Source organism: Streptomyces sp. NPDC021093, from assembly GCF_044333135.1.
Classification (GTDB): Bacteria; Actinomycetota; Actinomycetes; order Streptomycetales; family Streptomycetaceae; genus Streptomyces.
The window spans coordinates 95,403-153,073 of the sequence record NZ_JBIRQJ010000002.1 but is presented as its reverse complement, the minus strand read 5'-3'; the positions used below and the strand labels follow the sequence as shown (position 1 = coordinate 153,073).

Sequence of the window (57,671 nt, the reverse complement as noted above, 5' to 3'; positions counted from 1 at the left end):
ATGCCAAGGAGGTGCTGGATACCGTCGACAGTGAACGTGAAGTCCTCGTTCTTGTCGGCTCTGTGGAACGTGCCGTTCTCCTTGGTGGACAGGTCGAAGGCCCGCAGCCGTTCCAGCCAGCGCGGTGCCCTTTCTCCGCCAGCGCGGGCGTACACGGCGTCCATCTCTGCCGCAGTGCGCTCCAGGCTCTTCCTGGTGAAGACCAAAGGTTCGCCGCCACCGGCCGGTTCCACGTTCATGTCGTGGGCGACGAGGGGGGTGTGGGGGACGCGCGGCAGGTCGACGACGGCCGTGGTGCGGCTGACCGAGAAGGCGTGCGGTCCCTGACCCGCGACCGTCATGCGTGTGCCCGCCAGAGGCGGCGCGGCACGCAGCAGTTGTTCGTAGACGGAGAAGCGGTCGCTGGCGACGGAGAGTTCGCGGCGAGTGGCGGGCGACTCAGTGTCCGGTACGTCGTAGCCGCGCACCCTGGGATCGAACAGCTGATAACTCTCCAACGCCTCACACCAGGTACGGCTCCTGCGCAGCGTCCACAGTGAGTAGCGGGCGACGCGCAGCGTCTGCTTGGCGTCCGGTGGAAGTGGCGCTCCGTACGCCCCGGCGAACCCGTACCCGCTGAACAGAACCCAGGCACTGCCCGCGGGGCGGCCCGGCATCAGCTTCTGCTGGAGGTACAGGCCGAGTTCTACTTGGCAGAAGGCTTCCAGAATGTTCTTGTTGGGCGCGGACGGCCCCAAGAACGCCTGGAGTGCATCGAGTACGTCGGTCAGGGGTGGGATAATGCTACGCATCTCCCTTCTCCTCTCTGCGTGTTCGTACCAGGTCGGGCACGAGGTCCACGGGCGTGGTGAGCATCAACCGGTTTCGCAGAAGCGCAGGCAGGGTGTCGGTGAACGCCTCCCGGTAACCGTCCCGCCCGGCGAGCGTGACAGGAACCACGACGAGGGTGCGGTCCGCGAGGGGTGCACGGTCGGTGAGATGTGCGGCGAGGAGGGACGGCTGCAGGCGGTCGTACACCTCGATATCTACGACTCCGGGGCCGGTGTCCCCCAGCCGGTAGGCAGACAGGGGCCCCGACAGGGCCTCGTGGTCAATCCCAGCGTGATGCAGTGCGTCCCGGGCGGCCTCTTCGGTCCGATGCGGCAGCGCGAGGAACGTCCGCAGTGATCGCTGGAGGATCCATGCCTGCTCCGGCTCACGGATCAGTTCCGGAGGATCGTCACGCGGGCATTCCTCCCCCTCGCACCAGAAGTCCGCAGCGGCGGCGGACGGTCCGAGTACGGGCACTTTCCCATCCCGGGACAGGGCGGGGAGCCCACACGAAGGACAGCGCAGGAAGACGCCGTCGACGAGCAGGAATTCGGGCAGTGGCCCGTAGAGCTCCTTGACCCGGCTCCAGACGGCCTTGCTCCAGCTGGGCCCGAAGCGGTCCTGCTGATGGACCACGGGGTGGCGCGCCAGGAACTTCCGGCACTGCCGATAGCGCTCGGCCGTTCCGCACCGCGCTTCCAGGTCTCCCAGAAGGGCGCGGGCATGAGCCGCCACGCCCCCATCCGAACCGTGGGAGGCGACTTCGAGGCACGACCGGGTCGGCATCCGACCAATCGGGTGCACCAGGGTTGTGTCCGGGGTGATCAGGGCAGCGGGAACCGCGAAGAGCCGGTCATCAGCCGGCCTGGTCCGGCACCACTCCCACAGCTCCGGAAGACTCCGCGGTGGAGTCTCCCCCGCAGCAAGACAGTGCCCCACCGTGCGGTCCAGCGCCTGCTGGGCAAAGCGGGGGTAGGGCAGGGCGAACGACCGGAGGCCCTGAATCTCGGCGAGAGCCGCCACCATGCAGGCGAGCTCGCGGAAGAGTTCGCTGCCTCCTCCCTCGGGCGCTTCTCCCCTGCCCGGCCGGTCGGTCCGGCGGGCCGCGCCCGCCCTCATGCCACGGCCCCGGGCATGGGTGATGCCGAGCACCAGCGGGCCACCTCACACCGCTCGCAGGAGCGTCCGGGCGCCGCCTCGTAGTGATCGTCCCCGTACCAGTCGGTCACCATCCCCCGCAGGACTTCCTCCGCAGCGGTTCGGTTGGCAAGGGCGAAAGGGTCGATGATCTCCAGGTCGGCACCGCCGGGGCGCAACACCTCCAGCTCGACCCGGGCGCGGGACGGGGTGCCGCCCAAGTCACCTCGGGCTATCAGTACGACCGCCAGGGCCAGTTGGGGGTAGAGCTCCAGCAGCGGGCGGTTGGAACGCCGCTCGTTGGCGGAGGTCTTGGTCTCGCGCCACACCCATGAGTCGCCGTCCCGGTAGAGCAGGTCGGGTGCTGCGATCACCACCACGTCGGCGGCAGTGTCGTGCCGCACCACCCGGGGCTCGGTGCGCAGGTCTGTTCCGTCCCTGACATACCTGAGAGGGCAGACCGAGACGTGCCGACGCAATAGCAGGGCGCCGAGGGCGCGTTCGTGGTCGGGCAGATCGAATCCATCCGTCACCCAATCCCCGGGGACCTCGGCCGTGCACGGTCGAGGCGATCCGTGGCCGTGCCGGTCGGCGAGATAGGCGTGCACTGCCCGGCCGCGCTCAGCCGTCACCTCGCGTTCGACGGAGTCCGCCTTGGGCAGGTGCAGGCGACGCATGTGGTCGCGGGCAGGGCAGGCCCGGTAGTTGCGTCCGTTGGTGACCGACCAGGTGCGACGGGGACGGCCCCGCGCCTCGACGCCCAGCAGTCCGGGCGCCGCCCGCAGGGCTGGGCAGACCGACAGGTAGGGGCACTCTCCACAGGCGGAACCAGGGCGGTACTCCCGTCCGTCCAGTACGGCGGTCAAGGCATCGGGACCGTGCTCGCGGTACCGAGCGACCGCCTGCGCCCGGCTGCCGGCGAAGAGCTCCCGAGTACGACCGTCGAACAGCGCGAACTCCACGATCCGTACGTGCTCCGGGGGCGGCCCGGGAGCGCCCTCGGCCAGCACCAGGGCGACTGCGGCGGTAAACCCGTCGGGCGGCAGGTCCCGGTTCAGGCGGTGCACGGGCAGCCTGATTTCGCGGTAGGAACCGTCGGCGGAGGCCAGGCAGCGGCCCCACACAGTGAAGCGGTACTCCTGAGTGTTCCGGAGGGCGGGGCCGGAGGGCCGGTAGCGGTACGTCCAAGGGTCGGGAACCTCAGTCAAGGGGCGTTCCGGAGCGATGGGAAAAGCCGCTTCGTACGTCTTCACGCCATGGTCCGACCAGGTCTTCAGACCGTCGTGCGGCGGCGCGCTACGTGTCCGGAGCGGGCTGCCGGAGGGCCGGAAGCGGGCGTCGCAGGCAGCCATGAAAGGGCCGAGCGCGAAGTGCTCCAACTGTTCGCGGCGTCGCCGTACGGGGCTGGCGGTGTGGTAGCCGCGGGCCTTGAGCGCGTCGGAGGCGGGGCACCGGAACTCCCCTCCTTTGAACATACCGGCGGATACCGTGATGACTTCGGAGGTGCGGGTCACCCCGTCGGGGGGCAGCCATGGCTGTGACATTTCCTATTCCATTTCTGCGTGGAGGAAAGAAGGGTGAACATGAGGGAGATCAAGGAGATCGGCAACGTGGAGAAGGGTTACGAAGTGCTGGACATGGTCGGCGATGGCGGCCAAGGCGACCTCTTCCTCGGCCGTGACCGCAGGAGCGGGGCGAAAGTAGCACTGAAGCTTCAAAAGGCCCGAGATCTCGGCCCGAGGAGCATTTTCTCCGAAGACGGAGAACGACTCCTGGCAGAGGGGTCTCTGATGATGAAACTGACAGGAATTCATCATCGCTGCCGGAACACATCGAGGACGCCGATGCCTGGTCATGGAATTCGTCGAGGGTCGCCAACTGCATGACGTCCTGTCGGATGCCCTGCCCATCAGATATCCCGAGGCCATCGCGTCCATTATCGGTCAACTGTGCGAAATTCTACGGGAAGTGCACGATCGGAATCTGGTGCACTGTGACCTCAAACCCGAGAACGTCATCGTGCAACCGGACGGCCGCCTCCGCCTCATTGACATGGGCCTCGCCATCACGGCAGGCCAGAAGACGTGCGACAGCCGCGGCACGCGCGGCTGGGCCTCCCCCGAACAGTCCGACGCGTGCACTCCGGGCCTGACACGGCAGGCGGACATTTTCGGCCTCGGGTGCATGCTGATCGAAATGACCGTCATGCGGCTGCCCTACGGCGGACTGGAGGAATTGGCGGAGCCGGGTGGGCCGGTGCTGCCGCCCGAAAAGCTCGCCGCGCTCCCCCCTGAGTTCGCCTCGCTCGCGCTGTCGATGGTTCGGTGGAACGCGGAGGAGCGCCCCGCGGATGTCCGCGAGGTGTTCGAGCAGCTCCGCCCGCATCTGCCCGCGCTGGGCTCACGGTGGTCCTCGAAACGACTGCGCCCTGACCCCACCGAGTACTACCGCACGCATGAGCCTCGGTTGTGAGGATGCCCCGGCGGCCGCCAGCCAGGCGGGTCACCTCAGCCCTTCCAGTCGCTCCCGGATCTCACGAACGCCTTTGCCGCCCATCAGCTCGCGCAGCACTACGACCCTCTCCAGCTCCTGAACTGCTCTGTCGGTCTCACCGGCGGAAACGAGGACCTCCGCGAAGAGCAGCCGTGTCTTGTCCTCGTTGACCCCGTCCGCTCGTTCGCGGTAGATGTCGCAGGCCTGCTGGTACAGGGAGACGGCCTCGTCCCGTTCGGAGCGGGCCAAGTGCACCTTGGCCAGGGTGAACAGCACGTCGGCCAGGCCGTTGCGTTCCCTTGTACGCTCCACCGCGCGAAGGGCATCGGCACACCAACGGAGCGCCTGCTCATGGTCGCCCTGGTCGAGGTGGAGCGCACCGAGAGCGTTCAGGGCGGCAGCCTCCCCGACCGTGTCGAACACCCCCCGGCACAACCCCCTTGCCTGGCACAACGCTTCCTCCGCCCCCGCCCGCTCACCCTGCTTGCGCAGGGTGAGTCCGAGTCGGTACAGCGACCGTGCGAGGCTCAGTCGGCCCTCCTCGCTGTGGTCCTGTTCACTGAGCCTGACGGCCCGACGCAGGTGGCCCACAGCCTCGTTGTACTTGCCGAGCCGCCAATGGGTACCTGCCAGCATTCGGTGGACCATGGCGCAATCGATCAAGGAGCCGACGGACTCCGCCGCTTCGACGGCGTACCGAAGGTTCTTCTCAGCGTCGTCCAGTAGGCGACGGTGCCACTGATAGGTGCCCAGGGCCATGGGAAGCAGCCATACATACCGCTCGATGCCCTGGTCGACGGCCAATCGGATGCCTTGCTGGACAGTGAGGTATTCCTCGTCCAAGAACGTCATAGCGTCCCCCGGTCCCACGAGGTCCGCGACCGTAACCCTGTCCGGCTCTCCGATGGGCAGGTCACGTTCGTGGTCGAGTGTCCGGTCACAGGCCCGGACGTTGTGCAGTTGATGTTCCAGCACCTGCCGTACGGTCGCCCGCTCGATGTCGGTCATCTCCTGGTCCGGTTCCGGCTGCATGTACCGACGGGCGAATGCCCGCACGAGGTCGTGCAGCACGTAGCGATCGCCCTGGTGCTCCACCAGGTTCGCAGTCACCAGATTCATCAGGGCCCGGTCGGTGCGCGTTCCTTCGCCCCCCACCCTCCCGAGATCCATCACCGCTTCCCAGGAGGCAGAGGGCCCTGGGTGGACGGCGAGCTGCCACAACAGCAGTCGGGCCTCCTCACCGAGTACACGTACGGAACAGTTCAGCGCGGCACGGACCGACATTTCGTGCTCCGGCAGGTGCAGGGTCTCCAGCCTGGCCCGCTCCTCCTCCATCTCCAACGCCAGGGCGCGGATGGTGCGCAGCGGACGCACACCGCTGTCCAGGAGTCGGGCCACCACGGTGAGGGCCAACGGCAGTCGGCCGCAGTGCCGGACCAGATCACGGAACGCCTGGGCATGGACCGCCCGGTCCTTGGGCGACACCTTCTCCTGGAGCACCTCCAGCGCATCCGTCTCTCGCAGCGGCTCCATCTTGCGAAACAGCACCTTTCTCTCTGAACGGAGTCGCAAGAGGTCGTTGCGGCTGGTGACGATCACAGCGCAGCGGCCGTCTCCGGGGAGCAGCGGCAGCACCTGCTGGGCGTCGAGCGCGTCGTCGAGGACGATGAGTGCCGAGCGACCGGCCAATGCCGACCTCAGTGCATTGCTCTTGCTCTCCGGGCCGGTCACCGCGGTGTAGGGCGGCAACGCGGCCAAGAATCCGTCCAATACCTCTTCCGGATCGGCGGGCCGCGCGTTCCCGTCGGCGAACCCGTTCAATCCGGAGTAGAGCACCCCGTCGGGGAATCGCTCCCGCAGCCGGCGGGCGAGGTGAATGGCCACCGTGCTCTTCCCGACACCTGGCATGCCGCTGATGAGGACCAGTGTCAGGTTGCCGGCGTTCTGTTCCTCGCACACAGCCTCTTCGAGGCTGCGGATCAGTTCGTCCTGCCCGAGCGGCTTGCGGCTGCTGGCGGGCAACTGGTCGGGTACGGGTGGCGGGAGCATACCGCCCGGTCGGGGGGCGATTCCCCGAACATGGTCGATGGCTCGCTGCAACTCGGCGTCCGGCTCTCCATTGCGCCGTTTCCAGTCCTTGATGAGGCGTTGGCGTCGGCGCACCGGCAGGTCGTGGTGGGCGAGCAAGTAGAACCGGAATACCTGGGGCAGTTCCGGTGCGCGCTCGAACCACTTCTCGGTCTCCTCGCGGAGCCACTTCACTTCCAGGGAGTGCCAGGCGGCGTCCATCCGGGCGTACACGGCAGCCATCAGCTCGGCCCGCAGTTCCTCCCGGCGCAAACAAAACGCCCTCTCGGTCAGCCCGCGCAGCGGTTCCCCACCGTCCCACTCCGCTAGGGCCGCCCCGAGTTGCTCAAACTGCTGCGGAGCGTGCTGCCCTGCGGCTCTCGCCGCCCCGTCTCGGAAGCGGAGGAGATCGACGCTGGCCTCCGGCAGGCGGAGCATGCAGTAGCCGGATTTGCCACCATGGGGCACGATCTCCAAGCCCAGTTGCTTCCGCAGTTTGGAGACGGCTTGGTTCACCAAGTCGTGGGCCTCCTCGACGCCCGGCCAGAGGGCTTCGGCGATCTCCTCACGGGTGCATCGGTGGTCCGGTGACGTCGCCAGAAGCGCGAATAGCGCAGCCGCCTTCGTTCCTGCCAAGCCTCTTCCTCCGCCGTCCCCTTCGGCTCTGACCGGGCCCAGCACGTGCCCCTCCATCACCCTTCCCTCCGTCGCGCCAGAAGCGGTGATCCGGCCTCTCGACTGCACCCTTCATCTTTGCGCTGCGGTGTGCCCCTCCACACATGCTTGCTCCTTCACGCCTCCCTCTCTCAGTTTTTCCTCAGTTTCCGCTCTGCGGCCGCCTCCCATGCCTGGGCACGATGGCACCAGCCGCTCTCAGAAGTGCGAGAAGACGGCGAGTGAACCATCAGCCCATCAGGAAGGAACCGCAGGCCCAATGAACAACCGTCAACGAAACCGTCGAGCGATCCGCCTCCGCCAGTCCCCCGGCTGGCCGCCCACCCGCCGCCGGCGGACGGCCGACCGGCCCGAAGGCACCACGCCCGCGACCCCGCCCACCGAGGCACCGGACGACTCGCCGTCCGAGACCACCTGAGTTTCACAGTTCGTGGGTGCCCGTCCCGGGCGGGCACCCACTCCGGCCCCACCCCTCCGGCCTTCCCCGACCGGGCGAGCCAGCGGTCTTCCGCACCTGTCACACGCTCATGGTCAAAGGCAGCGTTCCCTGGTCGACAAGTCCAATACCGCACACGTACGCATCAAAGTGGGGCCCCTGGGGCTGCTTCCCGTTTCACCCCCATTTCGACGCTGTGCCACTTCGCTGCACGTCAACCCGTCCAGCACCTCGACGCCTCCGGCCTCTTCAACTCAGAGCGAGGAAATTTCTGATGTATCCACCCCCCAGCAGTACGTTCGCCTCGGTGAGGCGGTACTTCGACGAACCCCGGGTTCGCGACGCGACCCTCGTAGTCGTTCCTACGGACACCGACGCAGCGGAGCCGGTCCGGCTGACCGTCGCCGAAACGCACGAGGCCTTGCACGGGCCGGGCTCCGAACCGCAGTTCGCCTCTCTGGTCTGGAAGGAATTACTCCGCAACGCAGTGAGTGACCGCACTCCACACGGCACCGGGAAGCTCCTGGTGATCTGGCTCGCTCTGCCCCGGTTGACCGGGACGGTCCACCGCGTCTGCACACGTCTGTGCGCCGATCGGTCAGATGTGGAGTCCGAGATGGTTCTGGCCCTCCTGGAGGAACTGGCCGCTCCGGAGGCGGCAAGCCGCCTCTCCGACACCTCTCTGGTCCACGCGGCACGCACCAGGGCGTGGTGCTTCGCACGTGACGGCATGCGGGAGCACCCCTCCGCCCAGGTCGAACGCCTTGCCCAGGACAGCGCACTGGCCTCGTCCGACGGAGAGACGGAAACTCCGGCCGAGGAGGGTCTGGACGTACAGGTCGACCGTCCTGATGGACCGGATGGGCTGCACGCCCCGCTGCGGTTCCGGGTACGTCCGGAACATCTGCGCAGGGATGCCCTTGTCGACGCCGATGGCGAGCCGGGCGGATGCTCGGCTCACCACGGCCGCCGGAAGAAGCAACGATCCGAATGCCGCGCGGGCTCTCGGCCGGTCCGCCCTACGGGGAGGCGGACATGAGGGCCCCGACAAGGGACCGGCTCAGTTTCACCGAGATGTTCGACCTGCCCGTCGCGGTTGACCTGCGCACGGCGGCCCGAGCGCTCGGGATCTGCTCGACGACCGCGTATCGGCTGATCCGTGAGGACAAATTCCCCTGCCTCGTCCTCCGCGTCGGGGGCAGGTACAGGATTCCCACCACTGAGTTGATGCGTGCCCTCGGGATCGAGGACCGTCCGCTGTACAGCCTGGACCTGGCCGTAGAAAGGCAGAGCCCAGCCGTGTAGCCAGAATGAAGAGAGGTTCGTGTCCCCACCACCGTGCGGCCACGTGGCATCAGTCGCGGGGCCGCACGGCCTTGCCCTTCACGTCCCGCGCAGTCCCTCACCCAGTGCCGGCCCGCTGGGTCGCCTCCGGGTGATCATGCATAAGGGCAGAAACTGTCTGTTCAGGCCGCCGCAGAGCCGGACGGCGGGCCGTCTTGGGTGAGAAGTTCGGTGGCGCTGAAAGCGGCGCGATCGGCGTCTTCGGGGAGGAAACGGCTGGCCCGGCCGTTCCAGGTGATGACGAGCTCATCGCGGGCCCGGGTGGCTGCTACGAACAGCAAGGAGCGGGCACGTTGCAACTCCTGCCGGTGTCGCTCCGGCTGGGTGAATTCGTAGGCGTCGATGCGCTGGTGAGGAACCTGACCGTCGCTGATGCCGGTGAGGAACACCCGTTGGAACTCAAGCCCCTTGAAGCCGTGCATCGTGCCGATGCGCACCCCCTCGGGGCTGCGCGGACCGTCCTTGGTGAGCTCGGTGACGGGGATGTTGAACGGTTCGGAAGCCAGGGCGAATGCCATCTGGCTCGCGGCGGCTCGGTCGGGAACGCTGATGGCCATCGCTGAGTACGGCGTGCCGTATTGGTCGTGGCGCTCCCTCACCAGGGTCGCGACGGCTCTCATCTCGGTCTGCCCGTCCGGGGCACGCCAGAACTGCGGGGCGAGGCCCATCAGGATCGAACGGTATCCCCGCAGGTCGTCCGAGCCCGCGTCGAGGTCGTCGAAGCTCTCACCGTCGACGAGGCCGTGCGCGCTGGTGAGGATCTGGTGCGTGGTGCGGTAGTTGAGGGTCAGTCGGCGCGAGGCGCGGCCGCGGGTTTCGATGCCGAGACGGCCGAGTACGACATGGTGGGAGTAGATGCGCTGGTGGGCGTCGCCCACTAGGAAGATGTCGTTGGGTCCCTTGCTCACCATGGCGCGCAGCATCCGCCAGTGGGAAGCGGAGAGGTCCTGCGCCTCGTCGACGACGATGTGCTGGTAGCGGGGTTTGAGCCACATTCCGCTGCCGGCCTCGCGGTGGATGAGATCGAGGCCGCCGTGTTCCTCCTTGTAGCGGGCCTGTTCCTCGACCCGAGCCATGCAGTGGTTTTCGATGCGCGCGGCACGGTCGGCGATCAGGGCGTACGTGGTCCTGCGCGGCGGGCCCTCCAGGGCGGCCTGGTACGCCGCAGCGAGCTGCCAGGTCGTGACGCGCTGGGCACGCTGCAGTCGGCCGCGCTTCGCGCGTTCAGCACGCAGGTAGAGCGGCAGGGTGCCGCAGCCCTGGGCGAGGATGACGTGCTTGAAGTCCGCGTCCAGGAAATCCGCGTCGAAGTCGTAGACGCCCGCATCCGTGCACACGGTGTGCCGGAGGTTCATCGCCGTCTTCCGCCATGATCTCCGCGACGGTGTTACGACACCTGCCACCCCTCCTCCCACAGATCGGGGGTGATCCTCGGTGACCCGTAGGTCCCGCCCGACCAAGCCTCCCCTGGGACTTTCCTGGGACTTTCAGCTGCACCAAGCGGTACGACATTGAAAGAAGGGAAAGTTCATCTTCCCTGGTCAGGAGCCCTCGGACACCCGTTTATGCAGGTGACAGCCCTGCCGAGTCTTTTCCGGGACATCTAGGCCCCGTTCGATCGCTTGCCGTCGTACGGGCGGTCGTTCGTCCGGTCGTACGGGCGCGGGTACGGGGCCGGGCGGTAGCGGGCGTAGCGGGCCGGCCGGGTCGGATCCGCTTGCGCCGCGAGGGAGTTGAGGACCTCCGGGGTGTTCTGCCAGCGGCCGGTGTCGAGGCGCATCTCCAGGGTGCGGAGGGCGGCGAGCGTCTCGCCGGGGGTGAAGGTGCAGTGGCCGGGCCCGTCGACGTACGCCTGCTGGAGGAGGCGGGACGACGTGCCCGCGCCCCTGGCCGCCCGGAGGTGGCCGCTCTCGACCTGCACCGGGACGAAGCCGTCGCCGGTGGTGTGGATGTCGAGCTGGGGTTTGACCAGACGGCCGGTGAAGGTGCTGGTACGGCGCATCCAGGCGGCGGCGGACGGGTCGGCGGTGATCCTCGGGGCCTTGTCGAGAGCGGCGAGGTCGGTACCGAGGCGGATCCCGGCCTTCTTGTACAGCGCGCCGACCTCCTTGAAGTGGGGCGACCGGGCGAGCATCGCGGCGTGGTCGACGCCGGTGTTCCAGGACGGGTTGCCGCCCGCGCGGGCCTCGGCCTCCTGCCGCCAGCTGAAGCCGCTGGTCGAGATGAGGCCCTGAACTCCCGCGTACTGGTTGGCCTGTTGGGCGTCCCAGTCGGTCGGGGCGGGCTTCGGCTGCGCGGGGTCGTTGTGGCCGGGGACGTTGTAGAGGGCGGCGACCAGGGCGATCCTGGCGCGGCCCTCGGGGGTGTTCTGGGCGGCGGCGGTCGCGGCCTTCGCCGTGGCGGCGGCGTCGAGGGCCGCCTGCCGGTCGCGGAAACCGGCGATCGGGACGGTGGGCGCGAGGAGGGTCTTCAGGGCGAAGGTGGTGTCGAGTGTGTTGTTCCAGTTGGCGACGCCCCCGTGGGTCAGTCCGCACATCGAGAGGGTGCCGTCGAAGCGGGCCCAGTGGCGCTCGGCGAGGGCGGTGGTGATGAGTCCGCCGTACGACTCGCCCCAGGCCAGGGTGCGTTCGGCCGCGCCGAGGCGCCGGGTGAAGAGGTCGAGGGTGGCGAGCTGGCCGGGGACCGCGTCGGTGACGGCCCAGCCGGTGGAGGCGTACGAGGAGCCGATGAGGGCGTAGCCGTCGGCGAGGAGCTTCTGGTGGACCTCGGGGGACGGGGCGTTCTCGGCCGGGTTGGGGGTGCCGGTGGGGCGGTAGCCGTGGCTGTAGAGGAGCACGGTGCCGTTCCAGTCGGCCGGACGGTCCATCACATAGCTTGCCCCGGAGGGGAGTCGGCCCTCCAGGTGGACCCCTTCAGCGGGTTCCGCGCGGGCCGGGGCCTGGGCCGCGCCGGCCGAGGTCGCAACGGCCGTGGTCGCAACGGTCGAGGTCGCGATGGTCGAGGCGATCAGGGCGGCGGCGAGCAGCGCGGTGCTGCGGGCTCTCATCGGCGTACTCCTTCTGCGGTCGCGGGGGCTGCCGCGGAGGCAGGGGCGGGGACGTCATTCTCGGTCAGGGCGTCGGCGCTCGTCTCGGGCATCCGCCACAGGGTGACGACGGTGATGAGCGCGCCCGCGCAGAGCAGTACGGCGAGCGGGGTGCTGCTGCCGTCCTGCACGGCATCGGCGTCTCTGACCCCCAGTGGGGCGCGGCGCCGCGCGCGGTCGTCGTCGCGCGGGTGGGGTCGGCGGCCGGGCCCGAGGAGATCCTCGGCTCGCTCGGCGGGCGGCTCGACGTCGAGGGCGTCCGCACCAAGGTCGACTACGGCCTGAACAAGGTGCGTTTCCCCGTGCCCGTACCGGCCGGTTCCCGGCTGCGGCTGGTCGCGAGGCTCACCGAGGTGAAGGACGTCGCGGGCGGTGTGCAGATCACCGTGGGTGGCACGATCGAGATCGAGGGCGGGGCCAAGCCCGCCTGCGTGCTGGAGAGCGTGTCCCGGTTCTACGCCTGAGCCGGCGCCCCGGTCCGTACCGGCACCTCGGCCTGCTCGGCCGGCCAGTCGTCCGGCGGGTGCAGGAACTCCTCGTAACGAAGGGCGAGTTCGCGCAGCTGCCAGGTCTCGGGGAGCGAGAGGCCGAGCAGGGTCCAGGTCCCGCCCAGGAAGGTCAGCGTCAGCGACTGCGGTCGCAGGGCTTCCGGCGGCCTGGGTCGGAGGGACTCTTCGGCGATCACCCGTCCACCGTAGCCGCCGGACGGAACCGTCCCCCGGTGGAGTAAAGGCGCCAAATGCTACGAAGCCGGTCATCGAGCTTGCGTTCGAGGGTAGTGCGCATGGTGGGATGACGCGATGCGACCCCCCACACGCATGAACCCTCACCCCGAATCCCCCCACATACGGAACGAATTGAGCAATTCCAGTAACTCCGGCAATTCCAGCAGACCACGCAATCCGTACGACGAACTCGCCCGTCTCGCCCCGCCCGAACCCGACTACGCGGCGTACGAGCCGGACGAAGGGCTCCTCGGTCTCGGCCTGAAGTCGGACCGCGACGACGAGGACGACGAGTGGCAGCCCCCGAACCACCGGGGCAAGAGCCGCTTCGGTGCCGTCCCCGTGGTGTTCAAGGTGGCCGTCACCGGTGTCGTCGTGGTGGCGTTCCTGCTGCTCGCGGACCGGTTCGCGCTGATGTACGCGCAGGACAAGGCCGAGGACCAGCTGAAGAAGTCGCTGAAGCTGGCGACGGCGCCCGAGGTGAAGATCCACGGCTTCCCGTTCCTCACCCAGGTCTTCGACAAGCGTCTGGACCGCGTCGACGTCGCCGTGCCCGACGTCGACGCCGACCGGGTGTCCATCGCGGAGGTGCGGGCGACCGCCCACGACATCAGCATCGTGGGGACCCTGCCGTCGTCGATCCAGGGCGCCGTCATCGGCAGCGTGGAGGGTGACGTACTGCTCTCCTTCGACGACCTCAACCGTGAACTCGGCTCGTCCCAGGCCAAGTTCAAGAAGGACGGCCACGACCGCATCAAGGTCAGCGGCGAGCTTCCGATCGCCGGCACGAAGGTGCTGATCGGCGCGGAGGCCCACATCAAGCGCGACGGTGACCAGGCCGTCTCCACCACCATCGACCACATGCGCCTCGACCTCCCCGGCATCGTGACGTACCGGCCGGGCAAGGACCGCGCCACCTCCGGACTGCGACTGCACCCGCAGGCGGCGGCCGCGCTGGCCAAACAGGGTGAGCGGATCAAGGCGATGCTGGCCGTTCCCGCGGTGGTGGAGCGGCTCGGCGTACCGAAGGAGTGGGTGAGGAAGGCACTGGGCAGCGAGGCGGAGCTGCACAAGCTGACCGGGTCGCCGCAGTTCGTCAAGCAGCTGATGAGCCTCAACCTGGTGGATGTGGTGATCGACCACCCGTGGCTGCTGGAGAAGGTCGGCATCAACCAGAAGATGATCGCCTCGCTGCTCGCGATGCGTCCGCCGGAGCTTTCGGAGAAGCTGTCGATGTCGTTCCGGCTGCCGAAGACGCCGGGCGAGCTGCGGCTGCGGGAGATCAAGGTGGAGCCGGAGGGCATTCGCGCCGACCTCAACGGGACCGGGCTGACCTTCGGGGACGTGGCAGGCAAGGACACATGAGGGGGAGGGGGTGGGGTGTTGTGCCCCCACCCCCTTCTGGCCGCCCCACCGCACCGGTCGCGGGCAATGCCATTTCATATGTCACATCCTTGACCGTGGCCGTACGACGGGCGACGATCTCCCCATGTCTCTGCCACCCCTCACCGATCCCTTCCTCGGCCTCTCCGCCCGCACCGGCCGCTTCACCTACGGTGCCCCGCGCGCCGCGTCCTTCGCCGAAGGGGGGCGGCTGTTGTACTTCCTGCGCTCGGCCGGCCCCACCGACCCGTACGACAGCCTCTGGGTGCTCGACACCGGCTCCGGCGAGGAACGGCAGCTCGCCGACCCGCGCATCCTGATCCCCAGTGGCGGCCAACTCCCCTTGGTGGAGCGGCAGTTGCGGGAGCGCATCCGGCTCGTCGCCGCGGGAATCGGTGCGTACTCCCTCTCCACCGACGGCGGTTCCGCGGTCTTCGCACTGTACGGCCGCCTGTTCCGGACCGGCACGGGACCGGACGGCAAGCCGGAGGAGATCCAGGCGGCCGGGCCCGTCTTCGACCCCCGCCCGAACGCCGACGGCTCGCGCGTCGCGTACGTCAGTGAGGACCGGCTGTACGTGGCCGAGTGCGCCGACGGCGTCTCGCACCCGGCCTCCCCGGACGACGGCGCGCGCTGGGGCATCGCCGAGGCAGCCGTGGCGGAGGACCTGGGCCGCTCGCGCGGGCACTGGTGGGCTCCGGGCGGACGTGCGCTGCTCGCCGCCCGGGTGGACGAGTCGGCACTCCCCCGGCTCGACTACGGCGGCGAGTTCGCCTACCCCAGGGCGGGCGGACCGAACGCCGACGTACAGCTGTGGGTGCTGGAGAGCGGGGATCCGGTACGGCTGGAGTGGGACGCGGCGGCCTACCCCTACGTCACGGACGCGAGCTGGGAGTCCGACGAGGAGATCCTGCTGACCGTGCGGGACCGACTCCAGCGCGAGGCGCTGCTGCTGTCCGCCGACCCCGCCACCGGCAGCACCCGCGTGCTGTCGCGGACCTCGCATCCGCTGTGGGTCGACGAACTCCCGGGCACACCGGCCCGGTTGGAGGACGGGCGGATGCTGACGGCCGCCGACACCGCGGACGACGAGGCGCGCGGCCTGGCCGTGGACGGCCGGCTCCTGACCGGCAGCGACCTTCAAGTGCGCTCCGTCGAGGGCGTGTTCGGCGGTTCGCTGGTCGTCACGGCTGCCCTGGACGAACCGGCCGACCAGCACATCGTCCTCGTCGACCCGGACAGCGGCGGGCTGCGCCCGCTCACGCGCGGCCCCGGGGTGCACGGTGTCACGGTGTCTCCGAAAGCCCTGCTGATCACCTCCGCGGACCCCGGCGGTCAGGTCCGGCGCACCGTACACACCGAAGAGGGACGGGAGTTGACTCTGCGTGACCTCTCCGAGCCGCTCCCGCACCGGGTCGTTCCGCGCCTCGCCCGGGTCACCGAGCACTGGCTGCCGACCGCCCTGGTCCTGCCGCGCGGGCACGTCGCCGGACAGCGGCTGCCGGTACTCCTCGACGTGTACGGCGGCCCCGGCGCGCAGGCCGTGACGAACGACCCGCGCACCCAGCAGCACCGCCAGTGGTGGGCCGACCAGGGCTTCGCCGTGGTGTCGGTCGACAATCGGGGCACCTCGAACGTCTCCCCCGCCTTCGCGTACGCCATGTACCGGGGCTTCTCCCGGGTCACCCTCGACGACCAGGTGGCGGCGGTGCGGGAACTCGGCGCCCGTTACCCGGAGTTGGACCTGTCGCGGGTGGCCGTGCGCGGCTGGTCGTACGGCGGCTATCTGGCGGCGCTCGCGGTACTGCGGCGGCCGGACGTGTTCCACGTGGGCATCGCGGGCGCCCCGCCGACCGACTTCCGTACGTACAACACCGCTTACACGGAGCGCTATCTGGGCATGCCGGCCGAGCACCCCGAGGTGTACGAGGAGGACTGCCTGGTCAAGGACGCCCCGAACCTGAGCCGTCCCCTCCTGCTGATCCACGGCCTCGCCGACGACAACGTCCACCCCACCCACAGCCTCGCCCTCTCCCGGGCCCTGACGGAAGCGGGCCGGGAACACGAGCTGCTCACGCTGCCCGGGGTGTCGCACATGACGCCCGGCGGTGTGCGGGAGCAGCTGATGGAGCGTGAACTCGCCTTCCTGCGGGGGACGCTGGAGTTCTGACGTCGCGAGGGCGGTCCCGTGGGGCGAGGCGCCTCCCGGGACCGCCCTCCCGTCGCTAGCGGCGCAGCGGGCCCTCACAGACGTAGTCGGCGGTGCCCGCCTTGCCGCCGGACCAGACGTCGACCTTGCCGAAGGAGCAGTTCATGTCGGCGAGGTTGTTCGCGGCGGGCTCGGCCCGGTCGAGGATGAAGTAGTCGACCGTCTCGGACATGTCCTTGAACACCTGGTTGGCATCGGTGGAGTTGCTGAGGTTGGCGGTGATGCGGCCGGTGCAGGTGAAGCGGCCCAGTTCCTTGCCGCCGTCGTCCTTGCAGACGGGGTCGCTGGAGGTGGCGGCCTTGAAGGCCGCCTTCACGTCGGTGACGGCCGTGTACTTCAGTGAACCATTGGGCGTGTACTGGGTGTTGGGCACGAAGAGCTGGTCGACGATGGCGATCTGCTGGTCGAGGAACGCGTCGTAGCCGCGCTGCAGGTTGGCGTCGGAGCCCTGCTGGTTGCGCCAGGCGTCGAAGGCCGCCGGGTCGTTGGCCCGCAGGTACCTGTACATCTCCTGGAGCTTGCCCGGGTGGTCGCGCCACAGGTACTCGAAGAAGGTTCCGGCGTACGGGTAGAAGCGGAAGCCGTCGTTGTCGTAGGTGGCGTGCAGGAGTTGATTGACCGTCATGCGCGGTCCGCCGCCCGCGGTGTCGGCGATGATGCTCTTCACCAGCGACTTGCGTACGGCGATGCCGTCGTCGCGGGTGGCTCCGTCGAAGAACTCTCCGGTGCCCTCGTCCATGGCGGTGGTGCGGTCGTTCTGGTACCAGGGGCCCTCGCCGAACGAACCGTGCACGGCGAAGCGGCCGTTGAGGTAGTGGACGTACTCGTGGCGGAAGAGCTCTTCGAGGGTCAGCGAGGAGTCCTGGGGGACGCGGCGCTGGTAGGTGTAGAAGGTGGCGCCCTTCTCGATGTAGACGCCGCCGTTGTTGGTGTCCATGCCGGTGAGCAGCGGGTGGTAGTTCTCGTAGTCGGCGCGGGAGGCGTACAGGACGATGTTGAGGGTGGTGTTGGTGTCGCCCGCGATCGGCTCGGTACTGCCGACCACCCGGTGGAACTGGGCCTTGACCTGCTTGGACGCATAGTAGAGCTGGTCGACGGTGGCGCGGTCGAGGCCGGTGCGGACCTTGATGGCGCCGTTGTCGTAGACGTAGGTGTACGGGAAGATCCGCTTCTCGATGTCGCTCTTGCAGATCCCGTACTGCTCGCAGGCGCCGAAGTAGTTGAGCCAGGTGGCGACCTTGGCCCAGGGCTGGCTGCCTTCGCCGAAGTTCTGCTTGGTGGTGGTCAGGAGGGTGCCGAGGTCGGCGACGACGCCGTCCTTGAGGGCGGGTATCTCGCCGAACCTGCCGTACTCGCTGAGGGCGTCGCGCACGACCCAGGCGTTGTCGGTGCCCTTGAGGTGGGTGTGGCCCGCGAAGGCCTTGAAGGCGTTGCGGTACGTGGCGTCGGCCGCGACGGCGGCGCGGAACGCGGTGTCCTGGTTGCCGGAGTAGACGCCGAGGTAGTTGAGGGTGAGGGCGGAGAGGGCCGCACCGGCCCAGTCCCGGTCCTTGTGGGTGGCGGTGTGGGACGGGTCCATGGTGGCCAGGACCTTCTGGACCAGGCCGAGTTGGTGCTGTCGCAGGCCGGGGGCGCTGGCCGCGATGAGTGCTTCGCGGAGGGTTTCGGCGTTGGTCCTGGTGACGTCGAAGGTGCGGGCCGCGGTGCCGAACGCGGCGATCGCGCGGCGCATGGCGTCGACGGTCGGGGCGTCCGTGACGTCGATCTCGTCGCGCGAGAAGTCGTGGTACGCCACCGCGTGGAGGTAGGTGAACATCTCCAGGAGGTGGGTGGTGTTCTTGCCGTCGTGGGAGGCGGCGAGGGATTCGGCGCGCCGGGAGACGGCCTGGACGTGCGCGTCCGACATCACGGGGACCAGGCGGGCGTCCCAGTTCCAGATGAGGTCGCGCAGACAGCCGTTGGCGGTGACGGCCGGGTCGGCGAGGAAGTCCGCGAACTGGGCGGGGCCCAGGCCGGTGATGCCGTCGAGGGTGCAGGGGGCCACGGCCGCTCTCGGCGCCGCGGGTCTCGCCGCGCCGGGTCTCGCGTCCTGCTTCAGGGCCTTCGTCCAGGCTCCGGGTATCCGGCCCCGGTCGGTGCGCGCACCTGGTGCGGGCGCGGGTGTCCTGGTCAACTTCGGTGTGGTGGCGAGGCGCTGGACCTCGTCGAACGGATTGGCGCCGGGGGTTGCCGCACGGGGCTGCGGCTTCCGGTCGGCGGCGGAGCTCTGCGCGGGAGGCACGGGTGCGGCCTGGGCGGACTGGACGGCCGGCAGGGCGAGGGTGGTCGCGAGAGTGGCGGCCAGCAGGATCCTGCGCGGCATACGCGGGTGAGACACCTGAATCTCCGGATCTGTGTGGGGAGTTGAGGGGCCGGTGCCGACGGTTGCCGTCGGCTTCCGCACCCCGAGGTGTGACCCGTAACATAGTAATGTGAAATTGTACTGACAAGACTTCAGACAACTCCCCTGTCCCCGGAGGCGAAAAAGTGACCCCGCACCCCTCGAAACCCACTCAAGCCGCCCAGCTCTTCCAGTCGCCCGCGCCCGCCCAACTCCACACCGTCAGTCATGACTTGCCGGTTTCACCCGCCCTCGACGCCTACATGGCCGACCGGTGGGCGCCGTCCGCTCCCGCGTCCGGCGCCCGGGTGCCGGGCTTCGAGCACTTCGCGGGGCGGCGCGCCAGGCTCGCGGCCCGCTTCCCCGGCGAGCGACTCGTCATACCGGCGGGCGAGTTGAAGGTGCGGTCGAACGACTGCGACTACCGCTTCCGGCCGCACAGCGCGTACGCGTGGCTGACCGGGCTGACGACGGAGGACCAGCCCGGTCATGTGCTGGTGATCGAGCCGGACGGGGACGCCGTCCTTTACGTACGGCCGCGCTCGCCCCGCAGCGACGGACGCGGCGAGTTCTTCCGGGACCGCAGGTACGGGGAGTTCTGGGTGGGCCGACGGCCCGACCTCGACGAGGCCGCGCAGCTGACCGGCATCCGGTGCGCCCACCTGGACGACTACACGCCCTCCGCCGCCGAGCGGCGCGCGCACACGGATCAGGAACTGGCCGCCGCACTGAGCGAGTTGAGGCTGGTGAAGGACGCCTGGGAGGTCGGCCAGATCCAGCTCGCCGTCGACCACACCACGGCCGGCTTCGAGGACGTCGTACGGTCGCTGCCCGCCGCTCTCGCGCACCGGCGCGGCGAGCGCTGGATCGAGGGCGTCTTCAACCTGCGCGCCCGCGCCGAGGGGAACGGCCCCGGCTACGACACCATCGCCGCCGCCGGCGCCCACGCCTGCGTACTGCACTGGATACGCAACGACGGCCCCCTCGACCGCGACCGGCTCCTGCTGCTGGACGCGGGTGTGGAGACCGACTCCCTCTACTGCGCCGACATCACCCGCACCCTCCCCCTGTCGGGCCGCTTCTCACCGGTCCAGCGGCAGGTGTACGACCTGGTGCTGGCCGCCCAGGACGCGGGCATCGCCGCACTCAAACCGGGTGCGAGCTTCCGTGACTTCCACCGGGCGTGCTCGGCGGTGCTGGCGGAGGGGCTGCACGACTGGGGCGTGCTGCGGGTGTCGCCGGAGGAGTCGCTGCGTGCGGACAGCGGGCTGCACCGCAGGTACTCGCTGTGCAGCTCGGGCCACATGCTGGGGCTCGACCTGCACGACTGCGCGCAGGCGAGGGCCGACCAGTACCTCGACGGGGTACTGGAGGAGGGCCAGGTCCTGACGGTGGAGCCCGGCCTCTACCTGCAGCCGGACGACGAGACGCTGCCGTGGGAGCTGCGCGGCATCGGCGTCCGCATCGAGGACGACCTGGTGATCACGTCGGAAGGCGCCCGCCTGATGTCCCACGCCCTCCCCCGCGAGGCCACGGCGGTGGAGGACTGGATGGGCAACCTACTGGCCTAACCCGCCCTGCGAGCACACGGGCCGCCGTCCCCTGCGGGCACACGGGCCGCCGTCCCCTGTGGGCACACGGGCCGCCGCCGCCCTGTGGGCAGATGGGCCGCCCATGGGGCGGAACGGGTGGGCACAGGGCGGCCCCCGCGCGGAGCCGCCCCCTCGCTCCGGCCCACGCTCGCTACCGCCCACCCGCCCTCGCTACCGCCCAACCCCTACCGCTCCGACAACGGCGCCGGCGCCTCCTGCACCACCCACCCATTCCCGTCCGGATCCTTGAAGAAGGCCCACGAGTTCCACGTGTCCCCCTTGCCCTCTTCCCACCCCTTCTCTCCCAGGTGCATCACAGGGCTCACATCCACCCCACGCCCTGCCAGTCCCTCCCGGCCTGCGAGGATGTCGACCACGCACAGCTGAAGCCCCTGGAGCGAGCCGGGAGCGGCTGGAGTGACCCACTCCGACGGCGGGGTCAGCCCCTTCGCGAGGGCGATCGAACAGCGCGAGCCCGGCGGAGTCAGCTGCACGACCCGGGCCGTCTCGCTCATCTGCATGTCGACGTCGACCTTGAAGCCGCACTTCTCCGCGTAGAAGTCCTTCGCCCGGTCGATGTCCGAGACCGGCACGGGGACGATTTCGAGGGTCCATTCCATGGGGTGTCCTCCACTACTGAGGCGCTGCACGGCCGAATGGGGACTGCTCGGCCGAATGACCGGACAGTCCCCATCCTGGTACGCGCCCCCGCCCGCCGCTAGCGGACGCCCAGCTTCCGGGCGGCCGGAAGCGTGCTCGGCACCGGTTCGGCGCGGGACTGCGCCCACAGCGACCGCACGTGCCCGAGATGGCGGGCCATGCAGGCCTCGGCCGCCGCCGCGTCCCCGGTCAGCATCAGATCGAGGAGCTCGATGTGCTCCTCGGCCGACGGCAGCAGTTCATTGCGCTCGTCGAGCCGGGTCAGCCCGTAAAGACGGGAGCGTTTGCGCAGGTCACCGACCGTCTCGACGAGCCGCTCATTGCCCGCGAGCCCGAGCAGCGTCAGATGGAAGCGGCGGTCGGCCTCCAGGTAGCCGATCAGGTCGTGCTCACGGGCCGCCGCGACGATCTCCTCGGCGACCGGACGCAGCGCCTCCAGTTGCTCGTGGGTGGCGGTCCTGGTGACCTGCCCGATCACCGGCACCTCGATGAGCGCACGGATCTCGCTGTACTGATCGAGGTCGCGCTCGCTCACCTCGGTGATCCGGAAGCCCTTGTTCCGTACGGGTTCGACAAGCCCCTCGCGGGCCAGGTCGAGCATCGCCTCGCGCACGGGCGTGGCGGAGACGCCGAAGTCCGCGGCGAGACCCGGCGCGGAGTAGACGGACCCTGGGCGGAGCTCGCCCGCGATGAGGGCCGCGCGCAGGGCGTTGGCGACCTGGTCGCGGAGTCGTTCCTGGGCGGTGATCAGGTGGCGCTGCTGCTTCAGTTCGCCCATGGCGGCCCTCCGGGTTGCTGCGGACTGCCAGCGTACAATGTCACGTTGCGCTCATCGTGGCCCGGTGCAGCGAGTAGGTGCGGGAGGAAGTGTAGAAGTCCAGCGCGCTGCGGCCCTGTTCGCGCGGGCCGTGGCTGGAGGACTTCGTACCGCCGAAGGGCAGGTGGAAGTCGACACCCGTGGACGGGGCGTTGAGGCGGACCATGCCGGTGTCGAGGCCGTCGAGGCCGTGCAGTGCGGCGTCGAGGTCCCCGGTGTGGACGGAGGTGACGAGGCCGTACGGGACCGCGTTGGTCATCCGGACCGCCTGGTCGAGGTCTGCGGCGTGCAGGAGGACCGCGATCGGCCCGAAGACCTCTTCGCGCAGCAGCTGATGGCCGGACGGCACCTGCTCGGCGAGTGTCGGCGCCGTGTACCAGCCGGGTCCTTCGGCGGGCTTTCCGCCTGCCAGCAGGGGTACGTCGCAGGCCGCGTCCAGCACCTTCCGGCGCGCCTGTTCCGAGATCAACGGGCCGCACACGGTGGCGGGTTGGGCCGGATCGGCGGCGGGGATCGCACGCAGGGCGTCGGCGAGCGCGTCGCGCAGCGGGCCGAGTGCCGGGCCGACGGCGACGACGCGGCTGGTGGCGGTGCACTTCTGGCCCGCGTATCCGGCGATCGCGGCGGCGATGTCGGCGGCGGCGCGCGCCGGGTCCGCGTCGGGCAGGACGAGGGCCGCGTTGAGACCGCCCATCTCGGCCTGTACGGGGATGCCGCGCGCGGTGGCGGTGCGCACGACGGCGCTGCCGGTGACGGTCGACCCGGTGAAGGAGACGGCGTCCACGGCGGAGACCAGGGCGTTGCCCTCGGGCGCACCGCCGGGAATGACGGTGAACACCCCGTCGGGAAGCGTCTGTTGGAGCAGCTCGGCAAGGCGCAGGGCGCAGGCGGTGGCCTCCGGGGCGGGCTTCAGGACGACGGAGTTCCCGGCGGCGAGTGCCGGCGCCGCCTTCCAGACGGGGATGGCGTACGGGAAGTTCCAGGGCGTGATCAGCCCGGCGACGCCGCGTGGCCGTCGGCGGGTCAGGAGGAACCCCGTGCCGCCCGCCGGTTCGTGGACGGATCCCGTGGCGTCGTACGGCAGTTGGGAGTAGTAGCGGAGGATCGCGACGGTGCGTGCCACTTCGGCGCGCGCCTCGGAGAGCGGCTTGCCCACCTCTCGTACGGCCAGGTCCGCCAGCTCGGCGGCCGCCTGCTCGACGGCGTGGGCGGCGGAGGTGAGCGCCGCGGAGCGGGCGGCTGCCCCGCCCGCGTACCAGGCGCGGTGCGCGTCCCGGGCGCGGTCGGCGGCCTCGACCGTGCGCCAGATGCCGGTGCTTGCCACGTCGGCGACGACGTCTCCCGGGTCCGACGGGTTGCGGGAGACGACGCGGGTGGCGAGCTGGGGGCCCGTCGGTGTGCCGGTCACAGGAGGAATCCTCCGGGGAAGGGGTCGGTGGGGTCGAGGAAGTACTGGGCGGTGCCGGTGATCCAGGCGCGTCCGGTCACGGTGGGCACAACTGCCTTGATTCCGCCGACAGTTGTGGTGTCGACGAGTCGGCCGGTGAACTCGGTGCCGATGAAGGACTCGTTGACGAAGTCGCGGCCGATCGGGAGTTCGCCCCTGGCGTGCAGCTGGGCCATCCGGGCGGAGGTGCCGGTGCCGCACGGCGAGCGGTCGAACCAGCCGGGGTGGATGGCCATCGCGTGCCGGGAGCGGACGGCGTCGGATCCTGGGGCGGCGAAGTAGACGTGCTTGAGGCCGCCGATCCGGTCGTCCTCGGGGTGCACGGGGCGGTGCGCGGGGTCGGAGTTGACGGCGTCCATCAGGGCGAGCCCGGCCGCGAGGATGTCGTCCTTGCGGGCGCGGTCGAAGGGGATGCCGTCGGGGCCCACGGAGTCCAGCGGGACGAAGGCGTAGAAGTTGCCTCCGTACGCCAAGTCGTAGGTGAGCGTACCGAGTTCGGGTACGTCGATCTTTCGGTCGAGGGCGACGCTGAAGGCGGGGACGTTGGTGAAGGTGACGGCGGTGGCCGCTCCGTCCTTCACCTGTACGTCGACGGAGACGAGTCCCGCCGGGGTGTCGAGCCGGATCGTGGTGACAGGTTCCTGGACCTCGACCATGCCGGTCTCGACGAGGACGGTGGCGACGCCGATGGTGCCGTGGCCGCACATGGGGAGGTAGCCGGAGACCTCGATGAACAGGACGCCGTAGTCGGCGTCGGGGCGGGTCGGCGGCTGGAGTATCGCACCGCTCATCGAGGCGTGGCCGCGCGGCTCGTACATCAGCAGGGTGCGGAGGTGGTCGCGGTGCTCGGCGAAGTTCAGGCGGCGTTCGGCCATGGTGGCGCCGGGGATGGTGCCGAAGCCGCCGGTGATGACGCGGGTGGGCATGCCCTCGGTGTGGGAGTCGACGGCGTGGAAGACGTGACGGGTGCGCAACTGGGCCTCCGGATAAGGGTGTTCGGCCGTACCGGAATCAGCGGTGGCCGTCGGCGATGAGCTTCTCGGTGAGGGCGCGGAGGGCTGCCGCCTGCCCGTCGGGAAGCGGGAAGCGCGGCGGGCGGGTGGGGCCGCCGTGCTGTCCCGCGAGGTCCATGGAGAGCTTGATGGCCTGGACGAACTCGGTCTTGGAGTCCCAGCGCAGGAGCGGGTGCAGGGCCCGGTAGAGCGGCAGGGCGGCGTCGAGGTCCCCGGCGACGGCGGCCCGGTAGAGGGCGACGGAGGAGACGGGCAGCGCGTTCGGGTATCCGGCGATCCAGCCGACGGCTCCGGCGAGGGCGAGTTCGAGGAGCACGTCGTCCGCGCCGATCAACAGGTCGAGGTCCGGGGCGAGTTCGGCGATCTCGTACGCCCGGCGGACATCGCCGCTGAACTCCTTGACGGCGACGATGCTTCCGTCGGAGTGCAGTGCGGCGAGCAGCTCCGGGGTCAGATCGACCTTGGTGTCGAAGGGGTTGTTGTACGCGACGACGGGCACGCCCGCGCGGGCGACCTCGGCGTAGTGCGCACGTACCGAATTCGGCTCGGCCCGGAAGGCGTTGGGCGGCAGGAGCAGCACGGAACCGGCCCCCGCCTCGGCGGCCTGGTCGGCCCAGCGGCGGGACTCGGCGCTGCCGTAGGCGGCGACGCCCGGCATGACGCGGTCACCGCCCGCGACCTCGACGGCGGTACGGACGACGCGGGCGCGCTCGTCGTCGGTGAGGGTCTGGTACTCGCCGAGCGACCCGTTGGGCACCACGCCGTCGCAGCCCGCTTCGAGGAGACGGGCCACCTGGGCCGCGTAGGTGTCGTGGTCGACGGTGAGGTCGTCGTGGAAGGGGAGGGTGGTGGCGACCATGATGCCGTGCCAGGGGCGGAGCCGGGCGGAGGACGTGGCGGCGCCGCTCGCGTGGTTGCCCGTGGTGCTGTCCATCGCGTTCATATGAGAGCTCCCTATAGTGGTGTGTGACATTTTATTGAAAGGCGTGCGGGCCCGGCAAGAGGGCCCGGTGCCCGACTCGGGCTATTCGCGGGCGAGTTCACCGAGGGTGAGCGGGCAGGCGAGGGGGCGACGGTCGGCCGATTCGCCTGCCGGGCCGTCCGGGCCACCGGCCAGCCGGGCGACGGCGGGGCCGCACATCCGGCCCTGGCACCAGCCCATCCCTGCCCGCGTAAGGAGCTTGACCGTGCGGACGTCGCGGGCACCGAGGTCGCTGACGGCCTCGCGGACCTGCCCTGCGGTGACTTCCTCGCACCGGCAGACGTCGGTGTCGGAGTGCAGCCAGTCCGCCCAGCCGGGGCCCGGGGCGTGTGCCGCGGCCATGGCGTCGGCGAACCGGCGCAGGCGGTCGCGGCGGGCGGCGCGTTTCCCGTCACGGCGTCCGACCATGTCGAGTGCCGACAACTCACCCTCGACGAGGGCGAGTTCGGCACCGCCCACGCCTCCGGTCTCCCCCGCGGACCAGACGCCCGGGACGGTGGTGCGCTGTCGGTCGTCGACAGCCAGGGCGTGTGTGCCGTCCGGGGTGCGGCGGGTGGCACAGCCGATGCCGGTCGCCAGCTCCACCTGCGGGACCAGGCCGTGTCCGACAGCGAGGGCATCGCAGGGGATGCGTGTCCCGGTACCGGGTACGGGCTTCCAGTCGCGGTCGAGCCGCGCCACGGTGACGGCCTCCACGCGGTCGGTGCCGTGAACTTCCGTCACCGCGCTGCGGGTTCGCACCCGGACGCCGTGCCGGAGGAGGGCTGCCGCATGTACGGCGCCTTCGGCGAGCTTGCCGGGGTTGGCCGCCAGCGCGCCGGGGCGGCGGGCGTAACCGGCGTAACCGCTCGCCTCGACGACGACCGGCACGGTGGCACCGGCGGCGGCGAGCGAACCGGCGACGGCGAGGAGCAGCGGGCCGCTCCCGGCGACGACGATGCGCCGACCGGGCAGCACGAGTCCGGCCTTCAGCATGGCCTGCGCTCCCCCGGCACCCACCACACCGGGCAACGTCCAGCCTGGAAAGGGCAGTTGGCGCTCGTACGAGCCGGTCGCGAGCAGCAGCCGCGCGGCGTGCACGGTGTCCCGCCCACCGGCCCCGTCGGGCCCGCGGACCACCTGCACGGCCCATGCGCCCTCCTCGCCCGTGACGGCCCACACCTGGTGCTCGGCGAGGTGCCGCACCCGGCCCGCCGCGAGGTGGGTGGCCAGTTCGGCGGCCCGGCGGGCGTACGCGGACCAGGAGTGGTGCAGCGCTTCGGGCCGCCGGGCCCTCAGCCCGGGGGCGGGATGCCGGTAGAACTGCCCACCGGCTCTGGCGGCGGAGTCCACCAGAACCACCCGCAGCCCGAGCCCGGCGGCCGTGACGGCGGCGGCGAGCCCGGCGGGGCCGGCGCCGACCACGGCGAGGTCGTAGAGCTCCGAGCTCTCGGGCTTGTCGAACCTCTCGGGCTTGTCGAACTTCTCGGACTTCTCGGGCTTCTCAGACGGCGAGGTCTGCACGGCCGTGTCCCTCCTGGGTGGTGACGATGTCGCCCGGCCGGGCGGGCACGAGGCAAGCACGCTGGTTCGCGACGGAGTTGACGGTCGCGAGGCAGTCGAAGCAGGACCCGATCCCGCAGAACGCCCCACGGGGCCGCTCCTCGCGGCGGGTGGTCCGCCAGGAGAGGATCCCGGCGGCCCAGAGGGCCGCGGCAACGCTCTGCCCCGGCAGCGCCGCCACCGGCCGCCCGTCGAAGCTGATCTCGAAGGGCGGTTCGGGGGTGGCTCGGGCGAGGGAGAAGGGGGTGCGGGGGACACGAGGGGTACGAGGGGTACGAGGGGTACGAGGACTGGGCATGAGCGGTCTCCTTCCTTGGGGCGGCATCTCCGGCCCCTCAGGCGTCCGAGGAACGGGGGTCCGGGGGCGGAGCCCCCGCTACGGGTCCGGGCAGCGCCCGGGGAACGGTGGAAGGGCGGGGCGGGGAGCAGCGCCGCGGGCAGTCCCGCGCCCGCCCGACCCCGCTCACCCCGCTCACCCCGCTCGTCCCGGAGTCGCCGGGCCCACCGCTCACCCTGGGCGCACCACTCACCCCGAGCCCGCCACTCGGCCCGCTCCCGCCTCGGCCCCGAACCTCTCCGGGCGGAACGCGTTCCCCTCGACCGACCACTGCCGCGTCCCCGGGCCGGGTGCGTGGCCGGGCGTGGCTCCCCGCTCCCCCGTCCGCCCGGCATCCCCATCCCCGTCCCCGTCCCCGGCAGCGGCCCCCAGCAGACCCAGCAGCCCAGCCACCACCAACACCCCCGTGCCCGGCGCCAGTCCGACCCCCGCGCCCTCGTGCCCGCACGCGTGCACCAGCCCCGGCACCCGGGGATCCGGCCCGATCGCCGGAAGGTGGTCCGGCAGATACGGCCGGAACCCGTGGTAGGCCCGCATCACCCGCACCTCCTTCAGCACCGGAAACAGCTCCCCCGCCTGCAGCGCCAGCCGCCTCAGCACCTCCACCGACAGCGACCGGTCGAACCCCACCCGTTCCCGGCTCGCCCCGATCAGCACCGGCCCGGCGGCCGTCCCCTCCACCACGGCGGACGTCTGGAGCGCCGCCGACCCGCTCGCCACGTCGGACACGTAGTCCGCCGCGTACACCTTGTGCCGTACGACGCGCGGCAACGGCTCCGTGACGAGGACGAATCCGCGCCGGGGCAGCACCGGCAGCTCGGCCCCGGCCAGTGCCGCGAGCCGGCCGCCCCAGGTGCCGGCGGCGTTGACCACGGCGGGCGCGCGGATCTCTCCGCGGGGCGTGCGTACGCCCCGTACCGAGCCGTCCGCGGCCAGCAGCACGCCGGTGACCTCCTCGCCGAGCCGCAGTTCCGCCCCCGACGCCCTCAAGAGGTGGGCCGCCGCGAGGGCGGGCTGGACCTGTGCGTCCTGCGCGTAGCGGACACCGCCCGCCAGTCCGGGGGCCAGGTGCGGCTCGAAGTCGGCGAGGCCGTGACCGGGCACTTCCGCACAGTGCACGCCCGCCTCCGCCTGCGCGGCGGCGAAGGTCCGGAGCGCGGCGAAGCCCGTCTCCCCCGAGGCGACCACGAGGCCGCCCTTCGCCTCGTACTCGATCTCCTCGGGAAACTCCTCGGAAAGCTCGCGCCACAGTCTTGTGGACAGCAGCGCGAGGTCCAGCTCGGGTCCCGGCTCCTTGTCGGAGACGAGCAGGTTGCCCTCTCCGGCACCGGTCGTGCCGCCCGCGACAGGGCCGCGGTCGACAACGGCGACGGAGAGTCCGGCCCGGGCGGCATAGAAGGCGCAGGCCGCGCCGACCACTCCGGCCCCGACGATGACAACATCAAGAGGGCGTCTCGTGAACACGCCAGTAATATGTCACACAACACCATTGCTGCCAAGGGATCCTGAGACGCTCCCGCCCCAACTGTCCCTCAGAGCACAGCGATTCCGTCCAGCTCCACCAGTGCCTGTTCGTCCCACAGCCGGACCGCGCCGATCACCGCCATCGCCGGGTACTCGCGGCCCGCCAACCGCCGCCAGATCCGCCCCAGTTCCGGGGCGTTCTCGCGGTAGTCGGCGACGTCCGTGGCATACACGGTGACCCTGGCGAGGTCGCCGGGGCCGCCTCCGGCGTCGGCGAGCGCGGCCAGCAGATTGGTGAGCGCCGTCTCGAACTGCTCGACCAGCGTCTGCCCGACCACCTTGCCCGCCCCGTCGAGCGCGGTCTGTCCGGCCAGGAAGACCAGCCGGGAGCCGGTGGCCGCGACGCTGACGGCGTGCGAGAAGCCGGTGGGCGGGGACAGCGAGGCGGGATTGTGCCGCTGGAGGGGGCTGTCCCGCTGAGGGGTGCTGTCGTCCTGGGGAGGGTTGTCCCGCTGAAGGCTCATGCGTACAGCTCCTTGGCGATGATCGTGCGCTGGACCTCGGTCGCGCCCTCATAGATGCGCGTGGCGCGGACCTCCCGGTAGAGGTGTTCGAGGAGGTGGCCGCGCTGGAGTGCGCGGGCGCCGTGCAGCTGGACCGCCGAGTCCACGACGAACTGGGCGGCCTCGGTGGCGAAGAGCTTCGCCATGGCGGAACTCTTCGGGACGCCCGGTTCGTTCCTGTCGTACGCGGCCGCCGCCGCGTACACGAGCAACCGGGCCGCCTCGGTGCGGGTGGCCATCTCGGCGACCCGGTGGGACACGGACTGGAGGTCCTTCAGCGGTCCGCCGAAGGCCGTCCGCCCGGCGGTGTGCGCGAGCGTCGCGTCGAGCGCGGCCTGCGCCATGCCGACCGCGAAGGCGCCCACGCTCGGCCGGAAAAGGTTCAGGGTGTCCATGGCGACCCGGAACCCCTTGTCCGGCGCGCCGACGACATCGGCCGCAGTGACCCGCACACCGTCGAAGGCCAGCGTCCCGATGGGATGCGGGGACAGCATGTCGAGCGCGGTCCCGGTCAGCCCCGGCCGGTCGGCGGGCACGAGGAACGCGGTGATGCCGCGTGCGCCGGCGCCCGGTGTCGTACGGGCGAAGACGGTGTAGAAGTCGGCGTACGGGGCGTTGGAGATCCAGCACTTCTCACCGCTGAGGCGCCAGCCGCCCGCTCCGGAACCCGTTCCCCCGCCCGCTCCCGAACCCGCGTCCCCGCCCGGCTCGGGCTCGGCCGCGAGCGCGAGTGCCGCCGCGTCCGAGCCCGCCCCCGGCTCACTCAGCGCGAACCCCGCGACGACCCGCCCAGCCCGCACACCGGGCATCCAGCGGGCACGCTGCTCATCGGTGCCCGCGCGGGCCACCGGGGCCGCGCCGAGCCCCTGGAGCGCGAGGGCGGTCTCGGCCTCCGTACAGCCGCGGGCGAGCGATTCCCGCATCAGACACAGATCCAGCGCCCCGGAGGTGAACAGCCGCTCCAGCAGGCCGAGCTCTCCCAGGGCGGCGACGAGCGGGCGGTTGAGCTCTCCGCTCCCGCCCTTCTCTGCGAGGGGGCGCAACCTCTCCTCCGCGAGCGTGCGCAACTCCTCGCACCACGTCAGCTGTGCCGGCTCCAGCGCGAATCCGGGCATCTGCGGCCCCTCTCAGCTCGCTCACCCCGCGTGTTATCGCGGACCGTTGACTGTCGTCACCATCACGATACGCTCGGGAGCACCAGTACTGCAGACGGCCGCACTTGCGCACCGCACCACGACACAGCACCGCGACACAGCGCGCGCACGGCACCACAGTGCGGCACCATCGCACTGCAGGATCACCCACCCGTCAGATCGCCAGTCGTATCCCGGACTGCTCGCTGCAAGGGGGCCAACCCGTCATGGCCATGGAACTGCACCCCTCGGCCCACGCCGACACCTTTTCGCGCGACCGCCTGCCGCCCCCCGAACAGTGGCCCGAGCTCCTCTTCGAACTGCCGGAGCTCCAGTACCCCGCCCGCCTCAACTGTGGCGCGGAACTGGTGGACCGCCCTCTTGAGGAGTTCCGCGCGGACCGTCCCGCACTGCGCGTCCCGTCCGGCCGGGTCTGGTCGTACGGCGAGCTGCGGGAGCACACCGACCAGATCGCGTTCGTCCTGACACATGACCTGGGTGTCGTCCCCGGCAACCGCGTCCTGTTGCGCGGCCCGACCACGCCCTGGATGGTCGCCTGCTGGCTCGCGGTACTGAAGGCCGGTGCGGTGGTGGTGACCGTGCTGGCACAGCAGCGGGCGTCGGAGCTGGCCACGATCTGCGAGATCGCGCAGGTGAGCCACGCACTGTGCGACGTACGGACGGTGGACGACCTGGCGAAGGCCGAGGTACCGGGGCTCCGGATCACGGCGTTCGGCGGGGACGCGCCGGACGACCTGGTGCGGCGGGCGGCGATCAAGCCGACGCGGTACGACGCGGTGGACACGGCGTCGGACGACGTCGCACTGATCGCGTTCACGTCGGGGACGACGGGTCGGCCGAAGGGCTGCATGCACTTCCACCGGGACGTACTGGCCATCGCCGACACCTTCTCCCGGCACGTGCTCAAGCCGGAGCCGGACGACGTGTTCACCGGCAGTCCGCCGCTCGGCTTCACCTTCGGGCTCGGCGGTCTGGTGATCTTCCCGCTGCGGGTGGGGGCCTCCGCGCTGCTGCTCGAACAGTCGGGGCCCAAGCAGTTGCTGCCCGCGCTCGCCGAGCACCGGGTGTCGGTGCTGTTCACGGCGCCGACGGCGTACCGGCTGATGCTGGACGAGCTGACGGCGCCCCCTGCCTCGTCGGCGGCCGCCTCGTACGATCTGAGCGCTCTGCGCCGCTGCGTGTCGGCGGGCGAGAACCTTCCGGCCTCGACCTGGCAGGCCTGGTACGAGCGCACCGGGCTGCGCATCATCAACGGAATCGGCGCCACCGAGCTGCTGCACATCTTCATCTCGGCGGCGGACGACGAGATCCGCCCGGGGACCACGGGCCGGCCCGTTCCCGGCTGGCACGCGTGCGTGGTGGCGGCGGACGGCACCGAAGTGCCGGACGGCGAGCCGGGGTTGCTGGCCGTCCGGGGGCCGGTGGGCTGCCGCTACCTGGCCGACGAACGGCAGCAGGTGTACGTGCGGGACGGCTGGAACCTGACCGGCGACACCTATGTGCGCGACGCCGAGGGGTACTTCCACTATGTGGCGCGGGCGGACGACATGATCGTCTCGGCCGGGTACAACATCGCGGGCCCCGAGGTCGAGGAAGCCCTGCTGCGCCATCCCGACGTACGGGAGGCGGCGGTGGTCGGCAGGGCCGACGAGCTGCGCGGACAGGTCGTCACCGCCTATGTGGTGGTACGGGACGGGGTGCCGCGCAGCGAGGAGACGGTGGCGCTGCTGCGGGACTTCGTGAAGGGGGAGCTGGTGCCGTACAAGTGCCCGCGCGAGATCGTCTTCCTGGAGGTGCTGCCGCGCACGCCCACCGGAAAGCTGCAGAGGTTCCGCCTGCGCAGCGCCGGGAACGTACAGTGATCAAGTGGCTGACCTGCACACTCCCCGCTCTCTGATCATTACGCTGTACGGCGCCTACGGACGCGGCCGCGGTGCCGGCGACCAGCCGATGCCCGTTGCCGCGCTCATCCGGCTGCTCGCGGCCGTCGGCGTCGACGCACCGTCCGTACGGTCGGCGGTCTCGCGCCTCAAGAGGCGCGGACTGCTGGTGTCCGCGCGCACGGCGGACGGTGCGGCCGGGTACGCGCTGTCCGACGACGCCCGGCAGCTCCTGGACGACGGCGACCGCCGCATCTACGGCCGTGCCCAGCCACGCCTGACGGACGGGTGGGTGCTGGCGGTGTTCTCCGTGCCGGAGGCCGAACGCGCCAAGCGGCACGTGCTGCGCTCGCGGCTGGCCAGGCTCGGCTTCGGGACGGCGGCGCCGGGGGTGTGGATCGCGCCCGGCGGGCTGTACGAGGAGACCCGGCACACCCTGGAGCGGCTCCAACTGGTGGAGTACGTCGATCTGTTCAGGGGCGATCATCTCGGTTTCGCGGCGACGGCGGACGCGGTGGCACGCTGGTGGGACCTGCCGGGGATGGCCAAGCAGCACGAGGACTTCCTGGAGCGGCACGAGCCGGTGCTGCGGGAGTGGGAGTCGCGGCCGGCGCCCGGCGGTGCGGAAGCGGAGGAGGCGTACCGGGACTACCTGCCGGCGCTGGACTCCTGGCGCCGGCTGCCGTACGCGGACCCGGGGCTGCCCGCCGAACTGCTGCCCGATGACTGGCCCGGCGTGCGCTCGGCGGAGGTCTTCGCGGAGCTGCACCGCCGCCTGCGGGACGCGGGCGCCGCATTTGTACGACCATAGGCCGCTCCTGTGGAAACCCGGACGCACGGTCTGCGCCGGCCTGCGCATGATGAGGCATGACCTGGACATTCAGCGATGACCTCGATACGTATCTGGGCGTGGCCGGAGAGCTGGTGGCCGCCCGCCCGGTGGAGAACACCCTGCTGCTGACCGTCGCTTCGACGCTCCGCAGACGCGGTGCGCAGGCGTACGGAGAGGCGGCACCGCTCTTCGGATGGTGGCGCGGGGCGGACGACGTGGTGGAGGGCGCGGTGGTGTGGACTCCGCCGCACCCCTTGATGGTGAGCCCGGTTCCCGCCGATGCGGTGGCTCCTCTCGCCCGCGCCTGCGAGAAGCACGGCGTGCCGATGGTCAACGCCGACCCGGACACCGCCGGGCTGCTGGCCGCCGAGTGGCCCGCGCACCGGATCCTGATGCGCCAACGCCTCTACCGGCTGGGCGAGTTGATACCACCCTCGCCCGCACCTCCCGGCCGGGCCCGACAGGCGGCGGTCGCCGACCGCACCCTGCTGCTGGACTGGTACCGGGCCTTCGGCCGGGACACCGGCGTGCAGACGGCGGGGGCGGAGGCCGCGGTGGACGACCGGCTGTCGTACGGCGGGCTGATGCTCTGGGTGCACGACGGCGTCCCGGTGTCCATGGCGGGGATGAGCCGCCCGGCCGAGGGCACGGTGCGGATGGCCCCGGTGTACTCGCCTCCGGAGCACCGGGGCCATGGGTACGGGGGTGCGGTGACCGCGGCGATGAGCGAGGCGGCGCTCGTCGCGGGCGCGCCGGACGTCCTGCTCTTCACGGACCTGGCCAACCCGACCAGCAACGGCATCTACCGGCGGATCGGCTACCGGCCGGTCACGGACAGGACGGTGATCTGCGCACCATGACCGACACGGAGACAGAGACGGAACCGGCAACAGGACCGGTACGCGGTCCGGCAGCGGACCCGGCAGGCGATCCGGCGGAGGAATCCCCGCCGGTGTGGCTGGTCGTGGCGAACGTGGTGCGTTTTCGGCGATACGGGGAGGGCGGGCAGGAACTGCGGCCCGGCACCAAGGCGTTCAAGGGCGGCGCCAAGGTGCACCTCGTCGGCGGGTACGCCGGAATGGGGTACGAGGACGTGACGGTGGTCGGCCGTTCCCGGCGCACCGGGGCGTATCTCACCATCGACATACCGGTGCGCCATCTGCACACCTTCCGGGCGTCCTCGGTGCACAGCCCGGCGGTCCTGCGCCGGTACGCCGCCCACGGCCCGGTCGGGCCCGGGCCTGACGGGCTCGGGGCGGGCGACCCGGAGTCCGCACGCGAGTGGGCGGTTCGGCTGGAGGCGCTGGCGCGGGAGCACCGCGAGGGGCACTGGCGGGGTGCGCCGCACCCGGAACCGTGCCGGTGCCACGAGTGCACGCGGCCCGTGGCGCCGCGGGCCGCTACGAACTCCTCAGGCTGAGCCGGGGTTTGGGGCCGTCGGTGCGGCCGGTCGGGGGCCTGCGGCTGCCGGCGCGGTACGGCAGCGGCCAGGGTGCGCCCGTACCGGAGTAGTCCTGTTCGGCGGCGGCGTGCAGGGTCCAGTGCGGGTCGTAGAGGTGGGGTCTGGCCAGGGCGCAGAGGTCGGCGCGGCCGGCCAGGAGAAGGGAGTTGACGTCGTCCCAGGAGGAGATCGCGCCGACGGCGATGACGGGGACGCCGAGGGAGTTGCGGATCCGGTCGGCGTACGGGGTCTGGTAGGAGCGGCCGAATTCGGGGGCCTCGTCGGAGACGACCTGGCCGGTGGAGACGTCGATGGCGTCGGCGCCGTGTGCGACGAAGGCGCGGGCGATCTCGACGGCCTCCTCCCCGGTGGTGCCGCCGGCGGCCCAGTCGGTGGCGGAGATACGGACGGTCATGGGTTTGTCGTCGGGCCAGATGCCGCGGACGGCGTCGAAGACCTCAAGGGGGAAGCGGAGGCGGTGGGCGAGGGTTCCGCCGTAGGAATCGGTCCGTCGGTTGGTGAGGGGCGAGAGAAAGCCGGAGAGCAGGTAGCCGTGGGCGCAGTGGAGTTCGAGGAGGTCGAAGTCGCAGCGGGCGGCCCGCCAGGCGGCCGCGGCGAACTGCTCGCGGATGTCGGTCAGTCCGGCCCGGTCGAGTTCGGCCGGGACCTGGTTGACGCCCGGGCGGTAGGGCAGCGGGGAGGCGGCGGTGAGGGGCCAGTTGCCGTCGTCGAGCGGCTGGTCGATGCCCTCCCACATCAGCCTGGTGGAGCCCTTGCGCCCGGAGTGGCCGAGCTGGACGCCGACGGCGGTGCCCGGGGCCTGCCGGTGCACGAAGTCGGTGACCCGCTGCCAGGAGGCGGCCTGTTCGGGGGTGTAGAGGCCGGTGCAGCCGGGGGTGATGCGGCCCTCGGGGCTGACGCACACCATCTCGGTCATGACGAGCCCCGCACCGCCCAGGGCGCGGGCGCCGAGGTGCACGAGATGGAAGTCGCCGGGGACGCCGTCCTCGGCGGAGTACATGTCCATGGCTGAGACGACGACGCGGTTGCGCAGTTCGAGACCGCGCAGCCGGAAGGGGGTGAACATCGGGGGTGTGCCGGAGGGGCAGCCGAAGTCCCGCTCGACGGATTCGGTGAAGGCGCTGTCGCGCAGCCGGAGGTTGTCGTGGGTGACGCGGCGGCTGCGGGTGAGGAGGTTGAAGGCGAACTGGTGCGGCGGCTGGTCGAGGTAGCCGGCCAGGTCCTCGAACCAGCGCAGGCTGGCGGCGGCCGCGCGCTGGGTGGACTCGACGACGGGCCTGCGTTCGGTCTCGTACGCGGCGAGGGCGGTCGGCAGGTCGGGCTGTTCCTCGATGCAGGCGGCCAGTGCGAGGGCGTCCTCGACGGCGAGCTTGGTGCCGGAGCCGATGGAGAAGTGGGCGGTGTGGGCGGCGTCGCCGAGCAGCACGGTGTTGCCGTGCGACCAGCGCTCGTTGACGACGGTGCGGAAGGCGATCCAGGAGGAGTTGTTGCCCCGGAGGGGGCGGCCGCCGAGTGCGTCGGTGAAGATCTTGGCGCAGCGTTCGGTGGACTCGGCCTCGTCGCACGCGTCGAGTCCGGCGGCCCGCCAGACCTCTTCGCGCATCTCGACGATGACGGTGGAGGCGCCCTGGGAGAAGGGGTAGCCGTGGAGTTGCATGACGCCGTGTTCGGTCTCGGCGATCTCGAAGCGGAAGGCGTCGAAGGCGAAGTCGGCGGCCAGCCAGATGTAGCGGCAGCGGTGGGAGGTGATGCGGGGTGCGAAGACGTCGGCGTGGGCCTGCCGGGTGAGGCTGTGCACTCCGTCGGCGGCTATCACCAGGTCGTGAGCGGCGGAGAGTTCGGCGGCGGGCGGGGCCTCGGTGCGGATGCGCAGGTCGACGCCGAGGGCGTGGCAGCGGGCGTGCAGGATCTCCAGGAGCCTGCGGCGGCCGAGGGCGGCGAAGCCGTGCCCGCCCGAGGTGAGGCGCCTGCCCCGGTGCACGACGTCGATGTCGTCCCAGCGGACGAACTCGGCGGTCAGCGCACGGTAGACCTCGGGGTCGGCGTGCTCGATGCCGCCGAGGGTCTCGTCGGAGAGGACGACGCCGAAGCCGAAGGTGTCCTCGGGGGCGCCGCGCTCCCAGACGGTGACCTCGCGGTCCGGGTCGAGCCGCTTGAGCAGGGCCGCGGCGTACAGCCCGCCCGGTCCGCCGCCGACGACGGCGATCCGCAGCGGCGAACCGGACGGGGTGGTCACGTCGGACGGGGTGGTTACGTCGGAAGGGGTGGTCACGGCTACCGTCCCTGCCACTTCGGCGGCCGCTTCTCGGTGAAGGCGGCGTGGAACTCCGCGTAGTCCTCGCCGTTCATCAGCAGGGCCTGGGTGGCGGCGTCCATTTCGACGGCGGCGGCCAGCGGCATGTCGAGTTCGGCGGTCAGCAGCGCCTTGGTCTGGGCGTACGCGAGCGCGGGGCCCTCGGCGAGCCGGCGGGCCAGTGCTGCGGCCCGGGTGCCGGCCTCGCCCTCCTCGGTCAGCTCGCTGATCAGACCGATCCGTTCGGCCTCCGGGGCGCGCACCGGTTCGCCCAGCATCAGCAGCCGGGTGGCATGGCCGAGCCCGACGACCCGCGGCAGCAGGTACGCCGCGCCCATGTCGCCGCCGGACAGCCCGACCCGGGTGAAGAGGAACGCGAACCGGGCCGTCGGGTCCGCGATCCGGAAGTCGGCCGCGAGCGCGAGCACGGCCCCCGCGCCCGCCGCCACCCCGTGCAGGGCCGCGATCACCGGGAACGGGCACTCGCGCAGCGCCCGTACGACCTGCCCGGTCATCCGGTTGAAGTCGAGGAGCTGTGCGGTGTCCATGCCGAGGGTGGCGCCGATGATGTCGTCGACGTCCCCGCCCGAGCAGAACCCGCGCCCCTCACCGGCCAGCACCAGGACGCGCACGGAGCGCTCCCTGGCCAGCTCGGCGAGGAGGTCGCGCAGGTCGGCGTAGGCCCCGAAGGTGAGCGCGTTGAGCTTCTCCGGGCGGGCGAGAGTGACGGTCGCCACCCCGTCGTCCAGGGTCAGCCGCAAGTGGTGCCACTTCTCGGTGCGCGGGGCGGAACTGAGGAACGGGCTCATGGGACGCGGCCTCCCGATGCCGATGCCAGTCCTTCGAAGTTATCACCGGTCCGTGACTCCCGTCACGAGTACGCGATATCCGGGTCCGCAACACGTCCAAGGTCCTGCCGTTCGGTGACACAGGTCCCTTGCGCTCCGGGCGAGGGACCCTGGGGGAACAGCCATTCGCTTCGTACGGTTGAGAAGAGGACCTCTGCTCCCCGATCGGACCCCACCTTGCCCCCTGCCTCCGGCCCCACCTCCTGGCGCATCGAACTGCCGCACTCGCCGTCCGCGGTACCGCTGGCGCGCGCCCTGGTCCGTACGGCACTGGCGGATCTGGACACCCCGGCGGCGGACAGCGACACGGCCGAGCTGCTGACCGCGGAGCTCGTCGCGAACGCCGTGGAGCACACCAGCGGCGTCGCCCCCATCGAGCTGGTGGTGGAGCTGCTGCCGACGGGCTGCCAGGTCGAGGTGCACGACGGCGACCCCGGACCGCCCGGCAACCTGGAGTCCTCGGCGGCCGACCAGTGCCCCGACCCCTGGCAGGAGCACGGCCGCGGGCTGCTGCTGATCCGTACGCTCAGCTCGGACTGCGGGCACCGGCGGACGGACTCGGGCAAGGCGGTCTGGTTCACGCTCCCGGCAACACACTGACCCGTTCACGCTCCCGGCATCACACTGACCCGTTCGCGCTCCCGGCGACGCACCGGCCCGTTCACGCTCCCGGCGACGCGCTGACCTCGGCAGACCCGGCCGGGTCCCCGCCCAGCCGCGAGTGCCGCCGCCCGTAGAGCGCGTACACCGCCGCGCCCACGGCCAGGAAGACGCCGAACTGGAGCCAGGTCCTCCAGCCCGTTCCGTAGATCAGGTACAGACAGAAGAGCACGCCCAGCGCCGGGAGCACGGGGAACAGCGGCACCCGGAAGGACCGCTGGAGGTCCGGGTCGCGGCGGCGCAGCGCGATCACCGCGACGTTCACGACGGCCATGACGGCGAGGGTGCCGATGGTCGTCAGATTCATGACGACGTCGAGCGGGACGACGGCCGCCGGGACCGCGAAGACGGCGGCGACGATCCAGGTGTTGGCGACCGGCGTGGAGGTCTTCGGCGAGATCCGCTCGAAGACGCGCGGGATGAGGCCGTCCCTGGACATCGACATCAGGATGCGGGTCTGGCCGTACATCACGGCGAGCACCACGGACGCGATGGCGACGACCGCGCCGAAGGCGATGATGCCGCCGCCGAGCGAGGAGTCCGTGACCTGGTTGACGATCAGGGAGAGCGCGGCGGGCTTGGAGGCTACGTCGTCGGCGGACATGGCGCCGATGGCGGCGATCGCGACCAGGCAGTAGAGCAGCGTGACCACGCCGATGCAGATCATGATCGCGATGGGGATGTTCTTGCGCGGGTTCTTGACCTCTTCGCCGGCCGTGGTGATCGCGTCGAAGCCGATGTACGAGAAGAACGCGACCGAGGCACCGGACGTGACGCCCATCAGGCCGTGCGAGGCGAACGGCGACAGGTTGTCGGAGTTGAACGCGGTGAAGGCGATCGCGCAGAACAGGATCAGCACGGCGATCTTCACGACGGCCATCACGGCGGTGGCGCGGGCGCTCTCCCGGATGCCCCGCACCAGGAGCAGCGCCGCCAGCAGCATCACGACGACCGCCGGGACGTTGACGATGCCGCCGTCACCCGGCGGGCTGGAGAGCGCGGCGGGCAGCTGCCAGCCGATCAGGCTGTTGAGCAGTTCGTTGAGGTACTGCCCCCAGCCGACGGCGACGGCCGAGACCGAGATGCCGTACTCCAGGAGCAGGCACCAGCCCACCAGGAAGGCGATGCGCTCGCCGAGGGTGGCGTACGCGAAGGAGTACGAACTGCCGGAGACCGGGATCGCGCCGCCCAGCTCCGCGAAGGAGAACGCGGTGAAGATGCAGGTGATCGCGGCGAGCACGAACGACACGACGACCGCGGGACCGGCCTCGGCGACGCTGTCGGACAGGCCGACGAAGATGCCGGTGCCGACGATGGCACCGACGCCGAAGCACACCAGCTGGAAGAGCCCCATGGTGCGCTTCAGTCCATGACCCTCCAGGTCAGCGCCGGATTCGGCGACGAGCAGGGCGGGTGACTTGATGCGTTGCATGGGGGGTGGTTCTCATCTCTGGTGCATGCGTGAACAAGCAGATGGGGTCCGGGCGTGTGAGCCCGAACCCCATCAAGCACCGCAATGGTAACCACCGCACTGCATATTCACCCAACTGGGTGCATTGCTATTCAGTGGCCGCCGGGGTGGCCATCGTCGCGACCAGCACCGCCTTGATCGTGTGCAGCCGGTTCTCGGCCTCGTCGAAGACGACGGAGTGCGCCGATTCGAAGACCTCGTCGGTGACTTCGAGCGAGGACAGCCCGTACTGCTCATGGATCTCCCGGCCGACCTTGGTGCCGAGGTCGTGGAAGGCGGGCAGGCAGTGCAGGAACTTCACGTCCGGGTTGCCGGTGGCGCGCAGCACGTCCATGGTCACCGCGTACGGGCCGAGCGCCTCGATGCGCTCGGCCCAGACCTCCTTGGGCTCGCCCATCGACACCCACACGTCGGTGGCGACGAAGTCGGCGCCGCGCACCCCCTCCTCGACCTCCTCGGTGAGCGTGATCCGGGCGCCGCTCTCCTCGGCGAGTGCGCGCGCCTGGGCGACGATCTCCCCGGCGGGCCAGTAGGCCCGGGGGGCGACGATCCGCACGTCCATCCCGAGCAGCGCGCCGGTCACCAGGTAGGAGTTGCCCATGTTGAAGCGCGCGTCGCCGAGGTAGGCGAAGCCGATCCGCTCCAGGGGCCTGTCGCTGTGCTCGGTCATGGTGAGCACGTCGGCGAGCATCTGGGTGGGGTGCCAGTCGTCGGTGAGCCCGTTGAAGACCGGGACCCCGGCGTGCGCGGCGAGCTCCTCGACCGTGGCCTGGGCGTCGCCCCGGTACTCGATGCCGTCGAAGATCCGGCCGAGCACCCGCGCGGTGTCCTTCGGCGACTCCTTGTGCCCCATCTGCGACCCGGCCGGATCGAGGTAGGTGGTCGAAGCACCCTGATCGGCCGCCGCGACCTCGAAGGCGCAGCGGGTACGGGTCGACGTCTTCTCGAAGATCAGCGCGATGTTCCTGCCGCGCAGCCACTGCACCTCGGAACCGGCCTTCTTCGCCGCCTTGAGCTCGGCGGCCAGTTCGACCAGGCCGCGGAACTCCGCTGCGGAGAAGTCGCTCTCCTTGAGGAAGTGCCGGCCCTTCAGGGAGTGACGGCCTTCGAGGTATGACGTCATGGGGACGCTCCGGATGCGACTAGGTGACCAAGTGGCTGAGTGACTGCACGCTCAGTGGAACTATATGCGTGAGAGCGCATCACTATACGGCCTCGCGTTCGATCGGGCAGCTCATGCACCGCGGCCCGCCCCGGCCCCTGCCCAGTTCGCTGCCCCTGATCTCGATCACCTCGATGCCTTGTTTGCGCAGGTGGGTGTTTGTCGTCACATTCCGCTCGTACGCCACGACCACCCCCGGCTCGACGGCGAGGACGTTGCAGCCGTCGTCCCACTGCTCCCGCTCCGCCGCATGAACATCCTGGGTGGCGGTCAGTACGCGTACGGAGTCGAGGCCGAGCGCGGCGGCGATCGCCCGGTGCATGTGCTCGGGCGGGTGGTCGGTGACCTTGAGCTCGTTGCCGCCGACGCCGGGTTCGATCGTGTACGAGCGGAGCATGCCGAGGCCCGCGTACTGGGTGAAGGTGTCGGCGTCGACCATCGTCATCACGGTGTCGAGGTGCATGAAGGCCCGCCGCTTGGGCATGTCGAGGGCCACGATGGTCTGTGCGGAACCGGCCGCGAAGAGGCCCCTGGCCAGCATTTCCACGGCCTGCGGGGTGGTCCGCTCGCTCATTCCGATCAGCACGGCACCGTTGCCGATGACCAGGACGTCACCGCCCTCGATGGTCGAGGGGTAGTCGCTCTGCCCCTGCGACCAGGTGTGGAAGCCGCCCGCCTCCGGTCCCGTGAAGAGCGGGTGGTGCTTGTAGATCGCCTCGAAGTGCACGGTCTCGCGCTGTCTGGCCGGCCAGCGCATCGCGTTGATGGACACCCCGTCGTAGATCCACGCCGAGGTGTCCCGGGTGAAGAGGTGGTTGGGCAGCGGTCCGAGCAGGAAGTCGTCCAGGTCCATGACGTGGAAGCGGACCGAGGTCGGTTCCGGGTGCCGCTCCAGGTACTCCCGCTTGGTCATTCCGCCGACCAGCGCCTCGCACAGCTCGGCGGCGGGCAGTTCGTCGAAGGTGGCGCGCAGGTGGTCGGTGGCGAGCGGCCCGTACTCCTTCTCGTCGAAGACCCGGTCCAGTACGAGACGTCGGGCGTCCGGCAGTTCCAGGGCCTCGGTCAGCAGGTCGCCGAAGAGGTGCACCTCCACGCCCCGGTCGCGCAGTACGTCGGCGAACCCGTCGTGCTCCTGGCGGGCCCGGCGCACCCACAGCACGTCGTCGAAGAGCAGTGCGTCCTTGTTGCTGGGCGTGAGCCGCTTCAGCTCCAGATCGGGACGGTGGAGGATGACGCGGCGCAGCCGCCCGGTCTCGGAGTCGACATGGAATCCCATGGCTCCCATCCTGACCGAGACCGGCGGCCCGCGCCCTGCTGATGGCCAGGATCAGAGGGCCACCACGACCCACACCACCAGCAGGGTGAGGAACACCGCTACGAGGGCAACGACCAGGATGAGGACGTTGCGGATCCGGCGTTCGTAGCCGTCCTCGTGCGAGGCGGCGGGTACGGCGGGTGCGGCGGGTGCCGCTTCGTCCGCGACGGGCCCGGAGGGTACGGAGGACGCGGCAGGTACGGCAGGTGCGGCTGGTACGGAGGGTACGGAGGGCCGCGCCGCCGCCGCGTGCGGGACGCCCTCCGGGGGTGGTCGGTCCGGCCCTGCCGACCGGCTGCCGCGCGGCTCGCGCCCCCTGGTGAGCAGCGCCCGCCACACCTCCTCGCGCAGTCCGGGCAGTTCGCCCTCCTCCAGGATCTGCCGCACGGCGGCCCTGGCGGCGGGGTCGGGTCCGGTGCGCAGCGCGGGCAACAGCTCCGTCAGCCGCGCGCTCGGCCCGTCCTGGCCCGCCAGCGGCTGGACCGCCCACCGGTAGAGCGCGGCGGCGTTGGCGGCCCGCTTCTCGTCGCCGGGGTACGTACCTGCGGGCCCCTGCCAGCGCGGCAGGAACAGTTCCACGTCCAGCACGGCCCTGCACAGCTGGAGGCGGGTGGCCTCCTTCCAGTGCGGCCAGCGCACGGCGGCCTCCCTGACGAGGAGCGTCGTGGCCGGGTAGCTGAAGTCCTCGTGCACCGCCCTGAGCAGGTCCGCGTCCGTGACCTCCGGCAGGTCGGCCACCACCTGCCGCCGTGCCTCGTCGGGGGACCGCTCGTCGAGCGGACCGAGCCGGTCGAGGAGATCGCCGTACTGCAGCGACGGCTTGCGACGCCACACCGGCCGCCCGCGCCGGGCCCCGGTGGGGGCGGCCCAGTCGGCGGCGGACGGCTCCGGCTGCCCGGCCGCCCGAGGGTGCGGCCCGTCCGGGGGTGGTCCTTCCGACGGCGGCCCTTCCGACGGCGGCCCTTCCGACGGTGATTCGGGGGGCGCGGCGGAGCGCGGCGACGAGGCCGGGTACGAAGCAGCGGGCAGCGGAGCAGCGGCAGGCGGGGCGGCCGGCGGTGGGGAGGCCGGGGGCGGAGAGACGGAGGGGTACGGGGCCGCCGCGGGCGGGGAGACCGAGGGGTACGGGGCCGCCGGGTACGCGGCCGTGGGCCGGGCCGGGTTCTCCCGCCGGTAGTTGCGTTCGCGTTCGAGTTCCAGCTCCAGTTCGCGGTCGTGGGCGAGGCGGCGCTCCAGGGCACGGGCCTGCAGTTCCTCGCGTTCGCGCAGGCGGGCCAGTTCCTGCTGACGGGCCCGTTCCTCGCGGAGCTGGACGTCCTGCCGGCGCTCGAACTCCTGTTGCTCGTCGGCCTGTTGGCGCTCCAGCTCGCGCAGGGCGCGTTCGGCCGTGCGGTGCATGTGGTCGGCGTCCACGGACGCGGAGCGATACGTTTCGGCCGCGTGGCCGAGTGCGTCCGCGACCTCGAACATCCGGGACTGCCGGCCGACCCGGGCCAGATAGTGGCCGACCAGGTGGGCCGCGAGTTCCTCCGCGTGGTCGCCGCGCCCTTCGTCCGGGTCCACCCGGGTGCGCTGGGTGTCCGGCGCCGCCGAGCCCGGCCAGCGGCGTACGAAGGCGAACCGGATCAGCGTGGACTCGGCGGTGTCCCGGGTCGCGTAGGTCCACCGGTCCGGGAAGATGCCGCTGAAGATCCCGTACAGGCCCATCAGCGTGCGGCACGCGCTGCGCCCGCCGTCCCGGTCCAGCAGCATCTGCACGCGCTTGGGGTGCCGGAGCAGTTCCGCCGCCGCCGCGACCAGCGGCCGGGCCGCTTCGGACCCGCTCCCGTCGACCTCGTCGACCAGTTGGGCGTAGCCCCGCAGCGCGGAGTCGCGGAGTGCCTGGCCGGGGATCCTGGGCAGCTCTCCCCGCACCTCGCCCCAGTCCGTGTCGCCGAAGAATTCGTCCGACCAGGCCCAGCTGTCCAGTCCGATGCAGGTGTCGGGGTCGAGGACCTGGGCGGGGCCGATGAGGGCGTGGCAGAGGGTGCCGGGGCGGCCGCCCGGGTCTCGGTGCGGGGTGCGGCGCAGCAGCATGGCGTTGCCCTGCCCGTGCTGCTCCACCCGTACGAGGCCCGAGGCGTCCGGCCCGTCGGCGGCGCTGAAGTTCCCCCGCAGCAGCGGGGCCACGCTGCTGCGGAAGAGGTCCTGCACCTGGGAGCGCGCGCAGGACCAGGCGACCGGGCCGAAGCCGGTGTTGCCCGACCGGTTGGCCGCGTCCCAGCGGAAGACGATCTGGTCGATCAGCTCCTCGGGCGGCCCGTCCGGCCCGTCCGGCCCGTCCTGCCGTCTGCTCGTCGTGCCGTCCATCAGGCCCCCACCTCGTCCCGGTCCGCGCCGGGCAGCAGCCCGCACATGGCAAAGATCGACAGCAGCGGGGCCAGTACCCGCCGGGGCCGCACCCCGTGCGGGAACGCCGCGTCCCGCTCCTGTCCGCCGGTGGCCGCCACGAAGTGCAGCGTGCACCGCCCGCAGTCGTCGAACGGCTTCAGCCAGGCCCGGCTGCCGTGGTGCCGGACGTACGCATAGGCGTCCCTGCTCTCCTCGCGCACCGTGCCCACGTCGAAGCGGGACGCGGGCGGCCGGTTCAGCCAGCGGTCCACGGCCGGGTCGAACCGTACGAGGTCGCTCTTGTTGACCGCGACGGCCGCGGCGGCGTCGACGTAACGCCCGTTCCTGGGGATGCGGTTGAGGACGGTGGTGAACGCCTCGTCGCCCAGGTCCCGCTGGTGGATCCCGACCCGTTCGCGCACCGGGTCCAGGGAGGCCAGCCGCAGCGCGCGCAGCGGATCGAGCACGAAGATGAACGCGCCGACCTCGCCGAGGAAGCGGCCCACCTCGTTGTCCTGCGCCAGGTCCTCGCCCGCGAGGTCGAAGAAGAGCACCGGGCGGGTCGCCCCGTGCCCGGAGACCAGCAGCCCGTCGGCGAAGTCCGCGAAGGGCACCTGGTTGGTGCCGTCGAGCATCTCGCCCTGGTGGAGGCGTTGCACCTTCTCCTGGAGGAACTCCCGGTGCCAGTCAGGGTTCAGCGGCAGGCAGGTCAGTCCGTACGCTTCGAGGCCGCCCTGCTCGATCTCGCCGAGCATCGCGGCCAGCAGATGGGTCTTGCCCGCTGCGGAGCTGCCGACCATGGCGACGGTGAGGGGTTCGCCGTGGGTGAGGTACGGGACGGGCAGGTAGTGCGGCCGGTCGCCGGGGGCGTGCGGGCACTTCTGGAAGGCGTGCCGGAGCGCTTCCTTCACATGCATCGGCCGGCGCTCCGCCGTGAGGTCGAGGGGCTTGTACTCCTTCTTGGCGTTGCGTGCGAAGAGCCGGCTCTCGTCGTAGACGACGGGGAGCCGGCAGTGCGGGCAGAGCGGTGGACGCGGGGTGGCGAAGGGCCTGGACGCGGGCTCCGGTTCCGGTTCCGGTTCGAGCTGCGCGGCGGGGCGGCGGGACGCTCCCGGGCCGAACAGGCCACGCAGGGTGCGGCGGCTGGGACGGGACGGGTACTCGTAACCGATCTCCTGCCCGTTGACACCGTCCTGACCTTCGGGTCCGTCGGGCCCGCGGTCGGTGGACGTGCCGTTGTACGGGCGCTCGACGATGCCTCTGGCCTGCCGCTTCTTCGCTGTACGGGCGTCGAACTCGTCGCGGCCGCGCAGCAACGGGTCGCTGTGCGGGGAAGCCCCGGCGAGCGGGTCGGGGGCACCGAGCAGCCGCAACAGCTCGGCGGCGAGCGGGCGTTCGGTGACCCGCGGTTCGAAGGCCCTGCCGCCGCCGAGGGCGGCGAGCTGCCGGTAGTCGGCGAGGTCGACGGGCGGGCCCCCGCTGTTGCCCTGCCGGCCGGAGAGCAGGGTGTACGCGAGCTGGGCGACGGACCACACGTCGTCCCGCTCGTCGGCGTCGCCCTGACCCTCGCGCTGCTCCGGCGAGGCCCAGGGGCCGGTGCCGAAGGCGTCGCGGGGGTCGCCGACGCGGGCCGCGCAGTACGGTTCGGTCAGCTGCACCCTGGCGCCGTCCCAGCGGACGGTGTGCGGGGTCAGGTCCCGGTGGACGATCCCGGCCGACCCCAACAGCCGTACCGATAGCACCAGTTGGCCGATCACGTTGCGCTGCGCCTGGATGCCGAGCGAGCCCGCGAGACCGGCGAGCGGCTCACCGGCCGGCCGCCGGTAGAGGACGAAGGGCTCGGCGACCTCCAGATTGAACCCGACGAGCCGGGTGAAGATCTCGCCGTACTCCTCCTCCCCGTAGCTCCGCTCGACGGTGACCGCGGCGGCGATCTCGCGCTCCAGCGCGTCGTACGCCGACGGGTTGCCCCTGGCGGAGAGCGGCAGCCGGTGCTGGACCACCTGCCACCCCCTGCCCAGGCTTGCGTCGCGGCTCAGCATCCCGACCCGTCCCGGTGTCCTGCGGTCCTCGCCGAACCCGGCCGCGAAGCGGACGGAGTCCCCCTTGGGCAGGAAGAACTCCAGCTCTTCGACCGGCAGTACCCCTGTCATGCGTATTCGCCCTCCGCTTCCGGTTCCGGTCCGTCGTACGACCGCACCGGGCGGACGCTTCCCGCGCGCAGCGGCACCAGGCAGAGCACGCCCGCCCGGCGTCCGCCCGACGTCCACACCACGCCGTCGGTCGCACCGCGCCAGCCGTCCGGGTCCACCGCTTCGGCTCCCCGGCGGGCGGCCTCGGGCGCGAACCGCACCCGGCGTTCCGCCTCCGGGGCCTTGGACAGCATCCGGCGGTGTTCGGCTGCGCACAGCCGTACCGTCCGCTCCGCGAAGCCGTCGGAGTCGAGCATTTCGGCCGTACGGTCGATGGCGACGCCGAGCAGCAGCGCGACGCCCGGCCGGTTTCCCGAGGCGCGGGCGGCACGGACGAAGGACGGCGGCGCCGCGGCGGCGTCACGGCACAGGGCCGCGTGCTCCTGCTCCAGCAGCTCGCCCACCTTCGGCGCGAGCCGCAGGCGCCCGGCGGCCTCCGGATCGCGTTCGACCGTCGCCCAGCAGTTGCCGAGGAGCTGGGCGATGCCGTCCGTCAGGTCGGACACGAGGGTCGGGACGAGGAGGGTGCCGCCGTCACCGGTCTCCCGTTCCAGCCACGGCGGCTGCGCCGTAGCGGCCAACTGCCAGTCCCCGCCCGGCTGTTCACCCCCGCGTGGGCCCGTGCTCGTACGGTACGGCGCGGAGGATTCGGGAGCCGGGGCGGCGGTACGGGGCGGCGGGAGGGGCTCGTCGAACGAGCCGCCGGCGGGCTCGGCGTCGATGGCAGCGCTCCAGTCGCTCCAGTTCCAGGCGGTGTTCGCCGAGTCGGGCTCGGATCCGGGGTCGGGTCCTGGATCGTGGCCGGGGTCGCCGTGACCCACGGTCTCGTACTCGTAGCCGTGCCCGGTCCCCGGCGGGACGGGCCGCGGCCGTACCTCGTACGTCTCCACGTTCACCGCGATCCCGCGCAGCAGGGTGGCGATCGCGCGCGCCCCGTCCGAGCAGTGGTAGCGGGCGTCGGCGAACAGCCAGTCGTGCACGGCGGTCTCGGCGATCAGGGCGTCGATGTTCGCCAGGCACTGCGCGGCCTCGTCCACTCGCATCTCCGTCCACCACGCCTCCACCGAGCGCGACCAGTCGCGCACCGACAGCAGCACGGACACGGCCACCGCCAGCACGAGGGCGGCTGCCCCCAACCAGGGTGGTGCACCGACGAGTTGGCCGACAAGACCGCCCACGGCCCCGCCCACCACTCCGGCGACGAGACGGCCGAACCAGGCCGTGTCACCGCCGCCGTCCAGCTGCCCGTCCGGCGAGCGGCTGGGCCTGCGCCTCAGCATCAGGAGGGCGGGCACCGCCATCGCGGCGCCCGCCAGCGGGCCGATCAGCCAGCCGAGCCACGGCCAGAATCCGGCGACGAACGCCAGGAGGAAGGCCAGCGAGAAGTCGGCGGGCCTGGGCCGTTCCTCGACCACGAAGAGGGCGGGCGAGGCGAGGCGGCGCAGATAGTCGCCGGAACAGATCTGTTTGAGCTCGGTCAGCCGGGCCGCGCTGCCCGCGGGCGCGGACAGGTCGGAGAGCGCGCCGAGCCGGGCCGCGACCGAACGCAGCGGGAGCCCCCGGCCGAGCAGCAGCCGCTCGGTGTAGCCGCGCAGGCCGGGGGCGACGCTCTCCCTGGACACCTCGGTGATCTCGGGGAGTTCGAAGCCGCGCCGGCTGAGGCGGCTGCGCTGCTCGGGGAGGAGACGCAGGCCGTCGCCGTCGGTGAAGGCGCCGCCGACGGCTCCGCGGAAGTCGTGGAAGGCGTCCGCCAGTTCCACCAACGGGCCCGGCAGGTCCGCCTGTCGGCGTGCGGAGGCGAACAGACCGGAGGCGGGCCAGGTCTGTTCGTACGCCTCCGTGGCCGCGCGCAGCGCGTGCTCGCAGCGGCGGTGCTGCTGCTCGGCGTCCCCGCCCTGCACCAGCCAGGCCCGCTCCCGGATGTTCTTGGGCACACCGCCGCCGAGCAGCGGGGCCAGCTCGGCGGGCACGGCCTCCGACGACCCTGCGGACCCGCCGACGGCCGTCTCGTCGGCGTCGTCGTCGGCGTAACCGGAGTAGCCGGCGGGCGAGTCGGCCGTGACGAGCGCGGGCGCCGGGACCTCCTCACCGGCCAGCGTGTCCAGTGCCTGACGCCAGGCCCGGCGCCGCGCGTCCTCGTTCAGGTCGTGTTCGAGGATGCGTACGGAGGGCACGGCGACACCGTCCATGATCTCCCGGAGCGCGTGCAGCACGGCGTCGAAGACCCCCGGCTCGCACAGCACCTCGGTCAGCGGGCGCAGTACGTCGTCGTCGCCCGCACGCGCGCCCGCCGCTTCTCCCGCGAGCGCGTCGAGCACCCACAGCACCCCCGCGTCCGGCGGTCGCAGCGACAGCGGCCGTGCCAGCGGCCGGACCGGCTGCCCCGGCGCCCCGCCGGCCGGGGCGCCGGGATGAGCCCATCCGTCGACGGCCCCGACCGCGAGGCAGACGATACGGGCCGGGCCGTGCGCGAAGAGCTGTTCGTAGAGCAGCTGGTTGCGGTCGAGCCGGGCCGCGTCGTCCACGACGAGGAACCGCCGCTTGGCGTCCGGCGACCGTACGAGCGCGAGCGCGTCGCGCACGGCACGGGCGCCGTCGCCCGGCGCGGCGTCCGGCCCCGCGACGACCCGCAGATCGATCCGGACCGCGTGCCCCGGCACGCCCTGTTCGACGCTCACCGTGACTCCCCCTCCGACCAGTCGTCGGTGGAGGGCTTGCGCGGCTCCCGCCCGTCGGCATCGAAGTCGGCCCGACCGTCGGAGGCAGGGCGCCCGTCCGGCGCGGAACGACCACCGGACCGGCCGTCGGCCTCGGCCCAACCGTCGGACGCAGAACGGCCGTCGGACGCAGAACGGCCCTCCGGCCCAGAGCGACCGCCGGACTCGGCCCGGCTCTCCGACCCGGACCAGCCCTCCGGCGCAGAGCGGCCGTCGGACGTGGACCGACCGCCGGACCCGCCGTCAGCCTCGGCCCAACCGTCCGACGTGGAGCGGCCGCCCGGAGCGGGCCCGCCGCCCCGTTGCCAGGCCCTTTCGTCCTGGCCGTCATCGGGATCCCCGCTGCCGTGGCGGGCCCGGCGGGTGAAGCCGTCCGCCGGGCCTGCCCCGTCCGACCACTCGGGATCGCCCCGACCGGCGGACTCCTCCGGCCGTTTCACCCACTCCGGCTGTTCCGGTCCCGCCGGCCTCCCCGGCCCGTCGGCCCGCTCACGTCCCGCAGGCCTCTCCGACTCCGCGGGCCTCCTCGGCCCCGGCGGCCTGCCCCGTTGCGCCGACCCGTCCGGCTCGTACCTCCCGCCCGCCTCCCTGCCCTGCTCGCCGCCCGGTTCGTACGTCTCGTGCGGGTCCTCCGGCCACGCGGCCTCGTCCGGCATCCACAGGGGGGCGTCGTCCCAGGCGTGGTCGGGCTGCGCCCGCTCGCCCCGCGGGCGTTCCAGCTCCGGGCGACGGCCGTTCATCCGGGCCGAGCCGTCCGGTGCGGACCACTCGTCCGCCGGGGGGCGGCTGATCGCGTACCGGCCGGGGCCCGTGCCCCGGCCCTGGACGCTGCGGCCCGCCCCGCCGCGGCCCGTTCCGTACCGCTCGAACAGCGCCCCGAGGTTCGGCCTGGTCGGCCGCGTCGCGCCCGGGAAGCGCAGGTCGAGTGCGCCCCGGAAGGTGCGCTCCCAGAAGCCGCGCAGCGGAACCATCCACTCCTCGTCCTCCGCCCCGTACTCCTCCGCCAACTCCCCCAGAATCTCGATCTGTTGCGGCGCCACCTCCTCGACCAGGGTGCGGAAGAGCTGGGAGGGAGGGGCGGGGGTGGTGGTGAGGCCGTGCGGCTGGGCGGCCATCAGCTGGTCGCAGAAGTCCTCGATGATCTGGCCCTCGTCGAGCAGCGCCCACTGCTCGTACGCCCGCAGCAGGCCCGACCAGCTGGAGACCGACTCGTCGAACGCTTCGAGCCGCAGCGTCATCGTCGCGGAGTCGCCGTCCTGGAGGCGGATCCGGATGGCGTCGGGCGAGGCCGCGGGACCGCGCACCTCGACCCGCCCGTTCCACATCGCGCACAGGATGCGGTGCAGGATGCGCTGGCGGTCGTCCTCCGTACTGGCGAGCCAGTCGTCGCGGTAGCCGAGCCGCTGCCGCCAGTGCAGGAAGTCGTCGGTTCCGGCGGCGTCCCGGGACTCCGCCCAGAGCCGCAGTACGTGCCGCACCTCCGAGACGTCGGTGAGGCTCATCCCGCTGCGGAACAGCACCACGGTGATCGCCTGGGTGTCCACCGCCCGGCTCTCCGGCCTGCCTCCCAGATCCCGGGGCAGGTTCAACTCCTGCTGCAGGAAGCGGGAGTTGCGCTCATTGGTCTCGCTCTGCGGGTAGACGATCAGGACCTTCAGCGGGCCGTTGCCGTCCGGGGTGAAGCCGACCGGCAGCAGGCTCGCGAGCTGCGAACGGAACTGTTCCAGCCAGCGCGCGTCGACCGAGGCCTCCGCGTCCTCGTCCCCGGCCGCCGCCTGGAGCAGCACGCCGAGTGAGGGCAGCAGCGGGCGGTCGTTGAGCATGCTGGCCTCGCCGAAGAGGCCCTTGACGCGCCGCTCGACGACCTGCTTGATCTCCTTGACCGCGTCGCGCGGGGAGCGCCGCACGGCGTCCAGGGCGAGCTGCCAGTCGGCGGGCTGGACCAGCTTGTCGAGCAGGCCCGCGGCGTCCTGGTTCTCGGGCAGACCCTCGTTCTGCCGGAGCCGGTCGAAGACGTCGTCGTAGAAGGCGCCGAGGGTGCCCTGCGGGGGAAGCAGGTAGGAGACTCCGGTGCGGTCGTCACGGTAGAGCTCCTTGCGGCGGTCCCGGAAGGACTTGCGCTCGTCCTCCTCGTGCGCCTTCAACGCCCGTACCAGCGCGGTGACTTCCTTGATCGTGCGGGCCAGCGGGGCGCGCCAGCGCAGCTCGTGGTCCTTCCAGCTGCGGTGCCACAGCCGGTTGGCCCGCCACTGGTACCAGCGGTCCTGCTCCTCGATGGCCTCCTGCACGTCCGGGTCGCCCCAGCGGGCCGGGACGAGGCCGCCGACGCTGCGCCTGATCCGGGGGACCTGGGGTGCGGAGGCGTTGACCCCGTCCGGCTTCTCGGGGTCGTTCTTGCGGTTGTCGAGCATCCCGGCGAAACCGGCCGCGGCGGCCCGCTGTACGTGTTCGGGAAGGCCGAGCAGTACCCGCTCGGCCCTGAACGGTCCTATCAGACCGAGGAGTTCGCGCGCTCCGGTGCCCGGCTTGAAGTCCTCGACCATGCGCGGGACTTCGCGGTCCAGGTCCCGGTCCAGCCGGACGAGGCCGTCGTCCATGTCGCCGATCCGGTCCCGGAGCGCCTGCCCGATGTCCTGGGTGCCCCTGGGCAGCGGGTCGGGGGCCGGGACCTCGGGGGCCTCCCGGGCCCAGAGCCTGCCGATGCCGGAGCGGTCGAACATGTCGCGGACCCGCTCGGTGCCCTGCTCGTCGGCCCGCAGCGCACGCTCGCTCATGTCCCGTACGGCCTGGGCCAGCAGTCTGCTCGCGACGATCTCCGCGAGGTCGTCCACCGGCACGGTCAGCGAAGCGGCCAGGCTGGTCGACATGCCGCGGTAGCCGATGCCGGAGCGGGACGGGGTGGAGCGTTCGACGCTCTTGTTGACGAAGCTCGCCGCGAACGACTGGTAGTCGCCCTCGGTGCGGCCGTTCGTGGTGTCGTCGCCGAGTTCGGTGCCGATCAGCGACATCACCATGGCGGTGGCGGACCGGCGCAGGTCCTCCGGCCGGATCCCCGACGGCTTGCTGAACAGGAACGCCGTCTGGACGGTGGAGGAGCGCAGCCGGATCAGGCCCTCCCTGGGGTAGCGCACCGCCAGCGAACCGCGCTGTTCGACGTCGCCGAAGTCGGACTGCGCGCTGGGCACGTTCTGGTCGTCGACCAGCCGGGAGAGGTCCACCAGGGCGCGCGCCGCGTTGAGTTCGGCGTCCCGGCCGCCGCCCGCCTCGGGCGGGAACGCCGACGGCATGACGACGAGGGGGTAGATCTTCACCCCGGGCACCTTGGACTTGCGGAACTCGTGCCCGATGAGGTGGATGAAGTCGTAGTAGATCCCGGCACCTGTGCCGCCTGCGACAGAGAATGCGACAAAGACGTCGCAGCCGCGGATCTGCCGCCCTCCGACGTCCCGCAGGTCGCCCGCCGAGTTGCTGATCGCGCTGATGGCCGCGCGGAGTTGGCCCAGTACGGGTTCCAGACCGCCGCGCAGGGTCGCGAAGAGCGCGGACCTGCCCACGGTGGGCAGCTGGCCGGCCCCGTTGTGCAGCGGGGCGACCCGGGGCTCTCGCTCCTTGGGCGGCAGCCAGCTCTTCGTCTCCTCGTGCAGCGCCACCCGCAGCATCCGGGCGACGTCCGGGGAACTGTCGTGGTCGGCGGGCAGCAGGTCGTGGACGATCCTGGAGGTACGGGCGTACGCGGCCGCCTCGGCGCCCTTGGCCTGGAGGTGCGGCAGCTGGTCGAGCTCGGACTCGCTGAAGTCCGCGTAGACGAACTGGAGGCAGTCGGGCAGCTGGAAGCGCTTGCGCCGGTCGTCGACGGCGAGTTTGGTCCCGTCGGGACCGCAGAGCTCACGGCGCAGTCCGCGTTCCAGCTCGGTGCCGATGCGGCCGCCGGTGCCGCCCAGTCCGACGAAGAGCATGGGCTGGTAGATCTTCATGTCGTCTCTTGTCTCCCCTTGGTGCCTGGGCCCCGGGTTCGCGGGCCCCGTGGACCGGGCTCAGAAGTTGGCGTCGTACTGACGGGAGCCGGGCCCCGATCCACTGCCTGACCCCGGAGCGGACCCGGAACCGGAACCCGCGCCCGGGTCCCGGGGGGTGCCCCGGCCGCCGTCGGGTGCGGCCCCGCTGCCCTGCCTGCCTGTCCTGCCCGGCCTGTTCTGCCTGCTCTGTCTGTTCGGCCTGTTCTGCCGGAAGGGTCGTCGCTGCGATCCACCGGATCCTGAACCTCCGCCCGGGGCCCGGCGGTTGTCGCGGACGAGCAGGTCGATGCCCTCGCCCAGCGCTACCGGCTCCTCCGCGGTCAGGGCCCGTTCACCGCCGCGGTACGGCTTGACCATGATCACTCCGGCCTTGGTGCGCCGCACCCGGTGTGCGTCCCCCGCGCCGCTGACCCGCTTGAGCTTGGGCGCGGATCCGCTCCCCCGCTCCACCGTGAAACGGAAGTCGCCGCTGCTCTGCCCGGCCCGTACGGTCAGCGTGTCGACCGGCCGCCCGTCCCGGCACAGTTCCAGCCGTACGCCGGTCAGGTCGCGCTGCCTGGCGACGGCCTTCACCCGTACGAACACGAAGGCGGCGACGGCCAGCACCAGGGCGACGGCGCCGACCACCCCCCACCACCAGCGGTCCCACCAGGTGGGCTCCGGTTCGACGAGGGCGTCGAGGAAGGTGGCGTCCAGGGTGCGCCCGCCGTAGTCGCGATCGGTGAGCACCACGCTGCCCGCGAGCTCCCCGAGCGCAGCGCCCGCGCCGACGGACACCTGGAAGGTGTGGTGCGAACTGCCGGGCTCCGCACGGACCTTGACCGGTGCGATGCTCAGCTCCGACCCCGGGGGCTGGTCCGCGAGACCGAGGGTGAGGGTGTGCGCCACCGTGTCGTTGTTCGTCACGTCCAGGGTCCCCTGGAGAGTCCCCCCGGGGTGCACGGTGCTGCGCTCGACGGTGATCCCGGCCTCGACCGGCGCGATTCCCGAGGCAAGGGCGAGGTACAGCGGCCGGTGGTCGCTGGTCACTCCCGGGGCGGACATCTCGCCGGTGACCTCGACGTTCCCGGTGGCCTTGGGCATGACGAGGGTGCCGGTGAACCGGGCGTCCCCGGCCTTCGCGTCGGGCTTGGTCCCGTCGTCCTTGAGCGTGGCGGTGACCGGCTCGAAGCCCTGCCCGGTGACCTTGACGCCGACCCGGATGCCCCTGAGCTGGTTCTGGTCGGTGATGACGACACCGCGCCTGGTCTGCATCCGCATCTCCACGACGGCCTTCTCACCGGCGCGCGGCGAGGCGGGGTCGAGGGCGATCGCGGAGCGGAGCCTGCCCTGCCAGATGGCGCGCACCGCGACGTCCTGGCCGCGGTGTCCCTCGGGCGCCTCGACCCGAACCTTCCACCTGCCCGGCAGCGGGTTCTTCACCCGCAGCGCCTCCACCGGCCCGTCCTGACCGCTGACCTCGAAGCTGGACCCGTCGGCGGAACCGCTGGTGGGAACCTTCTTCCCGGTGGGGTCGTAGTACGTCACCGAGACCTTGCGGTCGTGTTTGCTGACCGTGATCGAGCCGTCGGTGGCGATCGGCGGGATGACCACCGACAGTTCACCCGGCGGCTTGCCGCGGGTGCCCTCGACGACCTGGGCGCAGCGTGCGGCGGCGAAGGTCTCCTGGAGGGCCTTGTCGATCTGCTCGGAGTTGTCGACGACGCGCATCCGGGGCGTGGCGTCGGGGAGGGTGGCGCAGCCGTTGCGGTAGCCGCCGTTCGCCATCGCGGCGAGCGAGTCGCGGTCGATCTCGCTGCCGAAGCCGAGCGGCCAGATCTGCACCGACTCCCGGCGGGCGCGGGCGAGTTCGTCGGTGAGCTGCTTGGCGGCGTTGGACTGCCGGGACGCCTTGTCCGCGCCGTACGCGGGGCTGTCGCCGACGTCCAGCTTCCCGTCTGTGAGCAGGAACACCACCTTGGGGGTGCCCGCTCTGCCCTCCTTGGTGAGCCGGTTCACCGCCTGCCGGACGGCGGCCGGGAAATCGGTCCCGGGGCCGGTGCCGTTCTTGTCCCGCCTGCCCAGCTGCTGCACGCAGTCGCTGAGCGTCTGGCGGCCCGCCGCGTCGGACACGGTCAGCCCGCACACCTCGCGCACCGCGGACTGCCCGGCCTTCTCGGAACTCCCGAATCCGATCACCGCGGCGCGCGAACGCTCCGATATCTCGCCCTGGCTGAGCAGCGCGGCGGCCTCCACCTCACGGGCCAGGTCCTTCTCGGAGAGGCTCGCGGAGAGGTCCACCACGACCGCGAAGTCGATCGGATCGGGCCCTTCCGCGGCCTGTTGCTGCCGTGGCTGCTGTGCCTGTACGGGGACGGCCGCTCCCGCCAGCGCCATGAGTACGAGCCCGAGCCCCGCCGCACGCCCCGCCGCACGCCACGGCGTCCGGCTCCGCGCCCGGCCGCGTCCCTGCCGTCCGGTCTGCTTCATCTGCTGTTCCATCGTCTCGTCACCACACCTGGCCGATTACGGAGAGCACCACGCCGAGGGTCAGACAGCAGACCCCCGCGCGCAGCCAGCGGTACTTGGCGGTGAGCACCCGCCCGAGGACGGTCGCCTCCCCGAGCATCCAACGCACGACGTCCGCACCGGACACGGTCAGCCGCTCCCGCAGCACTTCGGGCGACGCGCCGACGCTCAGATCGCGCAGGAACGTGACGTCCGCGCCGATCCGGGTCCGCGGCAGCACCACGCCTATGAGCATCAACAGCCCTGCCAGCCACAGCAGTCCACCCACCACGACCAGTCCGAGCGCCGCCCCCGAGGGAACGACCGAGCCGTCCCTGACCCACACCACGGCCAGGAAGGCCAGCCCTCCGGACAGCAGAACCGCCGCCTTGGCGTCGGCGCGCCCTATGTCCTCGCGCACGGTGTCCAGCATCCGCTCGGCGACGAACCGGGTGCCGGCGGCGGAACCGGGGACCGCCACCGGGTCAGGGGGCAGGTCGCCCGCACCGCCCGGCTGCCGGAGGTCCGCCGTGCGGTGCGGTTCAGTGCTCATTCTTCGTCCCAGTCATTCTTCGTCCCAGTCGTCGAATCCCGCACTCGGCCGGTAGGCCCGGCCGTTGTCCCGGCCCCGGTCGGGGCCCCGGTCCCGGTGCGAGTCGCTCCCGCGGTCCCAGTCGTCGCGGTACCGGTCTTCGCCGTACCGCTCGTCGCCGTACCGGTCGTCGCGGTACCGGTCGTCGCCGGTCCAGTCGCGGTCCCGGGCACCGTCGTCCCCGCGCGGGCCGTCCCGCCCGTCGTCGCGGGCCCGGTCCCGGCTGCGGTCCCGCCAGTCCTGTTCCCGCTCGCGCTCCCGCCGTTCCCGCTCCCGTCGCCGTTCCGCCGACGAGGCGACCCGGGTGGGCTCGTACACATGCGGACTGCGGCCGTCCTGCTCCTCGTCCGGCCACTCGGCCTCCGGCGGTCCGGACGGGGCGCCGTCTCCCGCAGACCCTTCCCCGGACGGCCGTCCGTCCGGGCCGCGGGTCCCCAACTCCCGGTCACCACGCCCGCGTTCACGGCGCTCCGGGGCGGCCGGGGCGGGCTCGTCCGCCTCCCAGTACGGCCTCGCCGGTTCGGCCGGCCGCCGCCGGTCGCCGCGGCCCTCCAGCTCCCGGCCCCGGCCCCGCCCGTCGTCGTAATCGCCGCGATCCCCGTGGTCCCCGTACTCCCTCGCGCGTCCCGGACGGCCGTTCTCCAGGGCCCGGCCGCCCGGCCGTCCGCCGCCCTGCGGCAGGATCGAGTCGGTCACGCCGCCGAGCACCCCGTCCGAGTTCTCCCGCAGGTACTGGAGCACCTCGTACATGTGGTCGCCGATGTCGTGCCGCTCCAGGTTCCCGGTGTCCAGCAGCTTGTGGAACAGTCCGATGAAGTCGGCCTGGCCCTCCCGCCGTTCACGGCGGATCGCCTCGCGGATCTCCCACTGCTTCTCCGGGTTGGTGGCCATCTGGTACGCGATCTCGGCCGCGTCGCCCTGGCGCAGGAACCGCTGGAGTTCGGCGGCCTGCACCCGCACCGCCTCGCGCTTGCGCAGCGCCCTGAGCCGTTCCCGCTCGTCCTCGGCGGCGTCGGTGTCCATGTCGAGGACGATGTCGTGCCTGGCCTGGACGCGCGT

General features: G+C 71.5%; 44 protein-coding genes and 1 pseudogene (2 of these 45 cut by a window edge). 14 read left to right on the top strand and 31 right to left on the bottom strand.

What is annotated here, in order from left to right; genetic code table 11:
• The 3 genes in view from ACH4SP_RS05865 to ACH4SP_RS05855 are tightly spaced (each overlapping or abutting the next) and all read right to left on the bottom strand, a layout consistent with a single transcriptional unit that may run on beyond the window.
• Positions 1–791: the beginning of a hypothetical protein gene (locus tag ACH4SP_RS05865; RefSeq protein WP_398409825.1), read on the bottom strand. Its footprint begins 2,722 nt before the window's first position; 791 of the gene's 3,513 nt are visible here — the first part of the coding sequence; the start codon lies at positions 789–791; its stop codon lies beyond the left edge, outside the window.
• Positions 784–1,929, bottom strand: coding sequence for a hypothetical protein (locus ACH4SP_RS05860; RefSeq protein WP_398411739.1), 1,146 nt, complete (start codon positions 1,927–1,929; stop codon positions 784–786). Before ACH4SP_RS05860 ends, ACH4SP_RS05865 begins: the two co-directional genes overlap by 8 nt.
• A complete protein-coding gene (locus ACH4SP_RS05855) occupies positions 1,926–3,491 on the bottom strand; it encodes a PD-(D/E)XK nuclease family protein (RefSeq protein WP_398409821.1) in 1,566 nt (521 codons plus the stop codon). The genes ACH4SP_RS05860 and ACH4SP_RS05855 overlap by 4 nt, the downstream gene beginning before the upstream one ends.
• Positions 3,492–3,530: 39 nt before the next feature.
• Between ACH4SP_RS05855 and ACH4SP_RS05850 the strand changes: the two genes are divergently transcribed.
• Entirely contained in the window at positions 3,531–3,833 is a 303-nt protein-coding gene (locus tag ACH4SP_RS05850; protein WP_398409817.1) for a hypothetical protein, read from the top strand.
• Positions 3,802–4,419 carry a protein kinase gene (locus ACH4SP_RS05845; protein WP_398409812.1) on the top strand — a complete coding sequence of 206 codons (618 nt, stop codon included), beginning with the start codon at positions 3,802–3,804 and terminating at the stop codon, positions 4,417–4,419. Before ACH4SP_RS05850 ends, ACH4SP_RS05845 begins: the two co-directional genes overlap by 32 nt.
• Before the next feature lie 30 nt (positions 4,420–4,449).
• On the opposite strand, the gene ACH4SP_RS05840 is transcribed toward ACH4SP_RS05845, so the two are convergent.
• Positions 4,450–7,143 carry a tetratricopeptide repeat protein gene (locus ACH4SP_RS05840; RefSeq protein WP_398409805.1) on the bottom strand — a complete coding sequence of 898 codons (2,694 nt, stop codon included), beginning with the start codon at positions 7,141–7,143 and terminating at the stop codon, positions 4,450–4,452.
• A 298-nt stretch (positions 7,144–7,441) separates the two neighbouring features.
• Here ACH4SP_RS05840 and ACH4SP_RS05835 point away from each other — a divergent pair, with 298 nt between their 5' ends.
• The 3 genes from ACH4SP_RS05835 to ACH4SP_RS05825 all read left to right on the top strand — a co-directional run bounded on the left by ACH4SP_RS05835 (position 7,442) and on the right by ACH4SP_RS05825 (position 8,923).
• On the top strand, positions 7,442–7,600 hold the full coding sequence (locus ACH4SP_RS05835) for a hypothetical protein (RefSeq protein WP_398409803.1): 159 nt from the start codon (positions 7,442–7,444) through the stop codon (positions 7,598–7,600).
• 292 nt (positions 7,601–7,892) lie between these two features.
• The gene (locus ACH4SP_RS05830) at positions 7,893–8,657 is read left to right on the top strand and encodes a hypothetical protein (RefSeq protein ID WP_398409800.1); all 765 of its coding nucleotides are present in this window, start codon (positions 7,893–7,895) and stop codon (positions 8,655–8,657) included.
• Positions 8,654–8,923 (top strand): helix-turn-helix domain-containing protein, encoded by a 270-nt coding sequence (locus ACH4SP_RS05825; protein ID WP_398409796.1) that lies wholly within the window; start codon positions 8,654–8,656, stop codon positions 8,921–8,923. The genes ACH4SP_RS05830 and ACH4SP_RS05825 overlap by 4 nt, the downstream gene beginning before the upstream one ends.
• 161 nt (positions 8,924–9,084) lie before the next feature.
• On the opposite strand, the gene ACH4SP_RS05820 is transcribed toward ACH4SP_RS05825, so the two are convergent.
• From ACH4SP_RS05820 to ACH4SP_RS05810, 3 genes are all read right to left on the bottom strand, one after another.
• Positions 9,085–10,317, bottom strand: a complete 1,233-nt coding sequence (locus tag ACH4SP_RS05820; protein ID WP_398409791.1) for a 3'-5' exonuclease — start codon at positions 10,315–10,317, stop codon at positions 9,085–9,087.
• Between the two features lie 248 nt (positions 10,318–10,565).
• Entirely contained in the window at positions 10,566–12,008 is a 1,443-nt protein-coding gene (locus tag ACH4SP_RS05815) for an alpha/beta hydrolase family protein (RefSeq protein ID WP_398409782.1), read from the bottom strand.
• Positions 12,005–12,178 carry a hypothetical protein gene (locus ACH4SP_RS05810; RefSeq protein ID WP_398409779.1) on the bottom strand — a complete coding sequence of 58 codons (174 nt, stop codon included), beginning with the start codon at positions 12,176–12,178 and terminating at the stop codon, positions 12,005–12,007. The genes ACH4SP_RS05815 and ACH4SP_RS05810 overlap by 4 nt, the downstream gene beginning before the upstream one ends.
• A 111-nt stretch (positions 12,179–12,289) precedes the next feature.
• On the opposite strand from ACH4SP_RS05810, the pseudogene ACH4SP_RS05805 reads away from it, so the two are divergent.
• Positions 12,290–12,511: pseudogene (locus ACH4SP_RS05805) on the top strand (MaoC family dehydratase); the annotation flags it as partial.
• Here the strand turns inward: ACH4SP_RS05805 and ACH4SP_RS05800 are convergent.
• On the bottom strand, positions 12,502–12,732 hold the full coding sequence (locus ACH4SP_RS05800) for a hypothetical protein (protein WP_398409776.1): 231 nt from the start codon (positions 12,730–12,732) through the stop codon (positions 12,502–12,504). The pseudogene ACH4SP_RS05805 and the gene ACH4SP_RS05800 sit on opposite strands and share 10 nt — an antisense overlap.
• A 172-nt stretch (positions 12,733–12,904) precedes the next feature.
• On the opposite strand from ACH4SP_RS05800, the gene ACH4SP_RS05795 reads away from it, so the two are divergent.
• Together ACH4SP_RS05795 and ACH4SP_RS05790 are read left to right on the top strand one after the other, a co-directional pair.
• Positions 12,905–14,137 carry a DUF2993 domain-containing protein gene (locus ACH4SP_RS05795; RefSeq protein WP_398409772.1) on the top strand — a complete coding sequence of 411 codons (1,233 nt, stop codon included), beginning with the start codon at positions 12,905–12,907 and terminating at the stop codon, positions 14,135–14,137.
• A 124-nt stretch (positions 14,138–14,261) separates the two neighbouring features.
• Complete coding sequence (locus ACH4SP_RS05790) at positions 14,262–16,325, top strand: prolyl oligopeptidase family serine peptidase (protein ID WP_398409768.1); 2,064 nt, start codon at positions 14,262–14,264, stop codon at positions 16,323–16,325.
• Between the two features lie 55 nt (positions 16,326–16,380).
• On the opposite strand, the gene ACH4SP_RS05785 is transcribed toward ACH4SP_RS05790, so the two are convergent.
• Complete coding sequence (locus tag ACH4SP_RS05785; RefSeq protein WP_398409760.1) at positions 16,381–18,726, bottom strand: collagenase; 2,346 nt, start codon at positions 18,724–18,726, stop codon at positions 16,381–16,383.
• 164 nt (positions 18,727–18,890) lie between these two features.
• Between ACH4SP_RS05785 and ACH4SP_RS05780 the strand changes: the two genes are divergently transcribed.
• Positions 18,891–20,315: an aminopeptidase P family protein gene (locus ACH4SP_RS05780; RefSeq protein WP_398409722.1), complete on the top strand. Its 1,425-nt coding sequence runs from the start codon at positions 18,891–18,893 to the stop codon at positions 20,313–20,315.
• A 206-nt stretch (positions 20,316–20,521) separates the two neighbouring features.
• Here ACH4SP_RS05780 and ACH4SP_RS05775 read toward each other — a convergent pair whose 3' ends face one another.
• The 10 genes from ACH4SP_RS05775 to ACH4SP_RS05730 all read right to left on the bottom strand — a co-directional run bounded on the left by ACH4SP_RS05775 (position 20,522) and on the right by ACH4SP_RS05730 (position 30,276).
• A complete protein-coding gene (locus ACH4SP_RS05775; protein WP_398409714.1) occupies positions 20,522–20,956 on the bottom strand; it encodes a VOC family protein in 435 nt (144 codons plus the stop codon).
• 98 nt (positions 20,957–21,054) lie between these two features.
• The gene (locus ACH4SP_RS05770; RefSeq protein ID WP_398409711.1) at positions 21,055–21,774 is read right to left on the bottom strand and encodes a GntR family transcriptional regulator; all 720 of its coding nucleotides are present in this window, start codon (positions 21,772–21,774) and stop codon (positions 21,055–21,057) included.
• A gap of 40 nt (positions 21,775–21,814) precedes the next feature.
• Positions 21,815–23,221 (bottom strand): aldehyde dehydrogenase family protein, encoded by a 1,407-nt coding sequence (locus ACH4SP_RS05765; protein WP_398409709.1) that lies wholly within the window; start codon positions 23,219–23,221, stop codon positions 21,815–21,817.
• The gene (locus ACH4SP_RS05760; protein WP_398409707.1) at positions 23,218–24,234 is read right to left on the bottom strand and encodes a proline racemase family protein; all 1,017 of its coding nucleotides are present in this window, start codon (positions 24,232–24,234) and stop codon (positions 23,218–23,220) included. Before ACH4SP_RS05760 ends, ACH4SP_RS05765 begins: the two co-directional genes overlap by 4 nt.
• 37 nt (positions 24,235–24,271) lie before the next feature.
• Complete coding sequence (locus ACH4SP_RS05755; RefSeq protein ID WP_398411736.1) at positions 24,272–25,207, bottom strand: dihydrodipicolinate synthase family protein; 936 nt, start codon at positions 25,205–25,207, stop codon at positions 24,272–24,274.
• 90 nt (positions 25,208–25,297) lie between these two features.
• A complete protein-coding gene (locus ACH4SP_RS05750) occupies positions 25,298–26,659 on the bottom strand; it encodes an NAD(P)/FAD-dependent oxidoreductase (RefSeq protein WP_398411734.1) in 1,362 nt (453 codons plus the stop codon).
• Between the two features lie 79 nt (positions 26,660–26,738).
• Positions 26,739–27,095: a (2Fe-2S)-binding protein gene (locus ACH4SP_RS05745; RefSeq protein WP_398409705.1), complete on the bottom strand. Its 357-nt coding sequence runs from the start codon at positions 27,093–27,095 to the stop codon at positions 26,739–26,741.
• Positions 27,096–27,323: 228 nt separating this feature from the next.
• On the bottom strand, positions 27,324–28,598 hold the full coding sequence (locus ACH4SP_RS05740; RefSeq protein WP_398409703.1) for an NAD(P)/FAD-dependent oxidoreductase: 1,275 nt from the start codon (positions 28,596–28,598) through the stop codon (positions 27,324–27,326).
• Between the two features lie 68 nt (positions 28,599–28,666).
• Positions 28,667–29,122, bottom strand: coding sequence for a RidA family protein (locus tag ACH4SP_RS05735; protein WP_398409701.1), 456 nt, complete (start codon positions 29,120–29,122; stop codon positions 28,667–28,669).
• Positions 29,119–30,276, bottom strand: a complete 1,158-nt coding sequence (locus tag ACH4SP_RS05730) for an acyl-CoA dehydrogenase family protein (RefSeq protein ID WP_398409699.1) — start codon at positions 30,274–30,276, stop codon at positions 29,119–29,121. Before ACH4SP_RS05730 ends, ACH4SP_RS05735 begins: the two co-directional genes overlap by 4 nt.
• A 251-nt stretch (positions 30,277–30,527) precedes the next feature.
• Here ACH4SP_RS05730 and ACH4SP_RS05725 point away from each other — a divergent pair, with 251 nt between their 5' ends.
• The 4 genes from ACH4SP_RS05725 to ACH4SP_RS05710 are packed head-to-tail and all read left to right on the top strand — an operon-like array spanning position 30,528 to position 34,447.
• Positions 30,528–32,177 (top strand): AMP-binding protein, encoded by a 1,650-nt coding sequence (locus tag ACH4SP_RS05725; protein WP_398411732.1) that lies wholly within the window; start codon positions 30,528–30,530, stop codon positions 32,175–32,177.
• A 4-nt stretch (positions 32,178–32,181) separates the two neighbouring features.
• Positions 32,182–33,006: a PaaX family transcriptional regulator C-terminal domain-containing protein gene (locus ACH4SP_RS05720; protein ID WP_398409697.1), complete on the top strand. Its 825-nt coding sequence runs from the start codon at positions 32,182–32,184 to the stop codon at positions 33,004–33,006.
• A gap of 56 nt (positions 33,007–33,062) precedes the next feature.
• Positions 33,063–33,887 carry a GNAT family N-acetyltransferase gene (locus ACH4SP_RS05715; RefSeq protein ID WP_398409695.1) on the top strand — a complete coding sequence of 275 codons (825 nt, stop codon included), beginning with the start codon at positions 33,063–33,065 and terminating at the stop codon, positions 33,885–33,887.
• Positions 33,884–34,447, top strand: coding sequence for a hypothetical protein (locus tag ACH4SP_RS05710; RefSeq protein ID WP_398409694.1), 564 nt, complete (start codon positions 33,884–33,886; stop codon positions 34,445–34,447). Before ACH4SP_RS05715 ends, ACH4SP_RS05710 begins: the two co-directional genes overlap by 4 nt.
• On the opposite strand, the gene ACH4SP_RS05705 is transcribed toward ACH4SP_RS05710, so the two are convergent.
• Together ACH4SP_RS05705 and ACH4SP_RS05700 are read right to left on the bottom strand one after the other, a co-directional pair.
• A complete protein-coding gene (locus ACH4SP_RS05705; RefSeq protein ID WP_398411730.1) occupies positions 34,428–36,725 on the bottom strand; it encodes a bifunctional salicylyl-CoA 5-hydroxylase/oxidoreductase in 2,298 nt (765 codons plus the stop codon). The genes ACH4SP_RS05710 and ACH4SP_RS05705 overlap by 20 nt on opposite strands.
• A 38-nt stretch (positions 36,726–36,763) precedes the next feature.
• Positions 36,764–37,591 carry an enoyl-CoA hydratase family protein gene (locus ACH4SP_RS05700; protein WP_398409692.1) on the bottom strand — a complete coding sequence of 276 codons (828 nt, stop codon included), beginning with the start codon at positions 37,589–37,591 and terminating at the stop codon, positions 36,764–36,766.
• A gap of 216 nt (positions 37,592–37,807) precedes the next feature.
• Between ACH4SP_RS05700 and ACH4SP_RS05695 the strand changes: the two genes are divergently transcribed.
• Complete coding sequence (locus tag ACH4SP_RS05695) at positions 37,808–38,230, top strand: ATP-binding protein (protein WP_398409690.1); 423 nt, start codon at positions 37,808–37,810, stop codon at positions 38,228–38,230.
• A 61-nt stretch (positions 38,231–38,291) separates the two neighbouring features.
• On the opposite strand, the gene ACH4SP_RS05690 is transcribed toward ACH4SP_RS05695, so the two are convergent.
• The 10 genes from ACH4SP_RS05690 to ACH4SP_RS05645 form a co-directional block, all read right to left on the bottom strand.
• Positions 38,292–39,722, bottom strand: a complete 1,431-nt coding sequence (locus ACH4SP_RS05690) for an amino acid permease (protein ID WP_398409689.1) — start codon at positions 39,720–39,722, stop codon at positions 38,292–38,294.
• Positions 39,723–39,849: 127 nt separating this feature from the next.
• Positions 39,850–40,884 (bottom strand): ornithine carbamoyltransferase, encoded by a 1,035-nt coding sequence (gene argF, locus ACH4SP_RS05685; RefSeq protein ID WP_398409687.1) that lies wholly within the window; start codon positions 40,882–40,884, stop codon positions 39,850–39,852.
• A gap of 82 nt (positions 40,885–40,966) precedes the next feature.
• Complete coding sequence (locus tag ACH4SP_RS05680) at positions 40,967–42,199, bottom strand: arginine deiminase (protein WP_398409685.1); 1,233 nt, start codon at positions 42,197–42,199, stop codon at positions 40,967–40,969.
• Positions 42,200–42,250: 51 nt separating this feature from the next.
• Positions 42,251–44,587, bottom strand: coding sequence for a hypothetical protein (locus ACH4SP_RS05675; protein ID WP_398409683.1), 2,337 nt, complete (start codon positions 44,585–44,587; stop codon positions 42,251–42,253).
• Entirely contained in the window at positions 44,587–46,761 is a 2,175-nt protein-coding gene (locus ACH4SP_RS05670) for a hypothetical protein (protein WP_398409681.1), read from the bottom strand. The genes ACH4SP_RS05675 and ACH4SP_RS05670 overlap by 1 nt, the downstream gene beginning before the upstream one ends.
• On the bottom strand, positions 46,758–49,478 hold the full coding sequence (locus ACH4SP_RS05665) for a hypothetical protein (RefSeq protein WP_398409679.1): 2,721 nt from the start codon (positions 49,476–49,478) through the stop codon (positions 46,758–46,760). The genes ACH4SP_RS05670 and ACH4SP_RS05665 overlap by 4 nt, the downstream gene beginning before the upstream one ends.
• Complete coding sequence (locus ACH4SP_RS05660) at positions 49,475–53,491, bottom strand: tubulin-like doman-containing protein (RefSeq protein WP_398409677.1); 4,017 nt, start codon at positions 53,489–53,491, stop codon at positions 49,475–49,477. Before ACH4SP_RS05660 ends, ACH4SP_RS05665 begins: the two co-directional genes overlap by 4 nt.
• A 60-nt stretch (positions 53,492–53,551) precedes the next feature.
• The gene (locus tag ACH4SP_RS05655) at positions 53,552–56,014 is read right to left on the bottom strand and encodes a VWA domain-containing protein (RefSeq protein ID WP_398409675.1); all 2,463 of its coding nucleotides are present in this window, start codon (positions 56,012–56,014) and stop codon (positions 53,552–53,554) included.
• 7 nt (positions 56,015–56,021) lie between these two features.
• Positions 56,022–56,573 carry a Pycsar system effector family protein gene (locus tag ACH4SP_RS05650; RefSeq protein ID WP_398409673.1) on the bottom strand — a complete coding sequence of 184 codons (552 nt, stop codon included), beginning with the start codon at positions 56,571–56,573 and terminating at the stop codon, positions 56,022–56,024.
• A 12-nt stretch (positions 56,574–56,585) separates the two neighbouring features.
• A protein-coding gene (locus ACH4SP_RS05645) for a hypothetical protein (protein WP_398409671.1) crosses the window boundary here: on the bottom strand, positions 56,586–57,671 show its 3' portion. The gene runs 975 nt beyond the window's last position; the window shows 1,086 of its 2,061 coding nt (coding positions 976–2,061); its start codon lies off the right edge, out of view; its stop codon occupies positions 56,586–56,588.

Coding starts and splice junctions, on each gene's coding strand:
- ACH4SP_RS05860 (WP_398411739.1), bottom strand. CDS start 1,929: ATGAGGGCGGGCGCGGCCCGCCGGACCGACCGGCCGGGCAGGGGAGAA.
- ACH4SP_RS05855 (WP_398409821.1), bottom strand. CDS start 3,491: ATGTCACAGCCATGGCTGCCCCCCGACGGGGTGACCCGCACCTCCGAA.
- ACH4SP_RS05850 (WP_398409817.1), top strand. CDS start 3,531: ATGAGGGAGATCAAGGAGATCGGCAACGTGGAGAAGGGTTACGAAGTG.
- ACH4SP_RS05845 (WP_398409812.1), top strand. CDS start 3,802: ATGGAATTCGTCGAGGGTCGCCAACTGCATGACGTCCTGTCGGATGCC.
- ACH4SP_RS05835 (WP_398409803.1), top strand. CDS start 7,442: ATGAACAACCGTCAACGAAACCGTCGAGCGATCCGCCTCCGCCAGTCC.
- ACH4SP_RS05830 (WP_398409800.1), top strand. CDS start 7,893: ATGTATCCACCCCCCAGCAGTACGTTCGCCTCGGTGAGGCGGTACTTC.
- ACH4SP_RS05825 (WP_398409796.1), top strand. CDS start 8,654: ATGAGGGCCCCGACAAGGGACCGGCTCAGTTTCACCGAGATGTTCGAC.
- ACH4SP_RS05820 (WP_398409791.1), bottom strand. CDS start 10,317: ATGAACCTCCGGCACACCGTGTGCACGGATGCGGGCGTCTACGACTTC.
- ACH4SP_RS05815 (WP_398409782.1), bottom strand. CDS start 12,008: ATGAGAGCCCGCAGCACCGCGCTGCTCGCCGCCGCCCTGATCGCCTCG.
- ACH4SP_RS05790 (WP_398409768.1), top strand. CDS start 14,262: ATGTCTCTGCCACCCCTCACCGATCCCTTCCTCGGCCTCTCCGCCCGC.
- ACH4SP_RS05785 (WP_398409760.1), bottom strand. CDS start 18,726: ATGCCGCGCAGGATCCTGCTGGCCGCCACTCTCGCGACCACCCTCGCC.
- ACH4SP_RS05775 (WP_398409714.1), bottom strand. CDS start 20,956: ATGGAATGGACCCTCGAAATCGTCCCCGTGCCGGTCTCGGACATCGAC.
- ACH4SP_RS05770 (WP_398409711.1), bottom strand. CDS start 21,774: ATGGGCGAACTGAAGCAGCAGCGCCACCTGATCACCGCCCAGGAACGA.
- ACH4SP_RS05755 (WP_398411736.1), bottom strand. CDS start 25,207: ATGGACAGCACCACGGGCAACCACGCGAGCGGCGCCGCCACGTCCTCC.
- ACH4SP_RS05745 (WP_398409705.1), bottom strand. CDS start 27,095: ATGCCCAGTCCTCGTACCCCTCGTACCCCTCGTACCCCTCGTGTCCCC.
- ACH4SP_RS05735 (WP_398409701.1), bottom strand. CDS start 29,122: ATGAGCCTTCAGCGGGACAACCCTCCCCAGGACGACAGCACCCCTCAG.
- ACH4SP_RS05730 (WP_398409699.1), bottom strand. CDS start 30,276: ATGCCCGGATTCGCGCTGGAGCCGGCACAGCTGACGTGGTGCGAGGAG.
- ACH4SP_RS05725 (WP_398411732.1), top strand. CDS start 30,528: ATGGAACTGCACCCCTCGGCCCACGCCGACACCTTTTCGCGCGACCGC.
- ACH4SP_RS05715 (WP_398409695.1), top strand. CDS start 33,063: ATGACCTGGACATTCAGCGATGACCTCGATACGTATCTGGGCGTGGCC.
- ACH4SP_RS05710 (WP_398409694.1), top strand. CDS start 33,884: ATGACCGACACGGAGACAGAGACGGAACCGGCAACAGGACCGGTACGC.
- ACH4SP_RS05700 (WP_398409692.1), bottom strand. CDS start 37,591: ATGAGCCCGTTCCTCAGTTCCGCCCCGCGCACCGAGAAGTGGCACCAC.
- ACH4SP_RS05690 (WP_398409689.1), bottom strand. CDS start 39,722: ATGCAACGCATCAAGTCACCCGCCCTGCTCGTCGCCGAATCCGGCGCT.
- argF (WP_398409687.1), bottom strand. CDS start 40,884: ATGACGTCATACCTCGAAGGCCGTCACTCCCTGAAGGGCCGGCACTTC.
- ACH4SP_RS05680 (WP_398409685.1), bottom strand. CDS start 42,199: ATGGGATTCCATGTCGACTCCGAGACCGGGCGGCTGCGCCGCGTCATC.
- ACH4SP_RS05675 (WP_398409683.1), bottom strand. CDS start 44,587: ATGGACGGCACGACGAGCAGACGGCAGGACGGGCCGGACGGGCCGGAC.
- ACH4SP_RS05670 (WP_398409681.1), bottom strand. CDS start 46,761: ATGACAGGGGTACTGCCGGTCGAAGAGCTGGAGTTCTTCCTGCCCAAG.
- ACH4SP_RS05660 (WP_398409677.1), bottom strand. CDS start 53,491: ATGAAGATCTACCAGCCCATGCTCTTCGTCGGACTGGGCGGCACCGGC.
- ACH4SP_RS05655 (WP_398409675.1), bottom strand. CDS start 56,014: ATGGAACAGCAGATGAAGCAGACCGGACGGCAGGGACGCGGCCGGGCG.
- ACH4SP_RS05650 (WP_398409673.1), bottom strand. CDS start 56,573: ATGAGCACTGAACCGCACCGCACGGCGGACCTCCGGCAGCCGGGCGGT.